Here is a 42,904-nt window from a genome sequence, read left to right on the forward strand (position 1 = left end):
GTGACTTTAATCATGCGCTGCTCGAGGACGATAGCGATTGCAGTCAGCTGTTGGAACTCTATAAAAATGTAGCGATGAAACAGGTCTTTAGCCATCCGGATGTCGAGCAGCTGGAATTGCAGGGCTACCGGGTGATTAGCGGCCTGCTGGATATCTATCAGCCGCTGCTGAAATTATCTCTGGAGGATTTCAGCGAATTAGTGGCGCAGGAGCGGGTACGGCGGTTACCCATTGCCTCCCGGCTGTATCAGAAACTTTCAACCCGTCACCGGCTGGCCTATGTTGAAGCAGTAAATAAGCTGGTGCGCACGGCGCCTGAATTTGCGCTGATGGAATACTATTATCGCTGCCGTCTGATCCAGGATTATATCAGCGGAATGACGGATTTGTATGCGTGGGATGAATATCGGCGACTGATGGCGGTGGAATAGGCTGGAGTTTTGTAAAGATGAACAATAAATTTTTACTTTTTCCAGAAACTTAATTCCGGAACTTAGCGCTATAAAATGACTCTGATAGTCACGTACACAGCAACTTTCGTTATCTGATATTGAGATTGAAACTGATGAAAAAAACCACGTTAGCAATGAGTGCACTGGCTCTGAGTTTAGGTCTGGCGTTGTCCCCGCTCTCTGCGAGCGCGGCAGAAACGGCATCTTCGGCCACTAATGCACAGCAGATGCCAAGCCTGGCCCCGATGCTGGAGAAGGTGATGCCATCGGTGGTGAGCATTAACGTTGAAGGTAGCACCACTGTTAATACCCCACGGATGCCGCGTAACTTCCAGCAGTTCTTTGGCGATAACTCGCCGTTCTGCCAGGATGGTTCGCCTTTCCAGAGTTCACCGTTTTGCCAGGGCGGTGGACAGGGCGGTCAGCCTGACGGCGGCCAGCAGCAGAAATTTATGGCGCTGGGCTCCGGCGTCATCATTGATGCGGCCAAAGGGTATGTGGTGACCAACAACCACGTTGTGGACAACGCCACCACGATTAAGGTTCAACTGAGCGATGGCCGTAAGTTTGATGCCAAAGTCGTGGGCAAAGATCCGCGCTCCGATATCGCGCTGATTCAGATTCAGGATCCGAAAAACCTGACGGCGATTAAGCTGGCTGATTCTGATGCGCTGCGCGTCGGCGACTACACCGTGGCTATCGGTAACCCGTTTGGTCTGGGCGAAACCGTGACCTCCGGGATTGTCTCCGCGCTGGGCCGTAGCGGCCTGAACGTGGAAAACTACGAAAACTTTATCCAGACCGATGCGGCGATTAACCGCGGGAACTCCGGCGGCGCGCTGGTGAACCTCAACGGTGAGCTGATCGGCATTAACACCGCCATCCTGGCGCCGGACGGCGGCAACATCGGTATCGGTTTTGCTATCCCGAGCAACATGGTGAAAAACCTGACCGAGCAGATGGTGAAATATGGCCAGGTGAAACGCGGTGAGCTGGGCATCATGGGTACCGAACTGAACTCTGAACTGGCGAAAGCGATGAAAGTCGACGCCCAGCGCGGCGCCTTTGTCAGCCAGGTGATGCCAGGTTCGGCAGCCGCCAAAGCGGGCATTAAAGCCGGCGACGTGATCACCACCCTCAATGGCAAGGCGATCAGCAGCTTCGCCGCGCTACGTGCTCAGGTCGGCACCATGCCTATCGGCAGCAAAGTTGAGCTTGGCCTGCTCCGCGACGGCAAACCGGTCACCGTTACCGTCGAACTGCAGCAGAGCAACCAGACCCAGGTGGATTCCAGCACCATCTTCAACGGGATTGAAGGGGCGGAAATGAGTAACAAGGGTCAGGATAAGGGCGTGGTGGTCAACAATGTGAAAGCCGGCACCCCGGCGGCGCAGATTGGCCTCAAGAAAGGCGATATCATTGTCGGGGCGAATCAGCAGCCGGTGAAAAACATCGCCGATCTGCGGAAAATCTTCGACGCCAAACCGTCCGTGCTGGCGCTGAACATTCAGCGCGGCGACGCCTCTATCTACCTGCTGTTGCAGTAATCGTCAGCGCAAGCGCCACAGCCCCTTCCCTCGCCGAGGGCAGGGGCTTTTTTTTCGTTCTGTGACCACTTCCACAACTCCACATATCTCGCCCCGCCTTCGGGCATATGCACAATGCAGCAGGACGGAGACTCTTTTATGCTGGTGCCCTGCATAGGGGAGGATTACATGGCTGGCTGGCATCTTGATACCAAAATGGCGCAGGATATTGTGGCGCGCACGATGCGCATCATCGATACCAACATCAACGTGATGGATGCCCGCGGGCGGATTATCGGCAGCGGCGATCGGGAAAGAATTGGTGAATTGCACGAAGGCGCGCTGCTGGTGCTTTCTCAGGGGCGGGTGGTGGATATCGACGATGCGGTCGCTCGCCATCTGCACGGCGTGCGTCAGGGGATCAACCTGCCGCTACGCCTCGAAGGTGAAATCGTCGGGGTGATCGGCCTGACCGGCGAGCCGGAGGCGCTGCGGAAATATGGCGAGCTGGTGTGCATGACAGCAGAGATGATGCTGGAGCAGTCGCGGCTGATGCATCTCCTTGCGCAGGACAGCCGCCTGCGCGAAGAGCTGGTGATGAACCTGATTCAGGCAGAAGAGCATACCCCGGCGCTGAACGAATGGGCTCAGCGGTTAGGTATCGATCTCAATCAGCCGCGGGTGGTGGCGATGATTGAGGTGGACAGCGGCCAGCTCGGCGTGGACAGCGCGATGGCGGAACTGCAGCAGTTGCAGAACGCGCTGACCACCCCCGATCGCAATAATCTGGTGGCCATTGTGTCACTCACGGAAATGGTGGTGCTGAAACCGGCGCTGAACAGCTTTGGCCGCTGGGACGCCGACGATCACGTCCGCCGCGTCGAGCAGCTTATCGCCAGGATGAAAGAGAATGGTCAGCTCCGCTTTCGCGTAGCGCTGGGCAACTTCTTCACCGGTCCCGGGAGTATCGCCCGCTCTTACCGTACCGCACGGACGACCATGATGGTGGGTAAGCAACGAATGCCGGAGAGCCGCAGCTATTTCTATCAGGATCTGATGCTGCCGGTGCTGCTCGACAGCCTGCGCGGCGGCTGGCAGGCCAATGAACTGGCCCGTCCGCTGGCGCGTCTGAAGGCTATGGATAACAACGGTTTGCTGCGGCGTACGCTGCAGGCGTGGTTTCGCCATAACGTGCAGCCGCTGGCGACATCAAAGGCGCTGTTTATTCATCGCAATACCCTGGAGTATCGGTTGAACCGTATCTCGGAGCTGACCGGTCTGGATCTCGGCAGCTTTGACGATCGGCTGCTGCTCTATATAGCCCTGCAGCTGGATGAGCAACGATAGGGAGTCGAGATAAAAATGCCGGGAGGCGGTTCGCCTTACCCGGCCTGGAGGATGCATGGCGTAAGCGGCAGATTATATTGGTTGCCCGGTCAGGCGGTGCGCCGCCGGGAACGCTGTCACTTACGGGTAAGTTTTTCCAGATCGGCTTCGATTTCGCTGATCTTATTGGTGACCACGCTTTCCAGATGGCGTAAATCGTCGAGGATTTTACGCTTGAGATCGATTTCAGTGCGATCGCGCTGGCAGATCTGATCCAGTTCGTCGATGACGTAGCGCAGATTGGGGCTGATCTCCTGGACTTCTTTGTAGCCCTGGCCGACGCCGTCGGCGACAACGGTTTTGCGCTGACGCGGGTATTTAAACTTCACGCTCTTGGCGAAGAATTCGCCTTTGTCTTTCTGAAAATAGATTTTCAGGATGTCGTTGTTAGCTTCCTGCCGCAGGCTATAGCGATCGATCTCATCAGGGTTGGTAATGCCAAGACTTTTCAGATTATCGTACATAACGGTACCTTTGATAGCATCATAACCATTGAATAATTAACGAAAAAATCCATTTTCGCCAGCATCAAATATAAAAAAAGCGGGATATCTCCCGCTTTTTATTTGCTTTAGTCGATGGTGCGCAGCAGTTCGTTAATGCCGACTTTGCCGCGGGTTTTGGCATCGACTTTCTTAACGATCACCGCGCAGTACAGGCTGTATTTACCATCCTTCGACGGCAGGTTGCCTGACACGACTACCGAGCCAGCCGGTACGCGGCCGTAGAAGACTTCACCGGTTTCGCGATCGTAGATTTTGGTGCTCTGACCCAGGTAAACGCCCATGGAGATGACGGAGCCTTCTTCGACAATCACCCCTTCAACCACTTCAGAGCGCGCGCCGATGAAGCAGTTGTCTTCGATGATGGTCGGGTTCGCCTGCAGCGGCTCCAGTACGCCACCGATGCCGACGCCGCCGGACAGGTGAACGTTTTTACCGATCTGCGCGCAGGAGCCGACGGTAGCCCAGGTATCAACCATGGTGCCTTCGTCAACGTAGGCGCCGATGTTAACGTAGGACGGCATCAGCACGGTGTTGCGGGCGATGAATGCGCCCTGACGTACCGCTGCCGGCGGCACCACGCGGAAACCTTCTTTCTGGAAACGCGCTTCGTCATAGTCAGCGAATTTCATCGGTACTTTATCGAAGTAGCGGCTTTCCGCACCATCGATAACCTGGTTATCGTTAATACGGAAAGAGAGCAGTACCGCTTTCTTCAGCCATTGATGCGTCACCCACTGACCATCGATCTTCTCAGCGACGCGCAGCGCGCCGGAATCCAGAAGGGCGATAACCTGGTTTACCGCTTCGCGGGTCACGGTATCCACATTGGCCGGCGTGATGTCGGCGCGACGCTCGAAGGCGGACTCAATAACGTTCTGTAACTGCTGCATTGTTTCTTTCCATTCACTAAAAAAAATACGTCACCCTTTATCGTTTGGATTGAGGGCCTCTGTCAACCGTTGTTGCACTTCTTGTTGTAGCTCATTATTAAGGCCACGCCGGTCGGCGGTGGCGATTATAAATAAATCTTCTACTCGCTCACCAATTGTCGTAATTCGCGCCCCGTGAAGCGAAATACCGAGGTCGGCGAACACCTGGCCGACGCGGGCGAGCAGCCCTGGCTGATCGAGCGCAATCAGCTCGAGAAACGATTTTCGATCGGTATGGGTCGGCAGGAAATTCACCTCTGTCGGCACAGAGAAGTGACGCAGTTTTGCCGCCTGACGACGCGGGGCCGGGGGTTCCCAGCTGCGCTGAGTTATCGTCTGTTCAAGACCGTGGCGAATCGCGTCGTGGCGGTCAGCGGAAAGCGGGCTGCCGTCGGGTTCGAGGACAATAAAGGTATCCATCGCCATGCCGTCGCGGGTGGTGAAGATCTGCGCGTCGTGGACGCTAAGGTTGCGACGGTCCAGTTCGCCGCACACCGCGGCAAACAGATAAGGGCGATCCGGGCTCCAGATAAAAATCTCCGTACCGCCGCGGGTGGCCTGCGAACTCAGCAGAATCATCGGCTTATTCAGATCGTGACGCAGCAGGTTGCGGGCGTGCCAGGCGAGCTGCGTCGGCGTATGCCGCACGAAATAGTTGGCGCGGCAGCGGTTCCAGATCTGATGCAGCGCCTCTTCATTAATATTGTCCATCCGCAGCAGGGCCAGCGCCTGCAGCTGATGATGACGCACCCGTTCGCGCATATCCGGGGTGCTTTGCATGCCCCGACGCAGCTGTTTCTCGGTGGCGAAATAGAGTTCGCGCAGCAGGCTCTGCTTCCAGCTGTTCCACAGCGTTTCGTTGGTGGCGCAGATGTCGGCGACGGTCAGGCACACCAGATAGCGCAGGCGATTTTCCGTTTGCACTTCCTCGGCGAACTGCTTAATCACCTCCGGATCCTGAATGTCGCGCCGCTGGGCGGTGACCGACATCAGCAGATGGTGACGCACCAGCCAGGCGACCAGCTGCGTTTCGCGAGAGTTCAGTCCGTGCAGCTCGGCAAACTTCAGCACATCCTGCGCGCCGAGGATCGAGTGGTCGCCGCCACGCCCTTTCGCAATGTCGTGGAACAGGGCGGCGATTAAAATCAGCTCCGGGTGCGTTAAGCGCGGCCATAGCTCCACGCACAGCGGGTGGCGGCTGCGGGTTTCTTCTTTGGCAAAGCTCTCCAGCTTCAGCATCACGCGGATGGTGTGTTCATCGACGGTGTAGGCGTGAAACAGATCGAACTGCATCTGGCCGACGATATGTGACCACTGCGGCATATAGGCCCACAGCACGCTATGGCGATGCATCGGCAGCAGTCCGCGGCTGACCGCCCCCTGATGGCGCAGCATGCTGAGAAAGAGCGTGCGCGCCTCCGGGATATAGCACAGCGGCTGGGTCAGATGGCGCCGGGCATGGCGCAGATGGCGCAACGTCGTGGAGTAGATGCCGGTGATGGTGCTGTTGCGTACCATCATATAAAACATGCGCAGAATGGCCTGCGGTTCGCGAATAAACAGCGTGTCGTCACGCAGATCGATAAGGGTGCCGCGCAGCTGGAAGTCATCGTCTATCGGGCGCGGTTTTTCATCCTCGGTCAGGGCGAGAATAGCCTCTTCAAACAGCTGAAGCAGCATCTGGTTCAGCTCGCTCACCCGGCGGGTGACGCGGAAGAAGTCCTTCATCATATGCTCAATCGGCTGGTTGCCGTCGCCTTCATAGCCAAGCCGGCGGGCGACGCTGAGCTGGCGGTCGAAAAGCAGACGGTTGTCATAGCGAGTGAGCTCGAGATGCAGCGCGAAACGGATGCGCCACAGCTGATGCAGACACTCGTTGAGCTCATTGCGCTCGGCTTCGGTCAGAAAGCCGAAGCCGACCATCTCATCCATCGAGGTGGCGCCAAAATGACGGCGAGCCACCCACTGTAGCGTATGGATATCCCGCAGGCCGCCGGGGCTGCTTTTCACGTCCGGCTCCAGGTTATAGCTGGTGCCGTGATAGCGTTGATGACGGACGTTCTGCTCTTCCACCTTGGCGGCGAAGAACTTTTCCGATGGCCAGAAGCCGTCGCTAAAAATATGTTTTTGAAGTTCAAGGAACAACGCGACGTCGCCGATCAGCAGGCGCGATTCAATCAAGTTAGTGGCGACGGTGAGATCCGAGAGTCCTTCGAGCAGGCACTCTTCGAGGGTGCGCACGCTGTGGCCCACCTCCAGCTTGACGTCCCACAGCAGCGTCAGCAGTTCGCCGACCTTTTGCGCCTGGTCGTCCGGCAGCTTTTTGCGGCTGAGGATCAGCAGGTCGACGTCAGAGAGCGGGTGCAGCTCGCCGCGGCCATAGCCGCCGACGGCCACCAGCGCCAGATCGCAGACGGATTCAAAACCGTAGGCGATCCACAACCGCTGCAGCAGCTGGTCGATAAATTCGGTGCGCGCCGCAATGAGCTGCTCCGCGGCGATGCCGGAGTCAAACGCCTCGCCCAGCCAGTGCTGGAAGGTATCGATGTGCGCCTTAATTGCAGCACAGTTCAGATCGCCCTGCGGCCAGCTCACCGGATGTTCCGGCGGGACGGGCAGAAGAGGGGAGGCTGTGTCAGGTAATGAGTTGCTCATCGCGTCACCATAAGAAAAAACTATCTAATAAAAAAGCCGGCGGGCGCCGGCTTTTCATCATTCATCGTGCGAGATTATCGCCGGGATGGTGTCATCCTTGCGTAGCGTCAGAATTTCGCAGCCGTTGTCTGTCACCACAATAGTATGCTCGTACTGCGCAGACAAGCTCCGGTCTTTAGTTTTCACCGTCCAGCCGTCTTTCATGCTGCGGATCTCTTTTTTACCCGCGTTGACCATCGGCTCGATGGTGAAGGTCATGCCGGGTTTGAGCACAACGTTGGTCTCTGGTGAGTCGTAGTGCAGCACCTGCGGCTCTTCATGGAAGCCGCGGCCGATACCGTGACCACAGTATTCGCGCACCACGGAAAAACCTTCGGCTTCAACGTATTTCTGGATCGCCGCGCCGATGGTGCGCAGGTTGATCCCCGGCTTCACCATTTTCAGCGCCAGATACAGGCTTTCCTGAGTGATGCGGCACAGGCGCTCGCCGAGAATCGTCGGTTTACCGACGATAAACATTTTGGAGGTATCGCCATGGAAATCATCTTTAATGACCGTCACGTCGATGTTAACGATATCGCCATCTTTCAGCAGTTTGCCGTCGTCAGGGATACCGTGGCAAACCACTTCGTTGACCGAAATGCAGACGGACTTCGGATAGCCGTGATAGCCGAGGCAGGCGGAAATGGCCTTCTGCTCGTTAACGATATAGTCGTTACAGATGCGGTCCAGTTCGCCGGTGCTGACGCCCGGTTTAACCCAGGGTTCGATCATTTCCAGCACTTCAGCGGCCAGGCGGCCGGCAACGCGCATTTTTTCAATGTCTTCAGATGTCTTGATAGAGATAGCCATGGAGTATGTCCAGCAGTGTCGATATTTTCGACAATAATAGAGTAAGTCCTGCCAATGGTAACAGTCCGGGCAGGCTGGTGCCAAATTGAGAATCATTAACAGCACGTGACGTCAACAAGAGTTGGTGTCTGGGCGGATTTTGTGGTATAAAGCGCGCCGGACTTCCGTTCCATCTCAGATACACAAGGATGGGCGTAAGCGACATACTCATATTGTGTAAATAACACACACGTATCGACACATATTCCGGGGTGCCCTTTGGGGTCGGTAATATGGGATACGTGGAGGCATAACCCCAATTTAATCTATAGAGGTTTTAAACATGGCAACTGTTTCCATGCGCGACATGCTCAAGGCTGGTGTTCACTTTGGTCACCAGACCCGTTACTGGAACCCGAAAATGAAGCCTTTCATCTTCGGCGCGCGTAACAAAGTTCACATCATCAACCTTGAGAAAACGGTACCGATGTTCAACGAAGCTCTGGCTGAGCTGAACAAAATCTCTGCCCGTAAAGGCAAGATCCTGTTCGTGGGTACTAAGCGCGCTGCAAGCGAAGCGGTAAAAGAAGCTGCTAACAGCTGCGACCAGTTCTTCGTGAACCATCGCTGGCTGGGCGGTATGCTGACTAACTGGAAAACCGTTCGTCAGTCCATCAAACGTCTGAAAGACCTGGAAACTCAGTCCCAGGACGGTACTTTCGACAAGCTGACCAAGAAAGAAGCGCTGATGCGCACTCGTGAGCTGGACAAGCTGGAAAACAGCCTGGGCGGTATCAAAGACATGGGCGGCCTGCCGGACGCACTGTTCGTTATCGACGCTGACCACGAGCACATCGCTATCAAAGAAGCAAACAACCTGGGTATCCCGGTATTTGCTATCGTTGATACCAACTCTGATCCGGACGGCGTAGACTTCGTTATCCCGGGTAACGACGATGCAATCCGCGCAGTAAGCCTGTACCTGGGCGCTGTTGCTGCTACCGTTCGTGAAGGTCGCTCTCAGGACCTGGCTTCTCAGGCGGAAGAAAGCTTCGTAGAAGCTGAATAATAAGGTTTAAGCCCTTATTAGTACCGTGTATGAATAGGGGCCCATTACAGGCCCCTTTTTTCAATTTACGCTGTTTGGCCGTTGGCCGGGCAGTATCCACATCTCCCGAGGATTTTAGAATGGCTGAAATTACCGCTTCCCTGGTAAAAGAACTGCGCGAACGTACTGGCGCAGGCATGATGGATTGCAAAAAAGCGCTGACTGAAGCGAATGGCGACATCGAGCTGGCAATCGAAAACATGCGTAAATCCGGCGCGATCAAAGCGGCGAAGAAAGCAGGCAACGTGGCTGCTGACGGCGTGATCAAAACCAAAATCGAAGGCAACTACGGTTACATTCTGGAAGTTAACTGCCAGACTGACTTCGTTGCTAAAGATGGTGGTTTCCAGGCATTTGCTGACAAAGTACTGGACGCTGCTGTTGCGGGTAAAATCTCCGACGTTGAAGTTCTGAAAGCGCAGTTCGAAGAAGAACGCGTTGCGCTGGTTGCTAAAATCGGTGAGAACATCAACATCCGTCGTATCGCTGTTCTGGAAGGCGACGTTCTGGGTAGCTACCAGCACGGTGCGCGCATTGGTGTTCTGGTTGCCGCTAAAGGCGCTGACGAAGAGCTGGTTAAGCAGCTGGCAATGCACGTTGCTGCAAGCAAGCCGGAATTCGTTAAGCCGGAAGACGTGTCTGCTGAAGTGGTAGAGAAAGAGTACCAGGTTCAGCTGGACATCGCGATGCAGTCCGGTAAGCCGAAAGAAATCGCAGAGAAAATGGTTGAAGGCCGCATGAAGAAATTCACCGGCGAAGTTTCTCTGACGGGTCAGCCTTTCGTTATGGAGCCGAGCAAATCTGTTGGTCAGCTGCTGAAAGAGCACAACGCTGACGTGACTGGCTTCATCCGCTTTGAAGTGGGCGAAGGCATCGAGAAAGTTGAGACTGACTTTGCAGCAGAAGTTGCTGCGATGTCCAAGCAGTCTTAATTTTTACAAGGAGCCGCCTGAGGGCGGCTTCTTTTTGCGCCCATTTTGTAAATTCAGCCAACTGCGTATAGTGACCGCGCTGAAATGCGACATACAATGTCGCCAGAATTCTCATATCTCATTCGTTGACAGTCTCAGGAAAGAAACATGGCTACCAATGCAAAACCCGTCTACAAACGTATTCTGCTGAAATTAAGTGGCGAAGCGCTGCAGGGCTCAGAAGGCTTCGGTATTGATGCAAGCATACTTGACCGCATGGCTCAGGAGATCAAAGAGCTGGTCGAGCTGGGTATTCAGGTTGGCGTAGTAATTGGTGGTGGTAACCTGTTCCGTGGTGCTGGTCTGGCGAAAGCGGGTATGAACCGCGTTGTGGGCGACCACATGGGCATGCTGGCAACGGTCATGAACGGCCTGGCAATGCGTGATGCGCTCCACCGCGCCTATGTGAACGCTCGTCTGATGTCCGCCATCCCGCTGAACGGCGTGTGCGACAACTACAGCTGGGCAGAGGCGATCAGCCTGCTGCGCAACAACCGCGTGGTGATCCTCTCCGCAGGCACCGGCAACCCGTTCTTTACCACCGATTCCGCAGCCTGCCTGCGTGGTATTGAAATTGAAGCCGACGTGGTGCTGAAAGCGACCAAGGTTGACGGTGTGTTTACCGCGGATCCGGCAAAAGATCCTTCTGCCACCATGTACGATCAGCTGACCTACAGCGAAGTGCTGGATAAAGAGCTGAAAGTCATGGATCTGGCGGCCTTCACCCTGGCGCGTGACCACAAATTGCCGATTCGCGTCTTCAACATGAACAAACCCGGCGCCCTGCGTCGCGTGGTCATGGGCGAAAAAGAAGGCACATTGATCACGGAATAATTCCCGTCAGCGCCAAATCCGGGTAATATTCCGCTTTACTTTCGCGGGGATATTGCCCGGTGATTTTCATTAAATCTGACTATACTTAGCTCATTTTCCGACGGGTGTCCCGTCTGGTCTGACTGAGACAAGCTTTCAAGGATTCGTAACGTGATTAGCGATATCAGAAAAGATGCTGAAATCCGCATGGAAAAATGCGTCGAAGCATTCAAAAACCAAATCAGCAAAATTCGCACGGGTCGTGCTTCTCCGAGCCTGCTGGACGGGATTGTTGTTGAATACTACGGTACGCCGACTCCGCTGCGCCAGCTGGCCAGCGTCACCGTCGAAGACTCCCGTACCCTGAAAATCAACGTCTTTGACCGTTCTATGTCTGCGGCTGTTGAAAAAGCGATCATGGCGTCTGACCTCGGTCTGAACCCAAGCTCCGCCGGCAGCGATATTCGTGTTCCGCTGCCGCCGCTGACCGAAGAGCGTCGTAAAGATCTGACCAAGATCGTCCGTGGCGAAGCTGAGCAGGCGCGTGTCGCCGTGCGTAACGTTCGCCGTGACGCGAACGACAAAGTTAAAGCGCTGCTGAAAGAGAAAGAGATCAGCGAAGATGACGATCGCCGTTCTCAGGACGACGTGCAGAAAATGACTGACGCCGCCATCAAGAAAGTTGACGCGGCGCTGGCAGATAAAGAAGCGGAACTGATGCAGTTCTGATGCTCTGCTGTTGCTCGGGCCGATACTTCCTGGCCTGAGTAAAATCTGAAACGCCGTACAGAAGACTGTACGCTCAATTCTCGGGATTGCGTTGAGCCGGCTGGCCTTGTAGCCTTTAGCGCTAAGTTGAAGGCCTGATGCCGCCGCCTTATCCCCGATAGTTGTTGCGTAGGGGCTTGCTGGCGGCGTTTTGCTTTTTATTCTGTTTCCTTTCTTCTGGACGTCTCATGAAGCAATTAACCGTTCTCGGTTCGACCGGCTCCATTGGCTGTAGCACGCTGGACGTGGTACGCCATAACCCTGGTTGCTTTTCCGTCGCCGCGCTGGTCGCGGGGAAAAACGTTGACCGCATGGTTGAACAATGCCTGGAATTTACTCCGCGTTACGCCGTGATGGATGATGCGCAAAGCGCTGAGCGGTTGCGCATCCGTCTGCATGAGCATGGCTGCCGTACCGAGGTGCTGAGCGGCCAGCAGGCGGCGGCTGAGGTCGCGGCGCTGGATGAGGTCGATCAGGTGATGGCGGCAATCGTCGGCGCGGCGGGGCTGGTACCGACGCTTGCGGCGATCCGCGCCGGGAAAACCGTGTTGTTGGCGAATAAAGAATCGCTGGTGACCTGCGGTCGCTTGTTCATGGAGGCCGTTCAGCGGTCGGGGGCGCGATTGCTGCCGGTCGATAGCGAACATAACGCGATTTTTCAGAGTATGCCGGAGACAATTCAACAGCATCTGGGATACGCTGACCTCACCCGGAATGGCGTCTCGTCCATTCTGTTAACCGGTTCCGGGGGGCCTTTCCGCGAGACGGACGTGGCTGAACTATCGGCGATGACCCCGGATCAGGCCTGCCGCCATCCCAACTGGTCGATGGGACGTAAGATCTCCGTCGATTCAGCCACGATGATGAACAAAGGTCTGGAATATATTGAAGCCCGCTGGCTGTTCAATGCTTCGGCGCAGCAGATGGAAGTGCTGATCCACCCGCAGTCGGTGATCCACTCGATGGTTCGCTATCAGGACGGCAGCGTGCTGGCCCAGCTTGGGGAGCCGGATATGCGCACGCCGATTGCTCATACCATGGGCTGGCCACAGCGCCTGAGCTCCGGGGTCAAACCACTGGACTTCTGCCAGCTGAGCAACCTGAGCTTCTCCGCGCCGGACTACGCCCGCTATCCCTGCCTGAAGCTGGCGATGGACGCGTTTGAGGTCGGCCAGGCGGCCACCACGGCGCTGAATGCGGCCAATGAAGAGTCGGTTGCCGCGTTTCTGCATGGCGATATCCGCTTTACCGATATTGCGGCGGTGAATCTGGCGGTGCTGGATAAGATGAACCTGCAGGAGCCGCAAAGCATTGATGATGTTCTGGTTATCGACGCTGACGCTCGTGCGGTAGCTCACCAGCAGCTTAATCGTTTGGGCGCGCAGGCGTAACGCGGTGGTATTTGTGGGCGAAAGGCTTCGGTGATATAGTCTGCGCCACCCGATCGTTGCATTTTGTTGTTAAAGATTACGGTGGCCGTGGCAAAACACGGCTTTTTTGCGTAAAGCTTTTGGTTGTTCTCTGCGATTGGCTGCAGCCCCGGCATCGGATAAAAATGCGTATCCAGCGCGGCCCGGTGGCCTCTGTTTGGTGGCTAGTTAATCCTTATTATGGACTTAAAACGCGTGATGTTGTCTGCTAATCAAACTGTCAGCGAAATATCGCCAACACATGGCTGCCGTCATGTCGCCATTATTATGGATGGCAACGGCCGTTGGGCGAAACGGCAAGGTAAAATTCGCGCTTTCGGGCACAAGGCCGGTGCGAAATCCGTGCGTCGCGCGGTCTCCTTCGCGGCGAATAATGGAATTGAGGCGTTAACGTTATACGCGTTCAGCAGCGAAAACTGGAACCGTCCAGCCCAGGAAGTCAGCGCGCTGATGGAACTGTTCGTCTGGGCGCTGGATAGCGAAGTCAAAAGTCTGCACCGACACAATGTGCGTTTGCGGGTCATTGGCGACACCACGCGCTTCAATGCGCGCCTGCAGGAACGCATCCGCAAAGCGGAAGCGTTGACCGCAAACAATACCGGCTTAACGCTGAACATTGCGGCAAATTACGGCGGTCGCTGGGATATTACCCAGGGCGTTCGTCTGCTGGCGAAACAAGTACAGGACGGGACGCTGCTGCCTGAAGAGATCACGGAAGAGATGCTGAGTCAGCAGGTCTGCATGCATGAACTGGCTCCCGTTGATTTAGTTATTAGGACCGGGGGAGAGCACCGAATAAGTAACTTTTTGATTTGGCAAATTGCCTATGCCGAACTTTACTTTACGGATGTTCTTTGGCCCGATTTTGCTGAACAGGACTTTGAAGGTGCACTCCATGCCTTTGTTAATCGAGAGCGTCGTTTCGGCGGCACTGAGCCGGGTGGCAGTCATGCCTGATGGGGGTCACTTTTGCTGAAGTATCGCCTGATATCTGCTTTCGTCTTAATTCCCGTCGTCATTGCGGCGCTGTTCTTATTGCCGCCGATGGGATTTGCTATCGTGACCCTCGTGGTCTGCATGCTCGCCGCGTGGGAGTGGGGGCAACTGAGCGGTTTCACCTCAACGTCGCAGCGGGTCTGGCTGGCGGTGCTGTGCGGCCTTCTGCTGGCTGCCATGCTTTTTCTGCTGCCTGAATACCATTATGACGTTCATCAACCGATGGTGGAAGGTTCACTATGGGCCTCATTTGCCTGGTGGATCGTCGCGCTGTTGCTGGTGTTATCGTACCCGGCGTCGGCGGCATTCTGGCGCCATTCCAAAGTGCTGCGCCTTATCTTCGGCATATTGACCATTGTTCCGTTTTTCTGGGGCATGCTGGCGCTGCGCGCCTGGCACTATACCGATAACCACTACAGCGGTGCGGTGTGGCTGCTGTACGTCATGATCCTGGTCTGGGGAGCCGACTCTGGCGCCTACATGTTTGGCAAAATGTTCGGCAAGCATAAGCTGGCGCCGAAGGTTTCACCGGGAAAAACCTGGCAGGGTTTTTTTGGCGGTTTGCTGACGGCGGCCGTGATCTCCTGGGCTTACGGGGTGTGGGCGCATCTTGACGTCACGCCGACGGTGCTGCTGGTCTGTTCCGTGGTGGCGGCCCTGGCTTCCGTGCTGGGCGATCTGACGGAAAGTATGTTTAAGCGCGAGGCCGGCATTAAGGATAGCGGGCACTTGATTCCCGGACACGGCGGTATTCTCGATCGTATCGACAGCCTGACGGCGGCGGTACCGGTCTTCGCCTGTCTGCTACTGTTGGTCTTCAGGACGATTTGACGGAAGGTTATATGCTGAGCGTGCTCTGGAATCTGGCAGCTTTTATCATTGCGCTTGGCGTACTGATTACGGTGCATGAGTTTGGCCATTTTTGGGTGGCGCGCCGCTGCGGCATCCGGGTTGAGCGTTTTTCTATCGGCTTTGGCAAAGCGCTGTGGCGGCGGATGGATAAGCAGGGCACGGAGTTCGTGATTGCCCTGATCCCGCTGGGCGGCTACGTCAAGATGCTGGACGAGCGCGTCGAGGCGGTGGCGCCGGAGATGCGCCACTACGCCTTCAACAATAAAACCGTCGGCCAGCGTGCGGCGGTGATTGCCGCCGGCCCCATCGCTAACTTCATTTTCGCTATCTTTGCTTACTGGCTGGTCTTTATTATCGGTGTTCCTGGCGTGCGGCCGGTGGTGGGTGAAATAACGCCCAATTCGGTTGCCGCGCAAGCACAAATTGCAAAAGGAACGGAACTTAAAGCGATAGATGGTATCGAAACGCCTGATTGGGATGCGGTGCGTATGCAGCTGGTCGCCAAAATCGGCAACCCGCAAACAATACTTACCGTCGCCCCTTTCGGGACCAATCAGCGCCAGGATAAAATCGTCGATCTGCGGCACTGGGCGTTTGAGCCAGACAAGCAAGATCCCGTGACCTCGCTGGGGATCCAGCCGCGCAGCGCGCAGATTGATACGGTGCTGGCGGAGGTCCAGACGGGCTCGGCAGCCCAGAAAGCGGGTTTGCAAGCGGGCGATCGGATCGTTAAAGTCGATGGTCAACCGTTAACGCAGTGGATGACGTTTGTTAATCTGGTGCGCGATAATCCGGGCAAAGCGCTGGCGCTGGAGATTGAACGGCAGGGGAGTGCGCTGCCGTTAACCCTGACGCCGGATGCGAAAACGGTAAAAGGTAAGGCAGAAGGGTTCGCAGGGGTGGTGCCAAAGGTCATCCCGCTACCTGAGGAATACAAGACAGTACGTCAGTACGGACCGTTTGCCGCCATCGCTGAAGCCACGGATAAAACCTGGCAGCTGATGTCACTGACGGTCAGGATGCTGGGTAAATTGATAACCGGTGATGTCAAACTGAACAACCTCAGTGGGCCGATCTCTATCGCTCAGGGGGCTGGAATGTCAGCGGAGTTTGGGTTGATTTATTATCTGATGTTCCTTGCGCTGATTAGCGTGAACCTCGGAATCATCAACCTGTTCCCACTGCCCGTACTGGATGGGGGACATCTGCTGTTTTTAGCGATCGAAAAGCTGAAGGGCGGGCCGGTATCCGAGCGAGTTCAAGACTTTAGTTATCGCATTGGCTCAATACTGCTGGTGCTGTTAATGGGGCTTGCACTTTTCAATGATTTCTCTCGGTTATAAGAGAGTTTGTTAGGAAGAACGCATAATAACGATGGCGATGAAAAAGTTGCTCATAGCGTCGCTGCTGTTTAGCAGCGCGACTGTATACGGTGCTGAAGGGTTCGTGGTGAAGGACATTCATTTCGAAGGCTTGCAGCGTGTCGCTGTTGGTGCGGCCCTCCTCAGTATGCCAGTGCGTCCTGGCGATACGGTGACCGACGATGATATCAGTAACACTATTCGCGCGCTGTTTGCCACTGGCAACTTTGAGGACGTCCGCGTCCTGCGCGATGGTGATACCCTGCTGGTGCAGGTGAAAGAGCGTCCGACGATCGCCAGCATCACCTTCTCCGGCAATAAGTCGGTGAAAGATGACATGCTCAAGCAGAACCTTGAGGCCTCTGGCGTTCGGGTGGGCGAGTCGCTTGACCGCACGACCATCGCGGATATCGAGAAGGGTCTGGAGGATTTCTACTACAGCGTTGGTAAATACAGCGCCAGCGTCAAAGCGGTTGTGACGCCGCTGCCGCGTAACCGTGTCGATCTGAAGCTGGTCTTTCAGGAAGGCGTCTCCGCAAAAATTCAGCAGATCAATATCGTCGGCAACCATGCGTTTTCGACCGATGAACTGATCTCCCACTTCCAGCTGCGCGATGAGGTACCGTGGTGGAACGTGGTCGGCGACCGTAAATACCAGAAGCAGAAGCTGGCGGGCGACCTTGAAACCCTGCGCAGCTACTATCTGGATCGCGGTTATGCCCGTTTCAACATCGATTCTACTCAGGTTAGCCTGACGCCGGACAAGAAAGGGATCTACATTACCGTCAACATCACCGAAGGCGATCAGTACAAGCTTTCCGGGGTGCAGGTAACGGGCGATCTGGCGGGCCATTCGGCCGAAATCGAAGCGCTGACCAAAGTCGAGCCGGGCGAACTGTACAACGGCGCGAAAGTAACCAAGATGGAAAACGACATCAAGAAACTGTTGGGTCGTTATGGTTACGCCTACCCGCGCGTTCAGTCGCAGCCGGAAATCAACGACAGCGATAAGACCGTCAAACTGCACGTCAACGTCGATGCGGGTAACCGCTATTACGTGCGTAAAATTCGCTTCGAAGGTAACGACACCTCCAAAGATGCCGTACTGCGCCGCGAAATGCGCCAGATGGAAGGCGCATGGCTGGGGAGCGATCTCGTCGATCAGGGTAAAGACCGCCTCAACCGTTTAGGCTTCTTCGAAACGGTGGATACCGATACCCAACGCGTGCCGGGCAGCCCGGACCAGGTCGACGTTGTCTACAAGGTGAAAGAGCGTAACACCGGTAGCTTCAACTTCGGTATCGGCTACGGTACCGAAAGCGGCGTCAGCTTCCAGGCGGGCGTCCAGCAGGATAACTGGTTAGGTACCGGTTATGCGGTCGGGATCAACGGCACCAAAAACGATTACCAGACCTATACCGAACTGTCGGTGACCAACCCGTACTTCACCGTTGACGGTGTGAGCCTCGGCGGCCGTATCTTCTATAATGACTTCGATGCGAACGATGCGGATCTGTCTGACTATACCAATAAAAGTTATGGTACAGACGTCACGCTGGGCTTCCCGGTCAACGAATACAACACGCTGCGCGCCGGGGTCGGTTATGTTCATAACTCCCTGTCCAATATGCAGCCGCAGGTGGCGATGTGGCGTTACCTGAACTCGATGGGCCAGTATCCGGACAACACCAACGACCGGAACTCGTTCAGTGCGAATGACTTCACCTTCAACTACGGTTGGACCTACAACAAGCTTGACCGCGGCTTCTTCCCAACGGAAGGTTCGCGCGTCAACCTGAACGGTAAGGTGACCATTCCGGGCTCAGACAACGAATACTACAAAGCGACGCTGGATACCGCCACCTATGTGCCGATCGACAACGATCACCAGTGGGTAGTGTTGGGTCGTACCCGCTTTGGCTATGGCGATGGTATCGGCGGCAAAGAGATGCCGTTCTATGAGAACTTCTATGCCGGTGGTTCCAGCACCGTGCGTGGCTTCCAGTCGAACACCATTGGTCCGAAGGCGGTGTACTTCCCGTCGAGCAGCCGTCATGATGGCGATAGCGGTTATACCAATGACTGTAAGAGCACCGAATCCGCGCCGTGTAAATCCGATGATGCGGTGGGCGGTAACGCGATGGCGGTGGCCAGCCTGGAGCTGATTACCCCGACGCCGTTTATTAGTGACAAATATGCGAACTCGGTCCGTACTTCCGTCTTCTGGGATATGGGTACCGTATGGGATACTCACTGGGATTCGAACGCCTATGGCGGTTACCCGGATTACAGTGATCCGAGCAACATCCGTATGTCTGCGGGTATTGCCGTGCAGTGGATGTCGCCGTTGGGGCCGTTGGTCTTCTCCTACGCCCAACCGTTCAAAAAGTACGATGGAGACAAAGCCGAACAGTTCCAGTTTAACATTGGTAAAACCTGGTAATTGTTGGCGGCAACGGAATGCAAGTGCAGTATAGCGCTGACTGTAGGCGATAACGCGGTTATCGCCTCGCCACGCAAATAACGGTACCCCTGGGTACTCATGGGATGGTAAGGAGTTTATTGTGAAAAAGTGGTTATTAGCTGCAGGTCTGGGTTTGGCAATGGTAACTTCCGCTCAGGCGGCAGATAAAATTGCCCTGGTGAACATGAACAGCCTGTTCCAACAGGTTGCCCAGAAAACTGGCGTTTCCAACACGCTGGAAAACGAGTTCAAAGGCCGCGCTAGCGAACTGCAGCGTATGGAAGGCGACCTGCAGTCTAAAATGCAGCGTCTGCAGTCCATGAAGCCGGGCGCCGATCGTACCAAACTGGAAAAAGACGTGATGGCTCAGCGCCAGACCTTCTCCCAGAAAGCGCAGGCGTTTGAACAGGATCGCGCACGTCGTTCCAACGAAGAGCGTGGCAAACTGGTTACCCGCATCCAGACTGCTGTACAGAGCGTAGCGAAAGATCAGAGCATCGATCTGGTGGTTGACGCAAATGCCGTTGCATACAACAGCAGCGATGTAAAAGACATCACCGCTGATGTGCTGAAACAGGTTAAATAAGTAATGCCTTCAATTCGACTGGCTGATCTCGCGCAGCAGTTGGATGCAGAATTACACGGTGATGGCGATATCGTCATCACCGGCGTTGCGTCCATGCAGAGCGCGAAAACGGGCCAAATCACTTTCATGGTCAACCCTAAGTACCGTGAACACCTGGCCGCTTGTCAGGCTTCTGCCGTTGTCATGACGCAGGATGATTTGCCTTTTGCCCATAGCGCCGCGCTGGTAGTGCGTAATCCCTACCTGACCTACGCGCGCATGGCTCAAATTCTTGATACCACGCCGCAGCCGGCACAGGATATCGCGCCGAGCGCGGTCATCGATCCGTCGGCGAAGCTGGGTAACAACGTGGCGATCGGCGCTAACGCGGTTATCGAATCCGGTGTTGTACTGGGCGATAACGTGGTGATCGGCGCAGGCTGCTTCGTTGGGAAAAATACGAAAATCGGTGCCGGCTCGCGTTTGTGGGCCAATGTGACCATTTACCATGAGATTGAGATCGGCGAGAATTGCCTGATCCAGTCCAGCACGGTGATCGGCGCGGATGGCTTCGGTTATGCTAACGATCGCGGTAACTGGGTCAAGATCCCGCAACTGGGTCGCGTCATTATTGGCGATCGCGTGGAGATTGGCGCCTGCACCACCATCGATCGCGGCGCGCTGGACGATACCCTTATCGGTAACGGCGTTATCATTGATAACCAGTGTCAGATTGCGCATAACGTGGTGATTGGCGACAATACCGCGGTTGCCGGCGGCGTAATCATGGCGGGCAGCCTGAAAATTGGCCGCTACTGCATGATTGGCGGCGCCAGCGTGATTAACGGCCATATGGAAATCTGCGATAAAGTCACCGTCACGGGGATGGGGATGGTGATGCGTCCTATCTCTGAACCTGGCGTATACTCCTCCGGTATTCCGCTGCAGCCGAACAAGGCGTGGCGTAAAACTGCGGCGCTGGTGATGAATATTGACGAGATGAGCAAGCGCCTGAAAGCGATTGAGCGCAAGGTTAATCAACAAGACTAATTCATCATTTGGTCACATGACATTTCCGGCCTGTTGCATTCGCTAAAAGATTGCCGCAGGCCGTGTTATTATTGCCTTTTAGTACATTTAGACAGGAAGAGTATTTTGACTACTGACACTCATACTCTGCACATTGAAGAGATTCTGGAACTTCTGCCTCACCGTTACCCGTTCCTGCTGGTAGACCGCGTGCTGGATTTTGAAGAAGGTCGTTTTCTGCGCGCAGTAAAAAATGTTTCTGTAAACGAGCCGTTTTTCCAGGGGCACTTCCCTGGTAAGCCGATTTTGCCTGGCGTGCTGATTCTGGAAGCGATGGCGCAGGCCACCGGGATTCTGGCATTTAAAAGCGTCGGAAAACTGGAGCCAGGCGAGCTGTATTATTTCGCAGGCATCGACGAAGCGCGCTTCAAACGTCCGGTAGTACCAGGCGATCAGATGATTATGGAAGTCACTTTCGAGAAAACCCGCCGCGGCCTGACCCGTTTCAAAGGCGTCGCGCTGGTTGACGGTAAAGTGGTTTGCGAAGCGACGATGATGTGTGCGCGTAGCCGGGAGGCCTGATACGTGATTGATAAAACCGCTTTTGTTCATCCTACCGCCATTGTAGAAGAAGGCGCCGTCATTGGTGCTAACGTTCACATTGGTCCGTTTTGTATTGTTGGCGCTAACGTCGAAATTGGCGAAGGCACCGTACTGAAGTCTCATGTCGTCGTTAACGGCCATACCAAAATCGGCCGTGACAATGAGATCTATCAGTTCGCTTCCATCGGCGAAGTTAACCAGGATCTGAAATATGCTGGCGAACCGACCCGGGTGGAAATTGGCGATCGCAACCGCATCCGCGAAAGCGTCACCATTCATCGCGGCACAGTACAGGGCGGTGGATTAACAAAGGTGGGCAACGATAACCTGCTGATGATCAACGCCCATGTGGCGCACGATTGTACGCTTGGCGATCGCTGCATTCTGGCCAATAACGCAACCTTGGCCGGTCACGTATCTCTGGATGATTTCGTCATCATCGGCGGCATGACCGCAGTACACCAGTTCTGCATCATCGGCGCACACGTCATGGTAGGCGGATGCTCCGGCGTGGCGCAGGACGTTCCGCCATTCGTGATTGCCCAGGGTAACCACGCGACGCCGTTTGGCGTCAACATCGAAGGGCTGAAACGCCGCGGCTTTAGCCGTGAGGCGATTACCGCGATTCGTAACGCGTATAAACTGCTGTACCGCAGCGGCAAAACGCTGGACGAAGCCAAACCGGAAATCGCCGAACTGGCGACTCAGCATCCTGAAGTTCAGCCGTTTGTTGATTTCTTTGCCCGTTCCACTCGCGGCTTGATTCGTTAATGGCTGAACCGCGTCCCCTGACGATTGCCCTGGTCGCCGGAGAAACCTCCGGCGATATTCTTGGTGCAGGCCTCATCCGGGCTCTCAAAGCGCGCATCCCTGACGCGCGCTTTGTCGGCGTGGCGGGGCCGCTGATGCAGGCGGAAGGGTGCGAAGCCTGGTACGAAATGGAAGAGCTGGCGGTGATGGGCATTGTTGAGGTGCTCGGTCGCTTACGCCGCCTCCTGCATATTCGCGCCGATCTTACCCGCCGCTTTGGCGAGCTGCGCCCCGATGTCTTCGTCGGCATCGACGCCCCTGACTTCAATATTACCCTCGAAGGGAATCTGAAAAAGCAGGGCATCAAAACGATTCACTACGTCAGCCCGTCGGTCTGGGCCTGGCGACAAAAACGCGTTTTCAAAATCGGCAGAGCGACCGACCTGGTGCTGGCTTTTCTGCCTTTCGAAAAAGCGTTTTATGACAAATTTAACGTCCCTTGCCGCTTTATCGGCCATACCATGGCGGATGCGATGCCGCTGGATCCTGACAAAGGCGCTGCGCGCGACCGGTTAGGGATCCCGCACAATGTGCGCTGTCTGGCGTTGCTGCCCGGCAGCCGCGGCGCGGAAGTCGAAATGCTCAGCGCGGACTTTCTGAAAACCGCGCAGTTGTTACGCGTCACTTATCCCGATTTGCAGGTGGTAGTGCCGCTGGTCAATGCCAAACGGCGGGAGCAGTTTGAGCGAATCAAAGCTGAGACGGCGCCGGATATGATCGTGCATATGCTGGACGGTCAGGCGCGCGATGCGATGATCGCCAGCGACGCCGCGCTGCTGGCCTCCGGGACGGCGGCGCTGGAGTGCATGCTGGCGAAGTGCCCGATGGTGGTTGGCTACCGCATGAAGCCGTTCACCTTCTGGCTGGCAAAGCGTCTGGTGAAAACCGACTACGTCTCCTTGCCGAATCTGCTGGCCGGTCGCGAGCTGGTCAAAGAGCTACTGCAGGATGAGTGCGAGCCGCAGGCGCTGGCCGCCGCCCTGCAGCCGCTGCTGGCCGATGGCAAAACCAGCCACGAGATGCATGAGACGTTCCGCGCGCTGCATCAGCAGATCCGCTGCAACGCCGATGAGCAGGCCGCGGACGCCGTACTGGAGTTAGCAAAACAATGATGGAGTTCGTCTATCCGCATACCCATCTGGTTGCCGGCGTTGATGAGGTTGGCCGCGGGCCGCTGGTTGGCGCGGTCGTGACCGCGGCGGTGATCCTCGATCCGGCGAAGCCGATTGTGGGTCTGAATGATTCCAAAAAACTCAGCGAAAAGCGTCGCCTGGCGCTGTGCGATGAGATTAAAGAGAAAGCGCTGTGCTGGAGCCTGGGGCGTGCCGAGCCGCACGAAATCGACGAGCTGAATATTCTGCATGCCACTATGCTGGCGATGCAGCGCGCCGTCGCCGGCCTGAGCATTGTTCCTGAGTTGGTCCTGATCGATGGCAACCGCTGTCCGTCGCTGCCGATGCCCTCTCTGGCGGTGGTGAAAGGCGACAGCCGGGTGGCAGAAATCAGCGCAGCGTCTATTCTGGCAAAAGTCACTCGTGACGCCGAAATGGCCACGCTGGACCTCGCATTTCCCCACTACGGATTTGCCCAGCATAAAGGCTATCCCACCGCTGTTCACCTGCAGAAGCTGCAGGAACACGGCGCAACAGAGCATCACCGGCGCAGTTTTGGTCCGGTGAAGCGTGCCCTGGGCCTGGCGTCCAACTAAGTCACCGGGATCTAAAGATGGCTGAACCACGTTTCGTACACCTGCGGGTGCACAGCGACTATTCCATGATCGATGGGCTGGCAAAGACCGGGCCACTGGTCAAGAAGGCGGCCTCGCTTGGCATGCCGGCGCTGGCGATCACCGATTTCACCAACCTGTGCGGGCTGGTGAAGTTCTACGGGACGGGACACGGCGCGGGTATTAAGCCGATTGTCGGCGCCGATTTTCACGTGCAGTGCGACCTGCTCGGCGATGAGTTTACCGAGCTGACCGTGCTGGCGGCGAACAACACCGGTTACCAGAACCTGACGCTGCTCATTTCCCGCGCCTATCAGCGCGGCTACGGCGCGCTGGGGCCGTGGATTGACCGCGACTGGCTGGTAGAACACCAGGAAGGGCTGATTCTGCTTTCCGGCGGCCGTAAAGGCGACGTCGGCGTTAGCCTGATCCGCGGCAATATGCCGTTAGTGGAACAGTGCGTCGCGTTCTATGAAGAGCATTTCCCGGACCGTTATTTTCTTGAGCTGATCCGCACCGGTCGTCAGGATGAAGAGGCCTATCTCCACGCCGCCGTGGCGCTGGCGGAAGCGCGCGGCCTGCCGGTGGTGGCGACCAACGATGTCCGCTTTCTCGACACCAGCGATTTCGACGCCCATGAAATCCGCGTCGCGATCCACGACGGCTTTACGCTCGACGACCCGAAACGGCCGCGCAACTACTCGCCGCAGCAATATATGCGCAGTGAGGAGGAGATGTGCGAGCTGTTCGCCGATATCCCGGAAGCGCTGGAGAACAGCGTCGAGATCGCCAAACGCTGCAACGTCACCGTGCGGCTTGGCGAATATTTCCTGCCGCAGTTCCCGACCGGCGATATGACCACGGAAGATTTCCTGGTCATGAAATCGAAAGAGGGTCTGGAAGAGCGGCTGGAATTTCTCTTCCCGGATCCTGCCGTCCGTGCTGAAAAGCGCCCGGAGTATGACCAGCGTCTGGATATTGAACTGCAGGTTATCAACCAGATGGGGTTCCCGGGCTACTTCCTGATCGTCATGGAGTTTATCCAGTGGTCGAAGGATAACGGCGTGCCGGTTGGCCCGGGCCGCGGTTCCGGCGCCGGCTCGCTGGTGGCCTACGCGCTGAAGATCACCGATCTTGATCCGCTGGAATTCGACCTGCTGTTCGAACGTTTCCTTAACCCGGAACGTGTCTCGATGCCCGACTTCGACGTCGATTTCTGCATGGAGAAACGCGACCAGGTTATTGAGCACGTGGCGGACATGTACGGCCGCGATGCGGTATCGCAGATCATCACCTTCGGTACCATGGCGGCGAAAGCGGTCATCCGCGATGTGGGCCGCGTGCTGGGTCATCCGTACGGCTTTGTCGACCGTATCTCCAAGCTGGTGCCGCCCGATCCGGGCATGACGCTGGCGAAAGCGTTTGAAGCCGAACCGCAGCTGCCGGAAATCTATGAGGCGGACGAAGAAGTTAAAGCGCTGATCGACATGGCGCGTAAGCTGGAAGGGGTGACGCGAAACGCCGGTAAACACGCCGGTGGGGTGGTTATCGCTCCCACTAAAATCACCGACTTTGCGCCGCTGTATTGCGATGAGCAGGGGCTGCATCCGGTTACCCAGTTTGACAAAAACGACGTGGAATACGCCGGGCTGGTAAAATTCGACTTCCTCGGTCTGCGTACGCTCACTATCATTAACTGGGCGCTGGAGATGATCAACAAGCGGCGGGCGAAAAACGGCGAAGGGCCGTTGGATATCGCCGCTATCCCGTTGGATGACAAGAAAAGCTTCGACATGCTGCAGCGCTCGGAAACCACCGCGGTCTTCCAGCTTGAATCGCGCGGCATGAAAGATCTGATTAAGCGTCTGCAGCCTGACTGCTTCGAAGATATGATCGCGCTGGTGGCCCTGTTCCGCCCGGGTCCGCTGCAGTCGGGGATGGTAGATAACTTTATCGACCGTAAGCACGGCCGCGAAGAGATTTCCTACCCGGACGTGCAGTGGCAGCATGAGAGCCTGAAACCGGTGCTGGAGCCGACCTACGGCATTATCCTGTATCAGGAACAGGTCATGCAGATTGCCCAGGTGCTCTCCGGTTATACCCTCGGCGGCGCGGATATGCTGCGCCGTGCGATGGGTAAGAAAAAACCGGAGGAGATGGCCAAGCAGCGTTCTATCTTTGAAGATGGGGCGAAGAAAAACGGCGTTGACGGCGAACTGGCGATGAAAATCTTCGACCTGGTGGAGAAATTCGCCGGTTACGGATTTAACAAGTCGCACTCCGCCGCCTACGCGCTGGTCTCCTACCAGACGCTGTGGCTTAAGGCGCACTATCCGGCTGAGTTTATGGCGGCGGTAATGACCGCCGATATGGACAACACCGAGAAGGTCGTTGGCCTGGTGGACGAGTGCTGGCGCATGGGGCTGAAAATTTTGCCCCCGGATATTAACTCCGGCCTGTACCATTTCCACGTTAACGACGACGGCGAGATTGTCTACGGCATCGGCGCCATCAAAGGCGTTGGCGAAGGGCCGATCGAAGCGATCATTGAGGCGCGCAACAACGGCGGTTATTTCCGCGAGCTGTTCGACCTCTGCGCGCGGACCGATATTAAAAAGCTCAACCGCCGGGTGCTGGAAAAACTGATTATGTCCGGGGCGTTCGATCGTCTCGGTCCGCATCGCGCGGCGCTGATGAACTCGCTGGGCGATGCGTTGAAAGCCGCCGACCAGCACGCGAAAGCGGAGGCTATTGGCCAGGCCGATATGTTCGGCGTACTGGCGGAAGAGCCTGAACAAATAGAACAGTCCTACGCCAGCTGCCAGCCATGGCCTGAGCAGGTGGTGCTGGATGGTGAAAGGGAAACCCTGGGGCTATACCTGACCGGGCACCCGATTAACCAGTACCTGAAAGAGATTGAGCGCTACGTCGGCGGCGTGCGGCTCAAAGACATGCATCCGACCGATCGTGGTAAAGTGACCACGGCGGCGGGGCTGGTGATTGCGGCGCGGGTAATGGTCACCAAGCGCGGCAATCGTATCGGCATCTGTACCCTGGATGACCGTTCCGGGCGTCTGGAGGTGATGTTGTTCACCGACGCGCTGGATAAATATCAGCAGTTGCTGGAAAAAGACCGCATACTTATCGTCAGCGGACAGGTCAGCTTTGATGACTTTAGCGGGGGGCTTAAAATGACCGCCCGCGAAGTCATGGACATTGACGAAGCCCGGGAAAAATATGCTCGCGGGCTTGCTATCTCGCTGACGGACAGGCAAATTGATGACCAGCTTTTAAACCGACTCCGTCAGTCTCTGGAACCCCACCGTTCGGGAACCATTCCAGTGCACCTCTACTATCAGAGGGCGGATGCACGCGCGCGGTTGCGTTTCGGCGCAACATGGCGCGTCTCTCCGAGCGATCGTTTACTTAACGATCTGCGTGGCCTTATCGGCTCGGAGCAGGTGGAACTGGAGTTTGACTAATACAGGAATACTATGAGTCTGAATTTCCTAGATTTTGAACAGCCGATTGCAGAGCTGGAAGCGAAAATCGATTCCCTGACTGCGGTAAGCCGTCAGGATGAGAAACTGGATATTAACATCGACGAAGAAGTGCATCGTCTGCGCGAGAAAAGCGTAGAGCTGACGCGCAAAATCTTCGCCGATCTCGGTGCATGGCAGGTTGCGCAACTGGCGCGCCACCCGCGCCGTCCTTATACCCTGGATTATGTCCGCCTGGCGTTCGACGAATTTGACGAACTGGCCGGTGACCGCGCCTACGCTGACGATAAAGCGATTGTCGGCGGTATCGCGCGTCTTGATGGTCGTCCGGTGATGATTATCGGCCACCAGAAAGGTCGCGAAACCAAAGAGAAGATCCGTCGCAACTTTGGTATGCCGGCCCCGGAAGGCTACCGCAAAGCGCTGCGCCTGATGGAAATGGCCGAGCGGTTTAAAATGCCGATCATCACCTTCATCGACACCCCTGGCGCCTACCCGGGCGTCGGCGCGGAAGAGCGTGGCCAGTCGGAAGCGATTGCCCGCAACCTGCGTGAGATGTCGCGTCTGAGCGTGCCGGTTATCTGCACCGTGATCGGCGAAGGCGGCTCCGGCGGCGCGCTGGCGATTGGCGTGGGCGACAAGGTCAATATGCTGCAGTACAGCACCTATTCGGTGATTTCGCCGGAAGGCTGCGCGTCCATTCTGTGGAAAAGCGCGGATAAAGCACCGCTGGCCGCGGAAGCGATGGGTATCGTCGCACCGCGTCTGAAAGAGCTGAAGCTGATTGATTCTATCGTTCAGGAACCGTTGGGCGGCGCGCACCGCAACCCGGAAGCAATGGCAGCGAGCCTGAAAGCGCAGCTGCTGGCAGACCTGGCCGATCTCGATCTGCTCAGCGAAGAAGAGCTGCTGAACCGCCGCTATCAGCGTCTGATGAGCTACGGTTACGCCTAAGTTTTCCGCTAGCGAAAAACACTAAGGGCCGGATTTTCCGGCCCTTTTTTTGTGTGCGATGCGCCCAGGGGATTGCTATGATGCTTGACTTAGGTGAATACCAGGAGGAAAGCGTGAATATTATCGCCATCATGGGGCCTCACGGCGTCTACCACAAAGACGAGCCGATCAAAGAACTGGAAGCGGCGCTGCAGCGCCAGGGCTTCCAGACCATCTGGCCGCAAAACAGCGCCGACCTGCTGCAGTTTATTGAGCACAACCCGCGCATCTGCGGGGTGATCTTCGACTGGGATGAATACAGCGTCGATCTGTGCAGCGATATCAATCAGCTCAATGAATATCTGCCCCTGTACGCCTTTATTAATGCCCACTCGACGATGGACGTCAGCAGTCAGGATCTGCGTATGACGCTGTGGTTCTTCGAATATGCGCTGGGACTCTCCGAAGAGATCGCCACCCGCATTGGGCAGTATACCCGCGAGTACCTGGACAATATCACCCCGCCGTTTACCCGCGCGCTGTTTAACTATGTACAGGAGGGGAAGTATACCTTTTGTACACCGGGCCATATGGGCGGTAGCGCCTATCAGAAAAGCCCGGTGGGCTGCCTGTTCTATGATTTCTTTGGCGGAAATACGCTGAAGGCGGATGTCTCGATTTCGGTCACCGAGCTGGGCTCCCTGCTGGATCATACCGGCCCGCATCTGGAGGCGGAGGAGTATATTGCCCGCGCCTTTGGCGCTGAACAGAGCTACATGGTGACCAATGGCACCTCGACGTCCAACAAAATTGTCGGTATGTACTCGGCGCCCGCCGGCAGCACGCTGCTGATTGACCGTAACTGTCACAAATCACTGGCCCACCTGCTGATGATGAGCGATGTGGTTCCCTTGTGGCTGAAGCCGACCCGCAACGCGTTGGGGATCCTCGGCGGTATCCCCCGGCGCGAATTTACCCGCGACAGCATTCAGCAGAAAGTGCGCGACACGGGCGGGGCGCAGTGGCCCGTGCATGCGGTGATCACCAACTCCACCTACGATGGTCTGCTCTATAACACCACCTGGCTTAAGGAGACGCTCGACGTCCCGTCGATCCATTTCGATTCCGCCTGGGTGCCCTATACCCATTTCCATCCGATATATCAGGGGAAAAGCGGCATGAGCGGTGAGCGGATCCCCGGAAAAGTCATCTTCGAGACGCAGTCCACGCATAAGATGCTGGCCGCGCTGTCGCAGGCCTCGCTGATCCACATTAAGGGCAACTATGATGAAGAGACCTTTAATGAAGCCTTTATGATGCATACCTCGACGTCGCCGAGCTATCCCATCGTCGCGTCAATTGAGACCGCGGCGGCGATGTTGCGCGGTAACTCCGGTAAGCGCCTGATTCAGCGCTCCATTGAGCGGGCGCTGGACTTCCGCAAAGAGGTGCAGCGACTGCGCGAGGAGTCGGACGGCTGGTTCTTTGATATCTGGCAGCCGGAAGCGGTGGATAAAGCCGAGTGCTGGCCGGTGGCGCCTGGCGAAGACTGGCACGGTTTCAAAGATGCCGATGCGGATCATATGTATCTCGATCCGGTGAAGGTCACCATTCTGACGCCGGGCATGGACGAGCAGGGGAATATGGATGAAGAGGGGATCCCGGCGGCGCTGGTGGCGAAGTTCCTCGACGAGCGGGGCGTGGTGGTGGAAAAAACGGGCCCCTACAACCTGCTGTTCCTGTTCAGCATCGGTATTGATAAAACCCGGGCGATGGGGCTGCTGCGCGGTCTGACCGAGTTCAAACGCGCCTACGATCTTAATCTGCGGGTGAAAAATATGTTGCCGGATCTGTACGCGGAAGATCCCGACTTCTACCGCAACATGCGGATCCAGGATCTGGCACAGGGGATCCACCGCTTGATCCGTCAGCACCAGCTGCCGCAGCTGATGCTCAGCGCCTTTGACGTCCTGCCGGAAATGAAAATGACGCCGCATCACGCCTGGCAGCGCCAGATTAAGGGTGAGGTGGAAACCATTGAACTGGAGAACCTGGTCGGCCGGATTTCGGCCAACATGATCCTCCCTTATCCGCCGGGCGTACCGCTGCTGATGCCGGGAGAGATGATCACGGAGGAGAGCCGGGCAGTGCTCGATTTCCTGCTGATGCTCTGCTCTATCGGCCGTCATTATCCGGGGTTTGAGACCGATATTCACGGGGCGAAGCGCGATGAGGACGGCGTGTATCGGGTACGAGTCTTAAAAAATGACGAAAGGCTTGCGCGTTAACGGCGCGCACGAGTAACGTGGCTGGCTTAACAGAAGGAGTTTGACCATGCTGGGTTTGAAACGGGTTCACCATATTGCCATCATTGCGACTGACTACGCCCGCAGTAAAGCGTTCTATTGCGATATTCTGGGGTTTACGCTGCAAAGTGAGTTCTATCGCGCCGAGCGCGACTCCTGGAAGGGCGATCTGGCGCTCAATGGCGAGTACGTGATTGAGCTGTTCTCGTTCCCCTTTCCCCCGGCCCGCCCCAGTCGCCCCGAAGCCTGCGGGCTGCGTCATCTGGCCTTTAGCGTGGATGATATCGACGCCGCGGTAGCGCATCTGACGGCGCATGGCGTCGAGTGCGAAGCGATTCGCGTCGATCCCTTTACCGGCAAACGCTTTACCTTCTTTAGCGATCCGGACGACCTGCCGCTGGAAATATATCAGCAGTAAACCTTGCCAGCGCGACCCTGGCCCGGTAACGTGCCGGGCCATCACTTCTCGGTATGTTCGTGGATATGACGGCTGATATTGCGCATACGCTTCATCCCCATCGCCAGCTGCTGGTGGCCTTCAGCGGCGGTCTGGATTCGACGGTTCTCCTGCACCAGCTGGTGCTGCTGCGGGAACAGGATCCCTCGCTGACGCTGCGGGCGGTGCATGTTCACCACGGCCTGAGCGCCCATGCAGACGACTGGGTGGCGCATTGTCGGCAGATTTGCCAGCAGTGGCAGGTGCCGCTGGTGGTGCATCATGTGACGTTAGCCAGGGGCGGTCTCGGCGTGGAGGCCCATGCCCGTGCGGCGCGCTATCAGGCCTTTCAGGATACGCTCAATGCCGGCGAGGTGTTAGTGACCGCTCAGCACCAGGATGACCAGTGCGAAACGCTGCTGCTGGCGTTAAAACGCGGCAGCGGTCCTACTGGTCTGTCGGCGATGGCGCCATCCTCTGCCTTTGCCGACAGTCGACTACTGCGTCCTCTCCTCAATGAAACCCGCGAATCGCTACGCCAGTGGGCGCTCGCCCATCAGCTGTCGTGGATTGAAGATGAGAGTAATCAGGACGATACCTATGACCGCAACTTTCTGCGCCTGCGGGTGATCCCGGTCCTGCGCGAGCGCTGGCCGCACTTTAGCGAGGCCGTTGCCCGCAGCGCCAGCCTGTGCGCCGAGCAGGAACAACTGCTGGACGAAATGCTGGCGGCGGAGCTGGCGTCGCTGGTGGCCGAAGATGGCTCGCTGTCTATCACGCCGCTGACGTCGATGAGCCCACCCCGTCGCGCGGCGCTGCTGCGTCGCTGGCTCGCCGGGCATCAGGCGCCGATGCCGGCCCGGGAGGTGCCAGAGCGCCTCTGGCATGAGGTGGCGCTGGCGCGGGAAGATGCCAGCCCTTGTCTGCGGCTCGGGGATTTTACCGTCCGCCGTTTTCAACAGCGTTTGTACTGGGTGAAGTATCTTCCCGGCCAGACGGAAAGTGTCCAGCACTGGCCCGACTGGCGCCAGCCGCTGCGGCTGGCAGACGGTCTCGGCGAGCTGATGCTGCAGCCCGGCGGCAGGCTGCGCCCGCCGTCTGCGGATGAGCCGGTCACTGTCCGCTTTCGCGCCAGCGGCCATCTGCATATCGTCGGACGCCACGGCGGACGTAAGCTGAAGAAGATCTGGCAGGAGCTGGGCGTTCCTCCCTGGCGACGAGACACTACGCCGCTGCTGTTTTACGGCGAAACGCCGATCGCTGCAGCGGACGATCTGTTTGTGACCACCGAAGGTGAAGTGAAGGACGGGGAAGGGGTCAGGCTGTCATGGAGGAAAACGGGCGGTTAAGCCCGTTTTGATTCAGGATTCGCTCACCACCACGGTGCCGATTTCCGGGTGACTGAAGCTGGCGATTTTATCCAGGCGCAGCTCGCGGACGTTGCCGGCGAGTTCGACCACCAGATACTCGATATTTTTACGCGAGATTAGATCGCTGGCCTTTGCCTGCAGCTGTTCGCCATCCTTCAGCGCCAGCGTCAGCACCAGGTGATGCTGGCAAGCCAGTTCCAGGTTGTCGTAATCATCGCAGTTAATGGGTTGATAAGTATCATTCATTGACATAATCGCTCACCAGTAAGTTTGCTGCCGCATAAGCGGCCTTTTCCCTGACTGACTCCGAAAGGGCCTCATCCGCCGCAATCTCATTCAATACTTTCAACACGCAACCCAGCGCATCCGGGATATACCCTAAGTCTCCGCTGGCTATTTCCGCATACCGCTTGCGTATTAACTCACAATAGTGGTCCACATGCCCTCCTGTCAGCGTTCTGACTCAACCGTGGGATGCAAGTTTAAGCCTACGAAGATAAACTCTGTTTAGCAAGGGAACTATATCATAGTCATTTAAGCAATTTCAGCAGGATGAAACAGGTTGCTGCGATTGACGACAGCCTTTTGCCGCCAGTTTCGCTACAATGTCCGCCATTCTTTTCAGGAGTTTATTCATGGCGCTGAAAGCGACAATATATAAAGCTGCGGTAAATGTAGCCGATCTGGATCGCAACCAGTTTCTGGATGCTAACCTGACGCTGGCGCAGCACCCCTCGGAAACCCAGGAGCGCATGATGCTGCGCCTGCTGGCGTGGATCAAATATGCCGATGAACGGCTGCAGTTTACCCGCGGCCTGTCGTCGGACGACGAGCCGGAGCTGTGGCTGCTTAACGATCATCTCGGGGTCGATCTGTGGATCGAACTGGGTCTGCCGGATGAGCGGCGGATTAAGAAAGCCTGCTCACGGGCGCAGGCGGTAGCGCTGTTTGCCTATAATAGCCGGGCCGCTGAAATCTGGTGGCAGCAGAATCAGAACAAGCTTGCGGCGTACCCGAAGTTGACCATCTGGTATCTTGATGACGCGCAACTGGCGCAGCTTAGCGCCTTTGCCGACCGTACCATGACACTGCAGGCCACTCTGCAGGACGGTAGTATCTGGTTATCCGATGCTCGGAATAATCTGGAAATTCATTTGACGTCCTGGCAAGCACCGGCATGATTACCATTAGCCGCAGCGTGACCCTTGCCGATAACGAGGTCACGCTGGAAGGTATTCGTGCCCAGGGGGCCGGGGGCCAGCATGTGAACAAAGCGTCGACGGCAATCCATCTGCGCTTTGATATTAAAGCTTCAAGCCTGCCGGAGTTTTACAAAGAGCGCCTGCTCGCCGCCAGGCACCACTTAATTTCTGCTGACGGTGTGGTTATCATTAAGGCTCAGGAATACCGCAGCCAGGAGATGAACCGCGAAGCGGCGATTGCCCGGCTGGTGGCCCTCATAAAAGAATTAACCGCAGTGCAAAAAAGTCGCCGGGAGACGCGACCGACTCGGGCATCCAAAGAGCGACGCCTTGCTTCCAAGGCACAGAAGTCCTCAGTCAAGGCGCTGCGTGGGAAAGTTCGCCAGTGAAGACGTCGGCGAACGGGTGAAATGGATGATAAGGAAAGCAAAGTGAAGAAAATCGTATTCTCCGTGATAGCGGCCTGCTCGCTGTTCGCGCTGTTTGGTTGTAACCATCGCGCCGAGACTGACACCGTACAGCCAGCGGCGATGGAAGAGCTCAAACCGATGCAGCAAAGCTGGCGTGGGGTGCTGCCTTGCGCGGATTGTGAAGGTATCGACACCTCGCTGTTCCTGGAAAAAGACGGTACCTGGGTGATGAACGAGCACTACCAGGGCGCTCGTCGTGAACCGTCATCTTTTGCCTCTTATGGCACCTGGGCTCGCACAGCGGATAAACTGGTGCTGACCGACAGCAAAGGCGAGAAATCATATTTTCGCGCGAAGGGCGACAAGCTTGAGATGCTTGACCGCAACGGGAGCCCCGTTCAGTCTCCTCTCAATTATACCCTGGAGCCGGTGAAGGCCAGCCTGCCGACCACCCCGATGGCGATGCGCGGCATGTATTTCTATATGGCCGATGCGGCAACCTTTACCGATTGCGCGACCGGTAAACGCGTCGCGGTGGCGAACAATGCCCAGCTTGAGCGGGATTATGCCGCCGCGCGCGGAACCGATACGCGCCCGGTGCTGCTGGTGGTTGAAGGACATTTCACCCTTGAAGCGAACCCCGATACCGGCGAGATGATGAAAACGCTAATGACGGATAAAGACAGTAAATTTATTCCGGGTAAAGACTGCGGTAATTAATTTGTCGTCCCCCTGCCCGCGGTATCGGGCAGGGGGCGATGGTTATCGTCCCCTGCGAGCAATGTAAAATCCGCCTAAATGACTATCAGCATCTTCTGTTGGAATATATTGGGAGATGACATAGTCTTCATTATCGTAGCGGAGGTAATAAGGGTACTTCAGCCCTTCGACAGGTAAAATGCGCTCCGTTGTTTTCTGGCTAATGTCGGTTTTCCAGATGCAAGCCAACCCGCCATCATTGTCAAAAAAGAAACTATTTTTGTCTCCCCAGGCGTAGTTGCGAGAGTAACTCCAACCGTCTTCTTTACCTTCGACGGTTGATAAAAATACGTTCACGCTAAGGTCTGGACGATCGTATGGGAAGTAATAAACACCGTCATATTGATGTGGAATGGTCCCTTCACCTGAGGCTAACCGCCAATGTCCGTCTGGAGAACGTAACTCGCTGTCACAGGAGAATTGACCGCAGTATCCTGTCCAGGTTTTTTCTTTATCCATATTCGCGGGTGGTGAAATGGGGATGGGGTTAGATATTTCGCTGCCATTGACTTCAATTTTATAATATTCGGAGATAAATTTTTGATGAGTGGTATCGTATATATTAGAAACTTGATAGGTAAAACCATTGCTATCACGCTTAACGAGGGTGATTTCTGGTGTTGACTCTGAATCTCCGTTGTAAGAGTCAATGATATAAGATCTTGCGGTCATATCGGATATTAATACGAGATAGGTACCATAATCGCCTCTAATGGTAAATATAAGCGCAAGATTATTATTGACAATCAAGTGCGTTAATATATTCCAGTCACCGCTATCGATATCGAAACTACGTTCTTTTTGCGCAAAGTCGAAGAGTTTTTTTACCTGCCAAGGGTTATCCCGAATAACAAAGCCATTTTTATTTTTCATTTCACCTTCAAATGGCTTATCGAGCAGAGACGCTGGAAAAACTTCAGGTAAAGAGTGAAAGGCTTCAATGCTGCTGAGTTCCGAGTTACGCAACAGATATTTCTGCTTAATACATTCAACGTCGGCCTTGCAGGAGTTGCGTTCCTTGAGCCATTTTGTTTGCCCTGACTGCACCGTTTCTTTGGACAAGGTGTTATTGATCGCATTTATGAACAGCTGATTGGCAACGTTATCTATACCGCTCAGATAGGGGGTCTGGCAGATCGTTTTTTCCGTTTCATTTAGCGTATCCAGTGCGCAGTTAAAACCCGCAGCGTGAACGCTAACCTGAAGAGACAGTAGCGTTAATGCACATAATGTGAATCTGCTTTTCATAAATCAATATAATCCTTTATATTGTATTGCTTATGTAATTTGATGGTGAATGTAATTATTGCCATCTATTATTTAATAATTAAGCGAGGCTAATTATTTACTACTTTATATAATATTAATGTACAAATTACGCGATAGTCTTGCAATATGACTTTTGATGACAGCGAGAAAAAAAGGCCCTGATATTTATCAGGGCCTTGCGGTGATTAACCTTTAATTTGCTGCACCAGGTAGTTCACGATATCCCCGGTCTTAATCAGCTGCTTCTCGCCGTTGCGACGATGTTTGTATTCAATATCATCGTTATCGAGGTTCCGATCGCCCAACACGATGGTGTGCGGAATACCGATCAGTTCCATATCGGCGAACATCACGCCCGGACGCTCTTTACGGTCGTCCATCAGCACATCGATGCCGTGCGCACGCAGCTCGGCGTACAGCTTCTCGGCCAGCTCCTGCACGCGATAGGACTTGTGCATATTCATCGGCAGAATTGCCACCTGGAACGGCGCGATGGCGTCTGGCCAGATAATCCCGCGATCGTCAAAGTTCTGCTCGATAGCGGCGGCCACCACACGGGTCACCCCAATACCGTAGCAACCCATGGTCAGGATCTGGTTACGGCCATCTTCGCCCTGAACTGCGGCATTCATCGCCTGAGAGTACTTAGTACCCAGCTGGAAGATGTGGCCCACTTCGATACCGCGCTTGATAAGCAGAGTACCCTTGCCGTCCGGGCTCGGATCGCCGGCAACGACGTTACGAATATCAGCAACTTCCGGAGTCGCGACGTCGCGATCCCAGTTGATGCCGAAGTAGTGTTTGCCATCGATGTTAGCGCCAGCGGCGAAATCGCTCATTACCGCGACGGTACGGTCGATAACCACCGGGATCGGCAGGTTCACCGGACCCAGGGAGCCCGGACCCGCTTTCACCAGAGCGCGGATCTCTTCTTCGGTGGCGAAGGTCAGCGGGCTGGCGACCTGCGGCAGTTTTTCCGCTTTCACTTCGTTCAGCTCGTGATCGCCGCGCACCAGCAGGGCAACCAGCGGGGAGGCGCTACCTTCAACCGCTTTCACCAGCAGGGTCTTCACGGTTTTTTCGATCGGCAGGTCGAACTGCTCAACCAGCTCGGCGATGGTTTTGGCGTTCGGCGTATCAACCAGGGTCATCTCCTGGGTGGCGGCTGCGCGCGGCTCTTTTGGCGCAACGGCTTCCGCAAACTCGATGTTTGCCGCGTAGTCGGAGCTGTCGGAGAAGATCACATCGTCTTCGCCGCTCTGCGCCAGCACCTGGAATTCATGAGAGGCGCTGCCGCCGATAGAACCGGTGTCAGCCTGTACCGCACGGAAATCCAGCCCCATACGACTGAAGATTTTGCTGTAAGCGGTATACATCGCGTCGTAGGTTTCCTGCAGCGATTCCTGAGAGGTATGGAAAGAGTAAGCATCTTTCATCAGGAATTCACGGGAGCGCATCACGCCGAAACGCGGGCGCACTTCGTCGCGGAATTTGGTCTGGATCTGATAGAAGTTCAGCGGCAGCTGCTTATAGGAGTTCAGCTCGTTGCGGATCAGATCGGTAATGACCTCTTCGTGGGTTGGTCCGAGGACGAACGGGCGATCGCCGCGATCGGCAATGCGCAGCAGTTCCGGGCCATATTGCTCCCAGCGACCGCTCTCCTGCCACAGTTCAGAAGGCTGAACGACCGGCATTAACACCTCGATCGCACCGGCATTATTCATTTCTTCACGCACGATGTTTTCGACTTTTTTCAGGACGCGCACGCCGGTCGGCAGCCAGGTGTATAACCCGGAGGCCAGCTTGCGGATCATCCCGGCGCGCAGCATCAGCTGGTGGCTGATTACCTCGGCGTCGGCAGGTGTCTCCTTCAGAGTGGAGAGCAGATATTGGCTAGTACGCATGTTGTAACGGTTCCAGTTAAACGAGCGGAACAGGCTGGTTGCCCAGCCTGAAACAAAAAAAGTGGTTTAGTTTACCAGTGTGGCAAAGATGCCAAAAGAGAGGAAAAATAAAATTAGCGCGCTTCGAGGGCAAAGACTTCAAAACCAGAGGCAATCACCCGCCAGCGGACGTTGAAATCCAGCAACCAGACGGCATAATTTTTTCCTGCTTCTTCCTCTTTACGGTAGGCCGGGCGCGGATCCTGCGCCAATACTTCGCGGATAAACGCTTTGATATGCGGGTAGCGTTTTTCCAGGGTCAGTAACTGTGCTTCTGTTTCCGGTGTAAAACTGACGTTCATACCCGCCAGCGGCGCCTGTTGCGCATAGCTGGCGCTGGCGTTCGGCAGGGCTTCGGCGAAGGGAAGATACGGTTTGATGTCGACTACCGGGGTTCCGTCAACGAGATCGAGGCTACCGAGTTCCAGGATCACCTGATCCTTCTGACAACGAATGCCTTTCAGCTCAACCAGCGACATGCCGATGGGGTTGGGGCGAAACGTCGAACGGGTGGCGAAGACGCCCATCCGCGCATTGCCTCCCAGTCGGGGAGGGCGCACCGTCGGACGCCAACCGCCTTCCATGGTCTGATGAAACACAAACAGGATCCACAGATGGCTGAAGTTTTCCAGGCCTCGCACGGCGTCGGCCTGGTTGTAGGGCGCAACCAGATGCAGTTCTCCGCCGCCGTGTTTCACCAGACCAGGCTGGCGAGGAACGGCAAATTTCTCTTTATACGGCGAGCGGATAACGCCTATCTGCGCGAACTGGAATGCACTCATTGTGCCGAAACGTTAAGCGCCGAGCCCAGACAAACCGCCTGACGGTAGCAGCCTGGCGTGCCGCTGGTCACTTCGCAGCGGTGAAGCAGGACGGCATTGGCTTTCATGCGTGCCGCATTCACCTGCAGACGCTTGCGGGCGGTTGGGATGTTCGGCGGAGAATCCTGATTTGAGGCCTGGCATGACTCACCAGTCACTTCACCCAGATCGCGGAACGGTTTTCCCACCAGCTCTGACGCATCGGTATAAATACGTACCGGCGCCGGACGGGTTGCGCGTGGTTTGCTCGGCTCAGATTTAACCGGGGGGGTTGCAGTGCTTTGAACAGGTTCAACGGGGGATCTGCTTAGCATGGAACAACCGCTTAACATGAGTGCTAACAAACAGACCGGTAAAGCACGCATAGTATTTCCTCAATGAATAAAAAACAGGGCGTTATTGAATCAGGTGCTTGCATAAATGACAAGACGGGCGTGAAGCCCGTCCTGAATGATATTACGGTGAGAAAAGATTACCAGCCTTTCACTGCGCCGCCGTTAAAGATCTTGTTCGCCGCTTCGTAAACTTCATCGCTCTGGTAAGCCTGAACGAATTTCTTCACATTCTCAGCATCTTTATTGTCTTCACGCGCCACAATCAGGTTCACGTAAGGAGACTCTTTGCCTTCAACAAAGATACCGTCTTTCGCCGGGGTCAGGCCAATCTGGCTGGCGTAAGTGGTGTTGATGACGGCCAGCGCAATCTGTGCGTCGTCCAGCGAACGCGGCAGCTGTGGCGCTTCCAGTTCAACAATTTTCAGGTTTTTCGGGTTCTCGACGATATCCAGCGAGGTCGGCAGCAGGCCCACGCCGTCTTTCAGTTTGATCAGACCCACCTGCTGCAGCAGCAGCAGGGAACGGCCGAGGTTAGTCGGATCGTTCGGGACGGCGATCTGCGAGCCCGGCTGCAGTTCGTCCAGCGATTTGATTTTCTTCGAGTAACCCGCGATCGGATAGACGAAGGTGTTGCCAACGGAGACCAGCTTATAGCCACGGTCTTTAATCTGCTGGTCGAGATACGGTTTATGCTGGAAGGCGTTCACGTCGATATCGCCTTTGCTTAGCGCTTCGTTTGGCAGCACGTAATCGTTGAAGGTCACCAGCTCAACATCGAGACCATACTTCTCTTTTGCCACTTTCTGCGCAACTTCAGCGACCTGCTGTTCCGCCCCGACGATAACGCCGACTTTAATATGATTCGGATCTTTTTCATCCTGACCGCAACCCACCAGCGCCAGAGAACCGATTAACGCGCCAACTGCCGCAAAGGTTTTGAAATTAAAGGCCATGTTATTTCCTTCCTGTAAGAATGAGTGTTGTCTGCCAATAACGTTATTTATGAGTCACAGCCCGGACGATACGATCGCCAGAGAATTGAATTAAATAAACCAGAATAACCAGTAACACCAGTACGGTATTCATCACCGTTGCGTTGTAGCCGATATAACCGTACTGATAACCAATCTGCCCCAGACCACCGGCGCCCACCGCGCCGCCCATGGCGGAGTAGCCTACCAGGGTAATAAGAGTGATGGTGGCGGCGTTGACCAGCCCCGGCAGCGCTTCAGGCAGCAGAACCTTGCGGACGATCTGCAGCGGTGTGGCGCCCATCGCGCGGGAAGCTTCGATGAGCCCGGTCGGGATCTCCAGCAGGGCGTTCTCCACCATGCGGGCGATAAACGGCGCGGCGCCCACCGTCAGCGGAACGATTGCCGCCTGCAGGCCGATCGAGGTGCCGACGATTACGCGGGTAAACGGGATCATCCAGACCAGCAGGATAATGAACGGGATGGAACGGAAAATGTTCACCAGCGCCGACAGAGTACGGTACAGTTTGGCATTGGCGACGATTTGCCCCGGCCGGGTCACATACAGCAGCACGCCCACCGGCAGACCAAGGACAAAACCGAAGAAGCCGGAGACAAAGGTCATTGCCAGCGTTTCCCATACGCCGCGCAACAGCAGCCACATCATTGCCTCAGACATAACCCAATACCTCTACTTTTACATGATGTTCCTGCAGCCAGGCGATGGCCGCCTGAGTGTCTTCCTGTGTACCGTGCATTTCGGTGAGCATGATGCCGAACTTCACCCCGCCGGCATAATCCATCTGCGCGCTGATAATGTTGTTATTCACATTGAAGCGACGCGCGGTTTCAGAGAGCAGCGGCGCATCGACGGAGTGGCCGGTAAATTCCATACGCAGCATCGGCACGCTATCCGCTGCGGCGGTAGATTTCAGGCGCGCCTGGTAGTCATCCGGAATATCGAGGTGCAGCGTGGACTGAATAAACTGCTGGGCCAGCGGCGTCTTCGGATGGGAGAAGACTTCGCTCACCGTATCCTGCTCGATCAGTTGACCGTTGCTAATGACCGCCACGCAGTCGCAGATGCGTTTCACCACATCCATTTCGTGGGTGATCAGCAGAATGGTCAGTCCCAGACGCCGGTTAATGTCTTTCAGCAGTTCGAGAATGGAACGGGTGGTGGCCGGGTCGAGGGCGCTGGTGGCTTCATCGCACAGCAATACCTTCGGGTTGCTGGCCAGCGCGCGGGCAATAGCGACGCGCTGTTTCTGGCCACCGGAGAGATTAGCCGGGTAGCTGTCGTGCTTATCACCCAGGCCGACGAGATCCAGCAGCTCCGTCACACGACGTTTGATTTCTGCCTGCGGGGTGTTATCCAGTTCCAGGGGCAACGCGACGTTGCCGAAAACGGTCCGGGAGGCCAGCAGGTTAAAATGCTGGAAAATCATGCCAATCTGACGGCGCGCACGGGTTAGCTCTTTTTCCGACAGTGCAGTCAATTCCTGACCGTCAACCTGTACGCTGCCCTCGGTCGGGCGCTCCAGCAGGTTGACGCAGCGAATCAGCGTACTTTTACCGGCGCCGGAGGCACCGATGACGCCATAAATTTGTCCGGCAGGGACATGCAGGCTGACGTTATTCAGCGCCTGAATGCTGCGATTCCCCTGCTGGAACACTTTGGTGATATTGGAAAGTTTAATCATCAGTTATTTATTATCGTTTAGCCGTTTGCCGTGGCATTTTCTTCTGCCGTATCCAGGCGATGCCTGTCAATGAAATGGATGTTAAGGCATCCAGACGTCTAAATCAATCTGACTCTTTATAATGAGCACTTTCTTGCATGCTGAAACATGCGATACTAACGGCACTAGCCTTTTTCAGGAGCAAACCGGTGGCAAAGTCAGTACCCGCAATTTTTCTCGACCGTGACGGCACTATTAATGTCGATCATGGCTACGTCCACGAAATCGACAATTTTGAATTTATCGATGGCGTCATTGACGCGATGCGCGAACTAAAAGAGATGGGCTATGCGCTGGTGCTGGTCACTAACCAGTCCGGTATTGCTCGCGGTAAATTTACCGAAGCCCAGTTTGAAACGCTGACCGAGTGGATGGACTGGTCTCTGGCCGATCGTGGCGTCGACCTGGACGGTATCTACTATTGCCCGCATCACCCGCAGGGTGCGGTGGAAGAGTACCGTCAGACCTGTGATTGTCGTAAACCGCATCCGGGGATGCTGATCTCCGCCCGCGATTATCTGCATATCGATATGGCTTCTTCCTATATGGTAGGGGACAAACTGGAAGATATGCAGGCTGCTGCGGCGGCAGATGTCGGTACTAAAGTGCTGGTGCGTACCGGTAAGCCCCTGACTGAAGAAGCGGAAAAAGCGGCTGACTGGGTGCTAAATAGCCTGGCAGAGCTGCCTGCGGCGATTAAAAAGCAGCAAAAATAAGCGTTGCGTTTAAAAGATGAGCGGTTGAAATAAAATTGTATTTTTCCGCTTGTCATTCCCGGAGAGCTCCCTATAATGCGCCTCCATCGACACGGCGGATGTGAATCACTTCACACAAACAGCCGGTTCGGTTGAAGAGAAAAATCCTGAAATTCAGGGTTGACTCTGAAAGAGGAAAGCGTAATATACGCCACCTCGCGACAGAGCGCTAAAGCGCGTCGCAACTGCTCTTTAACAATTTATCAGACAATCTGTGTGGGCACTCAAAGTGACATGGATTCTTAACGTCCTCGGACGAAAAATGAATACCAAGTCTCTGAGTGAACATACGTAATTCATTACGAAGTTTAATTCACGAGCATCAAACTTAAATTGAAGAGTTTGATCATGGCTCAGATTGAACGCTGGCG

The 42,904-nt window shown here is 55.7% G+C and carries 40 protein-coding genes (1 of these 40 running past the window's edge); 27 read left to right on the forward strand and 13 right to left on the reverse strand.

All coding sequences use genetic code 11. The features are described from left to right. The 3 genes from dgt to cdaR form a co-directional block, all read left to right on the forward strand. On the forward strand, positions 1-431 hold the 3' end of the coding sequence (gene dgt / locus N438_RS17470) for a dGTPase (protein ID WP_116696390.1). It extends 1,084 nt beyond the left edge of the window; 431 of the gene's 1,515 nt are visible here — the last part of the coding sequence; the start codon falls outside the window, past its left edge; the stop codon is at positions 429-431. A gap of 134 nt (positions 432-565) precedes the next feature. Beyond that, positions 566-1,999 carry a serine endoprotease DegP gene (gene degP / locus N438_RS17475; RefSeq protein ID WP_008807359.1) on the forward strand — a complete coding sequence of 478 codons (1,434 nt, stop codon included), beginning with the start codon at positions 566-568 and terminating at the stop codon, positions 1,997-1,999. A 168-nt stretch (positions 2,000-2,167) separates the two neighbouring features. Further along, positions 2,168-3,325 carry a DNA-binding transcriptional regulator CdaR gene (gene cdaR / locus N438_RS17480; RefSeq protein WP_012968907.1) on the forward strand — a complete coding sequence of 386 codons (1,158 nt, stop codon included), beginning with the start codon at positions 2,168-2,170 and terminating at the stop codon, positions 3,323-3,325. A 116-nt stretch (positions 3,326-3,441) separates the two neighbouring features. Here the strand turns inward: cdaR and N438_RS17485 are convergent, their stop codons facing one another. The 4 genes from N438_RS17485 to map all read right to left on the reverse strand — a co-directional run bounded on the left by N438_RS17485 (position 3,442) and on the right by map (position 8,306). Beyond that, a complete protein-coding gene (locus N438_RS17485) occupies positions 3,442-3,828 on the reverse strand; it encodes a DUF3461 family protein (RefSeq protein WP_002889292.1) in 387 nt (128 codons plus the stop codon). Positions 3,829-3,935: 107 nt separating this feature from the next. Continuing rightward, positions 3,936-4,760: a 2,3,4,5-tetrahydropyridine-2,6-dicarboxylate N-succinyltransferase gene (dapD, locus tag N438_RS17490; protein ID WP_002889295.1), complete on the reverse strand. Its 825-nt coding sequence runs from the start codon at positions 4,758-4,760 to the stop codon at positions 3,936-3,938. Positions 4,761-4,790: 30 nt separating this feature from the next. Further along, positions 4,791-7,454, reverse strand: coding sequence for a bifunctional uridylyltransferase/uridylyl-removing protein GlnD (gene glnD, locus N438_RS17495; RefSeq protein ID WP_012542810.1), 2,664 nt, complete (start codon positions 7,452-7,454; stop codon positions 4,791-4,793). 57 nt (positions 7,455-7,511) lie between these two features. After that, complete coding sequence (map, locus tag N438_RS17500) at positions 7,512-8,306, reverse strand: type I methionyl aminopeptidase (RefSeq protein WP_004204446.1); 795 nt, start codon at positions 8,304-8,306, stop codon at positions 7,512-7,514. Positions 8,307-8,628: 322 nt separating this feature from the next. Here map and rpsB point away from each other — a divergent pair, with 322 nt between their 5' ends. From rpsB to tilS, 20 genes are all read left to right on the forward strand, one after another. Then, positions 8,629-9,354, forward strand: coding sequence for a 30S ribosomal protein S2 (gene rpsB, locus N438_RS17505; RefSeq protein ID WP_008807356.1), 726 nt, complete (start codon positions 8,629-8,631; stop codon positions 9,352-9,354). A 119-nt stretch (positions 9,355-9,473) separates the two neighbouring features. Further along, positions 9,474-10,325, forward strand: a complete 852-nt coding sequence (gene tsf, locus N438_RS17510) for a translation elongation factor Ts (protein WP_004151930.1) — start codon at positions 9,474-9,476, stop codon at positions 10,323-10,325. Positions 10,326-10,472: 147 nt separating this feature from the next. Beyond that, positions 10,473-11,198 carry a UMP kinase gene (gene pyrH, locus N438_RS17515; protein WP_004098747.1) on the forward strand — a complete coding sequence of 242 codons (726 nt, stop codon included), beginning with the start codon at positions 10,473-10,475 and terminating at the stop codon, positions 11,196-11,198. 150 nt (positions 11,199-11,348) lie between these two features. Further along, positions 11,349-11,906 carry a ribosome recycling factor gene (frr, locus tag N438_RS17520; protein ID WP_002889308.1) on the forward strand — a complete coding sequence of 186 codons (558 nt, stop codon included), beginning with the start codon at positions 11,349-11,351 and terminating at the stop codon, positions 11,904-11,906. A gap of 227 nt (positions 11,907-12,133) precedes the next feature. Further along, on the forward strand, positions 12,134-13,336 hold the full coding sequence (ispC, locus tag N438_RS17525) for a 1-deoxy-D-xylulose-5-phosphate reductoisomerase (RefSeq protein ID WP_023297086.1): 1,203 nt from the start codon (positions 12,134-12,136) through the stop codon (positions 13,334-13,336). A gap of 237 nt (positions 13,337-13,573) precedes the next feature. Further along, on the forward strand, positions 13,574-14,332 hold the full coding sequence (gene ispU, locus N438_RS17535) for a (2E,6E)-farnesyl-diphosphate-specific ditrans,polycis-undecaprenyl-diphosphate synthase (RefSeq protein ID WP_012968905.1): 759 nt from the start codon (positions 13,574-13,576) through the stop codon (positions 14,330-14,332). 12 nt (positions 14,333-14,344) lie between these two features. After that, on the forward strand, positions 14,345-15,202 hold the full coding sequence (gene cdsA, locus N438_RS17540; RefSeq protein WP_008807353.1) for a phosphatidate cytidylyltransferase: 858 nt from the start codon (positions 14,345-14,347) through the stop codon (positions 15,200-15,202). An 11-nt stretch (positions 15,203-15,213) separates the two neighbouring features. Then, positions 15,214-16,566, forward strand: coding sequence for a sigma E protease regulator RseP (rseP, locus tag N438_RS17545; RefSeq protein WP_008807352.1), 1,353 nt, complete (start codon positions 15,214-15,216; stop codon positions 16,564-16,566). A gap of 31 nt (positions 16,567-16,597) precedes the next feature. Continuing rightward, positions 16,598-19,027, forward strand: coding sequence for an outer membrane protein assembly factor BamA (gene bamA / locus N438_RS17550; protein WP_008807351.1), 2,430 nt, complete (start codon positions 16,598-16,600; stop codon positions 19,025-19,027). 121 nt (positions 19,028-19,148) lie between these two features. Continuing rightward, positions 19,149-19,634, forward strand: a complete 486-nt coding sequence (gene skp, locus N438_RS17555) for a molecular chaperone Skp (protein ID WP_002889325.1) — start codon at positions 19,149-19,151, stop codon at positions 19,632-19,634. A gap of 3 nt (positions 19,635-19,637) precedes the next feature. Further along, a complete protein-coding gene (lpxD, locus tag N438_RS17560; RefSeq protein WP_008807350.1) occupies positions 19,638-20,663 on the forward strand; it encodes a UDP-3-O-(3-hydroxymyristoyl)glucosamine N-acyltransferase in 1,026 nt (341 codons plus the stop codon). Between the two features lie 105 nt (positions 20,664-20,768). Beyond that, on the forward strand, positions 20,769-21,224 hold the full coding sequence (fabZ, locus tag N438_RS17565) for a 3-hydroxyacyl-ACP dehydratase FabZ (protein ID WP_004145858.1): 456 nt from the start codon (positions 20,769-20,771) through the stop codon (positions 21,222-21,224). Positions 21,225-21,227: 3 nt separating this feature from the next. Next, positions 21,228-22,016, forward strand: coding sequence for an acyl-ACP--UDP-N-acetylglucosamine O-acyltransferase (gene lpxA / locus N438_RS17570; RefSeq protein ID WP_008807349.1), 789 nt, complete (start codon positions 21,228-21,230; stop codon positions 22,014-22,016). Beyond that, positions 22,016-23,167, forward strand: a complete 1,152-nt coding sequence (gene lpxB / locus N438_RS17575) for a lipid-A-disaccharide synthase (RefSeq protein ID WP_008807348.1) — start codon at positions 22,016-22,018, stop codon at positions 23,165-23,167. The genes lpxA and lpxB overlap by 1 nt, the downstream gene beginning before the upstream one ends. Next, the gene (gene rnhB, locus N438_RS17580; RefSeq protein ID WP_087653320.1) at positions 23,164-23,763 is read left to right on the forward strand and encodes a ribonuclease HII; all 600 of its coding nucleotides are present in this window, start codon (positions 23,164-23,166) and stop codon (positions 23,761-23,763) included. Before lpxB ends, rnhB begins: the two co-directional genes overlap by 4 nt. Before the next feature lie 17 nt (positions 23,764-23,780). Then, a complete protein-coding gene (gene dnaE, locus N438_RS17585; RefSeq protein ID WP_008807346.1) occupies positions 23,781-27,263 on the forward strand; it encodes a DNA polymerase III subunit alpha in 3,483 nt (1,160 codons plus the stop codon). Between the two features lie 12 nt (positions 27,264-27,275). Further along, a complete protein-coding gene (accA, locus tag N438_RS17590) occupies positions 27,276-28,235 on the forward strand; it encodes an acetyl-CoA carboxylase carboxyl transferase subunit alpha (RefSeq protein WP_008807345.1) in 960 nt (319 codons plus the stop codon). Positions 28,236-28,348: 113 nt separating this feature from the next. Further along, entirely contained in the window at positions 28,349-30,502 is a 2,154-nt protein-coding gene (locus N438_RS17595) for a lysine decarboxylase LdcC (protein ID WP_004204462.1), read from the forward strand. 46 nt (positions 30,503-30,548) lie between these two features. Continuing rightward, positions 30,549-30,938 (forward strand): VOC family protein, encoded by a 390-nt coding sequence (locus N438_RS17600; RefSeq protein ID WP_002889387.1) that lies wholly within the window; start codon positions 30,549-30,551, stop codon positions 30,936-30,938. A gap of 53 nt (positions 30,939-30,991) precedes the next feature. Continuing rightward, a complete protein-coding gene (tilS, locus tag N438_RS17605; protein ID WP_012542805.1) occupies positions 30,992-32,305 on the forward strand; it encodes a tRNA lysidine(34) synthetase TilS in 1,314 nt (437 codons plus the stop codon). 12 nt (positions 32,306-32,317) lie between these two features. On the opposite strand, the gene rof is transcribed toward tilS, so the two are convergent. After that, positions 32,318-32,578: a Rho-binding antiterminator gene (gene rof, locus N438_RS17610; protein WP_002889424.1), complete on the reverse strand. Its 261-nt coding sequence runs from the start codon at positions 32,576-32,578 to the stop codon at positions 32,318-32,320. Continuing rightward, positions 32,565-32,765 (reverse strand): YaeP family protein, encoded by a 201-nt coding sequence (locus N438_RS17615; RefSeq protein ID WP_002889429.1) that lies wholly within the window; start codon positions 32,763-32,765, stop codon positions 32,565-32,567. Before N438_RS17615 ends, rof begins: the two co-directional genes overlap by 14 nt. A gap of 196 nt (positions 32,766-32,961) precedes the next feature. On the opposite strand from N438_RS17615, the gene N438_RS17620 reads away from it, so the two are divergent. The 3 genes from N438_RS17620 to nlpE are packed head-to-tail and all read left to right on the forward strand — an operon-like array spanning position 32,962 to position 34,658. Continuing rightward, the gene (locus N438_RS17620; protein ID WP_012968902.1) at positions 32,962-33,507 is read left to right on the forward strand and encodes a YaeQ family protein; all 546 of its coding nucleotides are present in this window, start codon (positions 32,962-32,964) and stop codon (positions 33,505-33,507) included. Next, entirely contained in the window at positions 33,504-33,917 is a 414-nt protein-coding gene (arfB, locus tag N438_RS17625) for an alternative ribosome rescue aminoacyl-tRNA hydrolase ArfB (protein ID WP_008807342.1), read from the forward strand. The genes N438_RS17620 and arfB overlap by 4 nt, the downstream gene beginning before the upstream one ends. A 42-nt stretch (positions 33,918-33,959) precedes the next feature. After that, positions 33,960-34,658, forward strand: a complete 699-nt coding sequence (gene nlpE, locus N438_RS17630; protein ID WP_109223497.1) for an envelope stress response activation lipoprotein NlpE — start codon at positions 33,960-33,962, stop codon at positions 34,656-34,658. 42 nt (positions 34,659-34,700) lie between these two features. Here the strand turns inward: nlpE and N438_RS17635 are convergent, their stop codons facing one another. The 7 genes from N438_RS17635 to metN form a co-directional block, all read right to left on the reverse strand. Beyond that, on the reverse strand, positions 34,701-35,945 hold the full coding sequence (locus N438_RS17635; RefSeq protein WP_116696391.1) for a hypothetical protein: 1,245 nt from the start codon (positions 35,943-35,945) through the stop codon (positions 34,701-34,703). Positions 35,946-36,151: 206 nt separating this feature from the next. Next, on the reverse strand, positions 36,152-37,870 hold the full coding sequence (gene proS / locus N438_RS17640) for a proline--tRNA ligase (RefSeq protein ID WP_049163063.1): 1,719 nt from the start codon (positions 37,868-37,870) through the stop codon (positions 36,152-36,154). 113 nt (positions 37,871-37,983) lie between these two features. Beyond that, complete coding sequence (gene tsaA, locus N438_RS17645) at positions 37,984-38,691, reverse strand: tRNA (N6-threonylcarbamoyladenosine(37)-N6)-methyltransferase TrmO (protein WP_065809819.1); 708 nt, start codon at positions 38,689-38,691, stop codon at positions 37,984-37,986. Then, entirely contained in the window at positions 38,688-39,095 is a 408-nt protein-coding gene (gene rcsF / locus N438_RS17650; protein WP_008807337.1) for an Rcs stress response system protein RcsF, read from the reverse strand. The genes tsaA and rcsF overlap by 4 nt, the downstream gene beginning before the upstream one ends. A gap of 107 nt (positions 39,096-39,202) precedes the next feature. Further along, a complete protein-coding gene (gene metQ, locus N438_RS17655; protein ID WP_008807336.1) occupies positions 39,203-40,018 on the reverse strand; it encodes a methionine ABC transporter substrate-binding lipoprotein MetQ in 816 nt (271 codons plus the stop codon). Between the two features lie 43 nt (positions 40,019-40,061). Next, positions 40,062-40,715 carry a methionine ABC transporter permease MetI gene (locus N438_RS17660; RefSeq protein WP_004204478.1) on the reverse strand — a complete coding sequence of 218 codons (654 nt, stop codon included), beginning with the start codon at positions 40,713-40,715 and terminating at the stop codon, positions 40,062-40,064. Then, positions 40,708-41,739 (reverse strand): methionine ABC transporter ATP-binding protein MetN, encoded by a 1,032-nt coding sequence (metN, locus tag N438_RS17665; protein WP_012968897.1) that lies wholly within the window; start codon positions 41,737-41,739, stop codon positions 40,708-40,710. The genes N438_RS17660 and metN overlap by 8 nt, the downstream gene beginning before the upstream one ends. A 188-nt stretch (positions 41,740-41,927) precedes the next feature. Here metN and gmhB point away from each other — a divergent pair, with 188 nt between their 5' ends. After that, entirely contained in the window at positions 41,928-42,494 is a 567-nt protein-coding gene (gene gmhB, locus N438_RS17670; RefSeq protein WP_008807333.1) for a D-glycero-beta-D-manno-heptose 1,7-bisphosphate 7-phosphatase, read from the forward strand. Positions 42,495-42,904: the final 410 nt, after the last annotated feature.

It is taken from the genome of Klebsiella sp. GL120222-02, assembly GCF_003097195.1.
Lineage (GTDB): Bacteria > Pseudomonadota > Gammaproteobacteria > Enterobacterales > Enterobacteriaceae > Klebsiella > Klebsiella variicola.

What these genes read in the sequence shown, in the direction of transcription:
- degP (WP_008807359.1), top strand. Translation starts at nt 566, where the DNA reads ATGAAAAAAACCACGTTAGCAATGAGTGCACTGGCTCTGAGTTTAGGT.
- cdaR (WP_012968907.1), top strand. Translation starts at nt 2,168, where the DNA reads ATGGCTGGCTGGCATCTTGATACCAAAATGGCGCAGGATATTGTGGCG.
- N438_RS17485 (WP_002889292.1), bottom strand. Translation starts at nt 3,828, where the DNA reads ATGTACGATAATCTGAAAAGTCTTGGCATTACCAACCCTGATGAGATC.
- dapD (WP_002889295.1), bottom strand. Translation starts at nt 4,760, where the DNA reads ATGCAGCAGTTACAGAACGTTATTGAGTCCGCCTTCGAGCGTCGCGCC.
- glnD (WP_012542810.1), bottom strand. Translation starts at nt 7,454, where the DNA reads ATGAGCAACTCATTACCTGACACAGCCTCCCCTCTTCTGCCCGTCCCG.
- map (WP_004204446.1), bottom strand. Translation starts at nt 8,306, where the DNA reads ATGGCTATCTCTATCAAGACATCTGAAGACATTGAAAAAATGCGCGTT.
- rpsB (WP_008807356.1), top strand. Translation starts at nt 8,629, where the DNA reads ATGGCAACTGTTTCCATGCGCGACATGCTCAAGGCTGGTGTTCACTTT.
- tsf (WP_004151930.1), top strand. Translation starts at nt 9,474, where the DNA reads ATGGCTGAAATTACCGCTTCCCTGGTAAAAGAACTGCGCGAACGTACT.
- pyrH (WP_004098747.1), top strand. Translation starts at nt 10,473, where the DNA reads ATGGCTACCAATGCAAAACCCGTCTACAAACGTATTCTGCTGAAATTA.
- ispC (WP_023297086.1), top strand. Translation starts at nt 12,134, where the DNA reads ATGAAGCAATTAACCGTTCTCGGTTCGACCGGCTCCATTGGCTGTAGC.
- ispU (WP_012968905.1), top strand. Translation starts at nt 13,574, where the DNA reads ATGTTGTCTGCTAATCAAACTGTCAGCGAAATATCGCCAACACATGGC.
- rseP (WP_008807352.1), top strand. Translation starts at nt 15,214, where the DNA reads ATGCTGAGCGTGCTCTGGAATCTGGCAGCTTTTATCATTGCGCTTGGC.
- bamA (WP_008807351.1), top strand. Translation starts at nt 16,598, where the DNA reads ATGGCGATGAAAAAGTTGCTCATAGCGTCGCTGCTGTTTAGCAGCGCG.
- lpxD (WP_008807350.1), top strand. Translation starts at nt 19,638, where the DNA reads ATGCCTTCAATTCGACTGGCTGATCTCGCGCAGCAGTTGGATGCAGAA.
- lpxB (WP_008807348.1), top strand. Translation starts at nt 22,016, where the DNA reads ATGGCTGAACCGCGTCCCCTGACGATTGCCCTGGTCGCCGGAGAAACC.
- rnhB (WP_087653320.1), top strand. Translation starts at nt 23,164, where the DNA reads ATGATGGAGTTCGTCTATCCGCATACCCATCTGGTTGCCGGCGTTGAT.
- dnaE (WP_008807346.1), top strand. Translation starts at nt 23,781, where the DNA reads ATGGCTGAACCACGTTTCGTACACCTGCGGGTGCACAGCGACTATTCC.
- accA (WP_008807345.1), top strand. Translation starts at nt 27,276, where the DNA reads ATGAGTCTGAATTTCCTAGATTTTGAACAGCCGATTGCAGAGCTGGAA.
- N438_RS17600 (WP_002889387.1), top strand. Translation starts at nt 30,549, where the DNA reads ATGCTGGGTTTGAAACGGGTTCACCATATTGCCATCATTGCGACTGAC.
- tilS (WP_012542805.1), top strand. Translation starts at nt 30,992, where the DNA reads ATGTTCGTGGATATGACGGCTGATATTGCGCATACGCTTCATCCCCAT.
- rof (WP_002889424.1), bottom strand. Translation starts at nt 32,578, where the DNA reads ATGTCAATGAATGATACTTATCAACCCATTAACTGCGATGATTACGAC.
- N438_RS17620 (WP_012968902.1), top strand. Translation starts at nt 32,962, where the DNA reads ATGGCGCTGAAAGCGACAATATATAAAGCTGCGGTAAATGTAGCCGAT.
- arfB (WP_008807342.1), top strand. Translation starts at nt 33,504, where the DNA reads ATGATTACCATTAGCCGCAGCGTGACCCTTGCCGATAACGAGGTCACG.
- N438_RS17635 (WP_116696391.1), bottom strand. Translation starts at nt 35,945, where the DNA reads ATGAAAAGCAGATTCACATTATGTGCATTAACGCTACTGTCTCTTCAG.
- proS (WP_049163063.1), bottom strand. Translation starts at nt 37,870, where the DNA reads ATGCGTACTAGCCAATATCTGCTCTCCACTCTGAAGGAGACACCTGCC.
- tsaA (WP_065809819.1), bottom strand. Translation starts at nt 38,691, where the DNA reads ATGAGTGCATTCCAGTTCGCGCAGATAGGCGTTATCCGCTCGCCGTAT.
- rcsF (WP_008807337.1), bottom strand. Translation starts at nt 39,095, where the DNA reads ATGCGTGCTTTACCGGTCTGTTTGTTAGCACTCATGTTAAGCGGTTGT.
- metQ (WP_008807336.1), bottom strand. Translation starts at nt 40,018, where the DNA reads ATGGCCTTTAATTTCAAAACCTTTGCGGCAGTTGGCGCGTTAATCGGT.
- N438_RS17660 (WP_004204478.1), bottom strand. Translation starts at nt 40,715, where the DNA reads ATGTCTGAGGCAATGATGTGGCTGCTGTTGCGCGGCGTATGGGAAACG.
- metN (WP_012968897.1), bottom strand. Translation starts at nt 41,739, where the DNA reads ATGATTAAACTTTCCAATATCACCAAAGTGTTCCAGCAGGGGAATCGC.